This is a genomic window from Enterobacter sp. HSTU-ASh6 (genome assembly GCF_026319105.1).
GTDB classification, from domain to species: domain Bacteria; phylum Pseudomonadota; class Gammaproteobacteria; order Enterobacterales; family Enterobacteriaceae; genus Enterobacter; species Enterobacter sichuanensis.
In genome coordinates this window covers 1-56,701 of the sequence record NZ_WSPD01000016.1, presented here as the reverse complement: position 1 = coordinate 56,701, position 56,701 = coordinate 1, and the positions used below count along the sequence as shown (strand labels likewise).

The window sequence follows — 56,701 nt, the reverse complement described above, 5'->3', positions numbered from 1 at the left end:
TCCTTCACCTCCCGCTGGGGTTATGGTCGGAAAGTTTTTGACCATTCGCTCAAAATAAAACGATAACGAACTGAATATTCAGGGGAAAATATGCGCAAGATCACACTGGCGCTCAGCGCCGCCTGCTTATTGTTCTCGCTTAACAGTGCTGTCGTCGCGCGCGCTTCCGCCCCGACGCCGCTTTACACCGGTACCACCGCTGCCATTCTTGCCGAACAGGCACCCATTCACTGGGTTTCCGTGGCCCAGATCGAGAACAGCCTGATGGGGCGTCCGCCAATGGCCGTGGGCTTCGATATTGACGATACCGTTCTGTTCTCCAGCCCGGGATTCTGGCGCGGCAAAAAAATGTATTCGCCCGACAGCGAAGCGTATCTGAAAAACCCCGAATTCTGGGAAAAAATGAACAACGGCTGGGACGAATTCAGCATCCCGAAAGAGGTGGCCCGCGCGCTTATCGCCATGCACGTGAAGCGCGGCGACAGCATTTACTTTGTCACCGGACGCAGTCAGACCAAAACGGAAACCGTCTCTAAAACCCTGCAGGATGATTTCATGATCCCGGCGGCCAACATGAACCCGGTGATCTTTGCGGGTGACAAAGAAGGCCAAAACACCAAAACCCAGTGGCTGGAAAAGAAAAATATCAAACTGTTCTACGGTGATTCAGATAACGACATTACCGCTGCGCATGACGTCGGCGCCAGAGGGATCAGAGTGTTACGCGCTTCTAACTCGACCTATCGACCGCTGCCGATGGCCGGAAAGTTTGGCGAAGAGGTGATCGTCAACTCGGAGTATTAAGCCCCAGGCAGCGACTTTGACTCTTTTTTAGTCAAATCTCGCTGCTGCGGGTTTTACCTTTCGTCTTCTTGCTGCACACTTAGAAAGATTCATCTTTCATTACGGAGCAGCACATGTGGTATCAACAGACCCTGACGTTAAGCGCTAAACCACGCGGATTTCACCTGGTGACGGATGAAGTCATCGGGCAAATCCGCGACCTGTCGCGGGTCAAAACGGGTTTGCTGCATTTGCTGCTTCAGCACACGTCTGCCTCTCTCACGCTTAATGAAAATTGCGATCCCACCGTCCGGTCTGACATGGAGCACCATTTTCTGAAGACCGTTCCGGACAACGCGCCTTATGAGCACGACTATGAGGGCGACGATGACATGCCTTCACATATCAAATCTTCCCTGCTGGGCGTATCGCTGATGTTGCCGGTACACCATGGGCGGCTAATGCTGGGAACATGGCAGGGGATCTGGCTGGGAGAGCATCGCATTCACGGTGGTTCGCGTAAAATTATCGCCACGCTACAAGGGGAATAAAGATGACAATTTCGGAGCTACTTCAGTACTGCATGAGTAAACCAGGTGCGGAGCAGAGCGTTCATAGCGACTGGAAAGCCACCCAGATTAAAGTGGGGGACGTCCTGTTTGCGATGGTGAAAGAGGTTGAGGGGCGTCCAGCGGCGTCGCTGAAAACCAGCCCGGAACTGGCCGATTTGTTACGCCAGCAGCACCATGACGTGCGGCCAAGCAAGCATCTCAATAAAGCCCACTGGAGTACCGTCTATCTTGACGGGTCGCTGCCAGGCTCACAAATATACTATCTGGTTGACGCGTCTTATCAGCAGGCGGTTGAGTTGCTGCCGGAAGCGACCCGACAGCAACTCTCCGTGTGACAATTACAGCAATGGCTTGAGGAAGCGCGCGGTGTGCGAGGCTTCGCACTCTGCAACGGTCTCTGGGGTGCCTGAGACAAGGATTTCACCGCCGCCGCTGCCGCCTTCCGGGCCGAGATCGACAATCCAGTCCGCGGTTTTAATCACGTCCAGGTTGTGTTCAATGACCACAATGGTGTTGCCCTGATCGCGAAGCTGATGCAGAACGTCGAGCAGCTGCTGGATATCGGCAAAGTGCAGACCGGTGGTCGGCTCATCCAGGATATACAGCGTCTGACCGGTACCGCGTTTGGACAACTCACGCGCCAGCTTCACGCGCTGCGCTTCACCCCCTGACAGCGTGGTAGCGGACTGCCCCAGACGAATGTAGGTCAGCCCCACGTCCATCAGCGTCTGCAGCTTACGCGCCAGCGCAGGTACGGCATCAAAGAACTCACGCGCCTCTTCGATGGTCATGTCCAGCACTTCGTGGATCGTTTTGCCTTTGTACTTAATCTCCAGCGTTTCGCGGTTATAGCGTTTGCCTTTGCACTGGTCGCACGGCACGTAGATATCCGGCAGGAAGTGCATCTCCACCTTGATCACGCCGTCGCCCTGACACGCCTCACAGCGGCCGCCGCGAACGTTAAAGCTGAAACGACCTGGCGTATAGCCGCGCGAACGCGCTTCCGGAACGCCTGCAAACAGCTCACGTACGGGCGTAAAGACGCCGGTATAGGTCGCCGGGTTGGAACGCGGGGTCCGGCCAATCGGGCTCTGGTCTATGTCGATAACCTTATCGAAATGCTCCAGCCCCTGGATATCACGGTACGGTGCCGGTTCGGCCAGCGTCGCGCCGTTCAGCGCCGTCTGCGCAATCGGGAACAGCGTATCGTTGATCAGCGTCGATTTACCGGAACCGGATACGCCAGTAATACAGGTAAACAGGCCAACCGGCAGCGTCAGGGTGACGTCTTTCAGGTTGTTGCCGCGCGCGCCGGTGAGCTTAAGCACTTTCTCCGGATTCGCCGCCACGCGCTGCTTCGGCACCTCAATCTTGCGCTTGCCGCTCATGTACTGGCCGGTTAACGATTCTGGCACTGCCATAATGTCTTTCAGGGTGCCTTCCGCGACCACCTGGCCGCCGTGTACGCCCGCGCCCGGGCCGATGTCGATAACATGGTCGGCAGCACGGATCGCATCTTCATCATGCTCAACCACAATCACCGTGTTGCCGAGGTTACGCAGATGAATAAGGGTACCGAGCAGACGCTCGTTGTCGCGCTGGTGAAGGCCGATGGACGGCTCATCGAGCACGTACATGACGCCGACCAGGCCTGCGCCAATCTGGCTTGCCAGACGGATACGTTGGGCTTCACCGCCGGAGAGCGTTTCTGCCGAGCGGGAAAGCGTCAGGTAGTTCAGGCCGACGTTGACCAGGAACTTCAGACGATCGCCGATCTCTTTCAGCACTTTTTCGGCGATTTTCGCGCGCTGGCCAGAGAGCTTCAGATTGTTGAAGAAGTCCATTGCGTGACCGATGCTCATGTCTGAGATGGTCGGCAGCGCGGTGTTTTCCACAAACACGTGGCGCGCTTCGCGACGCAGACGCGTGCCGTCACAGGTGGCGCAGGAGCGGTTGCTGATGAACTTCGCCAGCTCTTCGCGTACCGCGCTGGATTCGGTCTCTTTGTAGCGGCGCTCCATGTTGTGCAGCACCCCTTCGAACGGGTGGCGACGTACGGAGGTGTCGCCGCGATCGTTCATGTATTTGAACTCGATGTTCTCTTTACCGGAACCGAACAGGATCACTTTATGCACGTTCGGGCTCAGGCTGGCCCACGGCGCTTCCACGTCGAACTTATAGTGTTCTGCCAGCGATTTAAGCATCTGGAAGTAGTAGAAGTTACGCTTATCCCAGCCGCGGATTGCGCCGCCCGCAAGCGACAGCTCCGGATTCTGGATCACACGATCCGGGTCAAAATACTGCTGCACACCCAGGCCGTCACACGTCGGGCAGGCGCCCGCCGGGTTGTTGAACGAGAACAGGCGCGGTTCCAGCTCGCGCATGCTGTAGCCGCAAATCGGGCAGGCAAAGTTGGCGGAGAAGAGCAGCTCTTCCGCCTGTGGGTCGTCCATGTCGGAGACCACGGCGGTACCGCCGGAGAGTTCCAGCGCGGTTTCAAACGATTCCGCCAGACGCGTGGCGAGATCGTCACGCACCTTAAAGCGGTCAATCACCACTTCGATGGTGTGCTTCTTCTGCAGCTCCAGCTTTGGCGGATCGGACAGGTCACACACCTCGCCATCAATACGGGCGCGGATATAGCCCTGGCTTGCCAGGTTTTCCAGCGTTTTGGTGTGCTCGCCCTTACGCTCTTTGATGATCGGTGCCAGCAGCATCAGGCGTTTGCCTTCCGGCTGCGACAGCACGTTATCCACCATCTGGCTCACGGTCTGTGCCGCCAGCGGGACGTCGTGGTCCGGGCAGCGCGGCTCACCCACGCGGGCATACAGCAGACGCAGGTAGTCATGAATTTCGGTAATGGTACCGACCGTTGAGCGCGGGTTATGCGAGGTGGACTTCTGCTCAATAGAGATAGCAGGAGACAACCCTTCAATGTGGTCGACATCCGGTTTTTCCATCAGCGACAGGAACTGACGCGCGTACGCAGAGAGTGATTCAACGTAACGACGCTGTCCTTCGGCATACAGAGTGTCGAAAGCCAGTGAGGATTTGCCAGACCCCGAAAGCCCGGTCACGACGATCAGTTTGTCGCGAGGGATTATGAGGTTGATATTCTTGAGATTGTGGGTGCGGGCGCCCCGAACTTCGATCTTATCCATTCACCTTTCCCGGTTGGAACACGGATTGCCTGGTTTGTTTGAAGGACAAACGGCTGTCAGAAACGGCTAATTATGACACAATTTGACCTGTTTGAATATACAGTATTGGAATGCATTTTCTGACTGACTGTGTAACAATGTTATGTTCGCACGAGAACTCTGGAATCCATCTCGCAGCTATCAAAATGCAGCATGGAAATGGTACACTCGCGCGTTTACACTATTAAGAAACGTATTCAGGAGACACGAACATGGCCAGCAGAGGCGTAAACAAGGTGATTCTCGTCGGTAATCTGGGCCAGGACCCGGAAGTACGCTACATGCCGAGTGGTGGCGCAGTTGCCAACATTACGCTGGCTACTTCCGAATCCTGGCGTGATAAAGCGACCGGTGAGATGAAAGAGCAGACCGAATGGCACCGCGTTGTGCTGTTTGGCAAACTGGCAGAAGTGGCCGGTGAGTATCTGCGTAAAGGTTCTCAGGTGTATATCGAAGGCCAGCTGCGTACCCGCAAATGGACCGATCAGTCCGGTGCTGAGAAGTACACCACTGAAGTGGTGGTTAACGTCGGTGGCACCATGCAGATGCTGGGTGGCCGTCAGGGCGGTGGCGCACCAGCAGGTGGCGGCCAGCAGCAGGGCGGTTGGGGTCAGCCTCAGCAGCCACAGGGCGGCAACCAGTTCAGCGGCGGCGCACAGTCTCGTCCGCAGCAGCAGTCTGCGCCGGCGCCGTCTAACGAACCGCCAATGGATTTCGACGACGACATTCCGTTCTGATTTCCAGCGCGTAAAAACAAAAAACCCAGACTATGGTCTGGGTTTTTTTATGCCGGAAGGAATCAGGTAATTACCATCGGCCAGTCTGGTGGCGTGTGGCTCATCGCTTCAACCATTACCACTTTAATATTTTCCCAGACGGCGGCCATATCCAGCAGGGTAATGTCAAGCAGACCCGTTGCAAACCAACAGGCCGCGCCCAGTCCTAACAGCGTACTGATGACAGCAAGGCCCGTGTAGTCAGATTTACGAAATTGAATGTTCAGCGTGCTGGCTAAAAACATCAGTACCGCACTCAACAAAGGCCAGCGCAAGAGAACCATGCTGGTAGTAATGGTTGCCATAAAACCCATCCTCTACAAAACAGACGAACTGAATGAAACAGATTTTTTCGTTACATAAGATGTGTGAACTATATCACGTTTGCTGTTTTATTCGCCAGTCCCGGACGGATGAAAAATGGGGGGTAACGCTACCAGGGAATCGCAGTTCGCCTTACAGAAAATATATCTTTGCAGGCTACGCTCTCCTTTCACCACACTCTTTATAATGAATTCATTGAGATAGCAAAATCGATGCAAAAGAGGGCGCGTTGTATAACGTTTACAGCCATATCCCTATGGCTTATGCTTGAGTGGACAATTAATTTTACTCGCAGCTAACCTTTCAGGTTTTTGAATTTTATTGTTTTTTTATTTATTTGTACGTATTTAATTACACACAACGTTGTTTTAATTCGCTGCGCTGAGATCCAGCTTGTGGCGTTGGTATGACGACATTTCGAATCTGAAGAAAGTTGCGTCCGGTTTATCGCCTGATAATCAGCGAAAAAAAATGAAAGAAAACCGACGTGAGATTATTAATGACAGCATGCAGGCGCTGCATGCGCTGGCAAAGCTGATGCCCCAGCTTCATGCCCAATGTTCACTGGCCGACATGCTGGAGACCATCAGCCGCGCCCTGGGCGCAAGCCTTGCCTGGGTCAGCGTAAATGGTGATGACGGCCTGCAGCGTGTGGTCAGCGCCGGGGAGATGACCTGCCATCCCTTCGAGTTCGCCGATTTCCTCGCGGGCACTCTGCTGGAGCGGCATCATCGTTCGTGGCGGGTGGTCTACTGGAAAGAGAATATTGGCCGCGCGTTATTTCCTCCTCAGCATCCCGGCTATGGGCAGCTGCAAAGCGGGGTGCTGTGCAAACTTTCGACCCATAACTGGCACTGCAGCGGCTATTTCTTTTTAGGGTTTGATGAACGACTCTATTCTCTGCCGGTTCTGAAAAATATTGTCGTGGTGCTGGTCGAAAAATTAAAAGACTATTTCGCGGAAATTATTGCCCGGGAGAAAACCGCCCAGGAAATGCAGCGCGTCGTGACGCAATATAAGACCCTGTTTGAACGGGCCCCGGTGTTAATGAACTCTTTCGACAAATTTAACCGCTGCGTGCTATGGAATGCCGAATGTGAAAAAGTGTTCGGCTGGACGATGGCGGAGATCGCTGAATATGCCGATCCGCTTGCGCTGTTTTATCCCGACCCTGAAGAGCGGCGGCGGGTCAGGGAGTCGGTCAATGTCTCACCGCTTAAAGATATGTATGAATGGCATCCGTTACGCAAAGACGGCACCCGGCTGACGGTACTGTGGTCCAACATTCTGCTGCCGGACAACTCTATTCTCAATATTGGGCTGGACATTACCGAGCGGAAAAAAGCCGAGCAGGAGCTGGAGGTAAAAGCCACCACCGACGATCTTACCGGCTGCTTTAACCGTTCGGCGATTTTGCAGCAGCTGGAGCTTGCGCTGGCGGCCAATACCCGGCAGGAGGTTAACAGCCACTTTTGTGTCCTGATGTTTGACCTGGATTTTTTCAAGCAGATCAACGATGAGTGGGGTCACCCGGTGGGCGATGCGGCGCTCCTTCACTTTTGTAACGCGATCCGTGAGTTAGCGCCCTCAGAGTCAGCGTTAGGGCGCGTGGGAGGAGAAGAGTTTTTGCTTTTGCTCGCGCACGCTGACGGCAATGGCGCTGCGCAGTTGTCCGCCAGGCTGCGCACCTTTCTGCAAACACACCCGCTGGTGGTGGGTGAGAGAAAGCTGTCGCTGTCGTTTAGTGCCGGGGTTGTCGAAGTCTGTGGGGGACAGCGGGATACTTCAGCCTTACTGAGGCGTGCCGATAAAGCATTATATGAGGCCAAGCATTCGGGGCGAGGAAAAACGGTGGTGGCTGATTATTTATAAATCAATGCACAAAATACGCCCAAACAAATAGCATAAAATGTCATGATGGGGTTGTGCTTTTTTCGTGCTGTCACAAGTTTGGCTTAATCAACGATCGTCTGTTGTGTTATCTTCCCACCGCGCTTACGGGCTGGATAATTATTTTCCTTAATTGAAACGGAACGAATACTTACAGTTTCACTTACGGGAAAATATTATCGTCATAACGAAATTTAAGATTTTTAATACTAAAAGTCAGTTGCTAACTTCGCATGATTCATGCAACGTAATCACCTGTTTAACAAAGCATCCGGCCTTCATTACTACAGGCGTACAACATGCAGGGATATAGGGCGGGAAATGAATCGTAGCGCACGGCGCAAGATGCTCAGGGTGGTAGGGATCATCATGGTAGTTATGCTGCCGGTGATGCTTGCGCTATGGTTTGCCCAGCTAAGAGCCGTATCAGAAACAAGCGCCCAGCTACGCACCTTTGCTGAACTGGCTTTAGACAAAACCGAGCTGGTTATTCAGCAGGTTGATCTGGCCCGGATTGAGGCTACAAAATATCAGGGTGAGCGTTGTACGCCGGAACACCGTCAATATATGTTGAACGTGGTTCGTGGCCGCCTGTTTGTTGCCGATTTAATTTATGCGGAAGGTCAGAATTTTCTTTGTTCGACCGTTTTTACACCGGATCACCCCTACGCCATTCCCGTTGCTAATTACACCCGGAAACCTGACGTCGCTATCTATTATTATCGCGATACCCCATTTTATACTGGCTATAAAATGACATATATGCAGCGCGGAAATTATGTGGTGGTGGTTAATCCACTTTCATACAGCGAAGTCATGTCCGAAGATCATTCCCTTTCATGGGGAGTATACGACACGGTTACCAATGCGTTCTTTTCCGTTAGCCAGAAAGCCAACGTGTCGTTATTAAATTCGATGATTCGGGATAAGGAATCGGTATTTCAAAAAGATAACCGTTTTTATACGGTCGTAAAATCGCCCAAAAGACCGATTGCGGCGATTGTGTCGACATCGAATAAACGCTTTTATGAAACGCTTTATCATCAGGCGACCCTGACGCTGCCGCTGGGCATGATCTGCAGCATGATTATTTTGCTGGTATGGTCCCGTACCCATCGTGAGCTTAATTCGCCAGGGCGTCTGCTGCACCGGGCGCTGAACAAGCGTCAGCTTTGCGTACACTATCAGCCGATTATTGATATTAAGAATAATCAGTGTGTGGGCGCGGAGGCGTTGTTACGCTGGCCGGGTTTTAACGGGCAGGTGATGAGCCCGGCGGAATTTATCCCGCTGGCGGAAAAAGAGGGCATGAGCGAGCGGATCACGGACTATGTCGTTGAGGAGGTGTTCAGCGATCTGGGCCATTTCCTGGCCGGGCATCCGCATCTCTATATTTCAATTAACCTGTCGGCCACGGATTTTCACTCCTCGCGGCTGATTGCCATGATTTCTGACAAGGCCCGCCACTACGCCGTCCGTGCCCAGCAAATCAAAATAGAAGTGACGGAACGCGGTTTTATCGATGTCCCCAAAACCACACCGGTGATTCAGGCTTTCCGTCAGGCGGGCTATGAAGTCGCGATCGATGATTTCGGTACCGGTTACTCGAACCTGCATAACCTTTATTCGCTGAACGTGGATATTCTGAAAATCGATAAATCGTTTATCGATACCTTAACCACCAACAGCACCAGCCACCTGATCGCCGAACACATCATCGAGATGGCTCAGAGTCTGCGGCTTAAAACCATTGCGGAAGGGGTTGAGACGGCAGAGCAGGTAAGCTGGCTGCTGAAGCGCGGCGTCCAGTACTGTCAGGGATGGCACTTCGCGAAAGCGATGCCGCCCCAGGAATTTATGACCTGGCAGCAGCAACCTTTGCATTGATCGTACTTAGTTCAACTGGTGGCGATAATCGCTCGGCGTGCGGTCAAACTCACGGCGAAATACGCGGGAAAAGGTCTGTTGCGACACGTAGCCAAGATCCATCGCGATATCAAATATCGGCCGCTGCGTTGAGCGTAACGCCTGCGCCGCCAGCAGCAGTCTGCGCTGACGGATGTACTCACCCAGCGTCTGATGCATAACCGTGCGGAACATTCGCTGTAAATACCATTTCGAATAGCCCGACTTTTTCGCGACCACATCAATGTTCAACGGTTGGTCGATATGTTCATCAATCCATTCAATAAGTGTCTGAATAATCTGCTGATGCGACATAAGGTTGCCCCTCTGTAGATACAACTATCTCGGTTAATTCGTCGTTTTCTCTGCGGGGGAGTATAATTCCTCAAGTTAACTTGAGGTAAAGAGGTTTTATGGAAAAGAGATTGCCGCGAATAAAAGCGCTTTTAACCCCCGGTGAAGTGGCTAAGCGAAGCGGTGTTGCCGTGTCGGCGCTCCACTTCTATGAAAGCAAAGGGTTAATCAAAAGCATTCGTAACGCCGGAAACCAGCGGCGCTACACCCGCGACGTGCTCCGCTACGTGGCGATTATCAAAATTGCGCAACGAATCGGCATTCCCCTGGCCACGATTGGCGAAGCCTTTGGCGTACTGCCGGAAGGGCATACGCTGAGCCCGAAAGAGTGGAAAGAGCTGTCATCCCAGTGGCGTGAAGAGCTGGACAGGCGTATCCATACGCTGGTCGCCCTGCGTGATGAACTGGATGGCTGCATTGGCTGCGGGTGTTTGTCGCGTAGCGATTGTCCGCTGCGTAACCCGGGAGACAGGCTGGGCGAGCAGGGGACGGGGGCGCGGTTGCTGGAAGAGGATTGAGATCGGTTTGCCGGGTGTCGGCTGCGCCTTACCCGGCCTGCAAAACCGAGAACCTAGGCCGGGTAAGCGAAGCGCCACCCGGTAAAAAGCACAATAAAGAACTAAAGCGCCACATAAGGGCGCTTTAGTTTTTCCCGGTCTTTGTCTTTCACTCTATCCCGCTGGTTCACGGGAGGGTTTCCCCCGACATCAGCACCCCTCGTGTCGAGCTGGTTGGGGAGGTTCCGGATTGTGCTGACACTTTAATTCTATGCAAGACCCGTTTTTTCGCCAGCCGCCCCCACGCTTTTTTAGCCGAATTTTTTTCGCGGTGTTGTTCGATTTTCTATAGTTAAAAAGTATGAATAACAGGAGAAAACCATGCTCACGGTACACCACCTCAACCAGTCGCGCTCGCACCGCGTGATCTGGGCGCTGGAAGAACTCGCGCTGCCTTATGAGATCGTTCACTACCAGCGGGAAAAGAACATGCTGGCACCGGCCTCCCTGAAAAAGGTGCATCCGCTGGGCAAATCACCGGTTATTGAAGATAACGGACTGATCCTTGCCGAATCCGGCGCCATTCTGGAATACCTGCAGGAAACGTACGATCCCGAGTCCCGGCTTAAGCCTTTAGATCCGGCCCATAAGGTGCAGTACCGCTTCTGGCTGCATTACGCGGAAGGATCGCTGATGCCGCTGCTGTTAATGAAGCTGGTCTTTAATAGTCTCGGCAAGCCGCCCGTGCCGTTTGGTATCAGAACCCTGGGGAAAGCGCTGGGGCAAGGGGTGCAGAAAGCGTATCTCAACCGTCAGCTGGAAACCCATGCGCGCTTTATTGAGTCACATCTTGCTGAAAACAGCTGGTTTGCCGGGAAAGCGCTCAGTATGGCCGACATTCAGATGAGCTTTCCGATCTTTGCCCTGCTGGCACGCGGTGGTATCAGCAACCTGCCGCATATTCAGGCATGGAAGACAAAGGTGGAGAACAGCCCGAGCTGGCAAAAAACCCTGGAGCAGGGTGGCCCGCTATCTATCCCGGGTGAGGATTGAAATGTAAACACATTGCGCATAAACGATAACGTTTGCGCATCCTCTGTTTATTTCTTCAGCGTCATAAGTGAATTTTAGCGAAAAACGATAAAGTTCAGTTGAAAAGGGCGGGTATTAGGCTGGATAATCGTTTGCCTTAATTTGACCACCCGTTTGTAAGTGCGGAGCTAAACGTTTGCTTTTTTTGCGACGCCCTTTCGTCGCAAACGCAACACAAGGATTTGACGTTTAGCTGGCAGCGGCGTCTCCACCTTACTTACAGACTTCCTAAAAAACTCTCAGGGGATGTTTTCTATGTCTACGCCATCTGCGCGTACTGGCGGTTCACTTGACGCCATGTTTAAAATTTCGGCTCGCGGCAGCACCGTGCGCCAGGAAATCGTTGCCGGTTTGACAACGTTTCTGGCGATGGTTTACTCCGTCATCGTGGTGCCGGGCATGCTGGGCAAAGCGGGCTTCCCGCCAGCGGCGGTCTTTGTGGCAACCTGTCTGGTGGCCGGTGTCGGCTCTATCGTGATGGGCCTGTGGGCCAACCTGCCGCTGGCGATTGGTTGCGCCATCTCTCTGACCGCGTTTACCGCGTTCAGCCTGGTGCTGGGCCAGCAGATCAGCGTCCCGGTTGCGCTGGGTGCCGTGTTCCTGATGGGCGTGCTGTTTACCGTTATTTCAGCGACCGGTATCCGTAGCTGGATCTTGCGCAACCTGCCGCAGGGCGTGGCGCACGGCACTGGCATCGGTATCGGCCTGTTCCTGCTGCTGATCGCCGCCAACGGCGTCGGTCTGGTCATCAAGAACCCGCTGGACGGTCTGCCGGTGGCGCTGGGTCATTTCGCCAGCTTCCCGGTGATTATGTCGCTGATCGGCCTGGCGGTGATTATCGGTCTGGAAAAACTGAAAGTCCCGGGCGGCATTCTGCTGACGATTATCGGCGTCTCCATTGTCGGCCTGATTTTCGATCCGAACGTTCACTTCTCCGGCATTTTCGCCATGCCGTCGCTGAGCGATGATAAAGGCAACTCCCTGATTGGCAGCCTGGATATCGTTGGCGCGCTGAACCCGGTGATCCTGCCAAGCGTGCTGGCGCTGGTGATGACCGCCGTGTTTGATGCGACCGGGACCATCCGTGCGGTTGCGGGGCAGGCAAACCTGCTGGATAAAGACGGCCAGATTATTGATGGCGGCAAAGCGCTGACCACCGACTCCCTGAGCAGCGTCTTCTCTGGCCTGGTAGGCGCGGCGCCTGCGGCAGTGTATATCGAGTCCGCCGCGGGCACGGCGGCAGGCGGTAAAACCGGCCTGACGGCGATCACCGTTGGCGTGCTGTTCATGCTGATTCTGTTCCTCTCGCCACTCTCCTACCTGGTTCCGGCCTACGCCACCGCGCCAGCGCTGATGTACGTTGGCCTGCTGATGCTGAGCAACGTGGCGAAAATCGACTTCGCGGATTTCGTCGACGCCATGTCAGGTCTGATTACCGCGGTGTTTATCGTGCTGACCTGTAACATCGTGACCGGCATTATGATCGGCTTCGCGTCGCTGGTGATTGGCCGGGTGGTCTCCGGTGAGTGGCGCAAGCTGAACGTGGGTACCGTGGTCATTGCCGTTGCGCTGGTGGCGTTCTACGCGGGCGGCTGGGCAATCTGAGTTGTCCTTTGATGCGAAAACGGGTGGCTCAGGCCGCCCGTTTTTATTTTCAGGACTCATCCTGTTGCCTTTTACGTTACTCTGGGGAAGATAGAATAAAAGGCACGACGCCTTCCGTAGTAAATAAGCAACACAGCAAACAGGGAACGCATGGAAATCTTCTTCACAATACTCATCATGACCCTTGTGGTCTCGCTATCCGGGGTGGTTACACGCGTACTGCCCTTTCAGGTCCCCCTGCCATTAATGCAAATTGCCATCGGCGCGCTGCTGGCGTGGCCGACGTTTGGCCTGCACGTGGAATTTGACCCCGAACTGTTCCTCGTACTGTTTATCCCGCCACTGCTGTTTGCCGATGGCTGGAAAACGCCGACGCGCGAGTTCCTTGAGCACGGACGAGAGATCCTGGGCCTGGCGCTGGCGCTGGTGGTGGTCACCGTGGTCGGGATTGGTTTTCTCATCTACTGGGCCGTACCCGGCATCCCATTAATTCCGGCTTTCGCGCTGGCCGCCGTGCTGTCGCCAACCGATGCCGTGGCGCTGTCCGGCATTGTGGGTGAAGGCCGCATTCCGAAGAAAATCATGGGGATTTTACAGGGTGAGGCGCTGATGAATGACGCCTCCGGTCTGGTCGCACTGAAATTTGCCGTGGCCGTGGCGATGGGGACGATGGTCTTTACCGTCGGCGGCGCGACCCTGGAGTTCTTTAAGGTGGCCATTGGCGGGATCCTGGCAGGCTTCGTGGTGAGCTGGCTGTACGGTCGCTCATTGCGCTTCCTCAGCCGCTGGGGCGGCGATGAGCCGGCGACGCAGATTGTGCTGCTGTTCCTGCTGCCGTTTGCCTCTTATCTGATTGCTGAACATATTGGCGTGTCGGGCATTCTGGCGGCGGTTGCGGCAGGGATGACCATCACCCGCTCTGGCGTGATGCGCCGCGCGCCGCTGGCCATGCGCCTGCGTGCCAACAGCACCTGGGCCATGCTGGAATTTGTCTTTAACGGCATGGTATTCCTGCTGTTGGGCCTGCAGCTGCCTGGCATTATGGAATCCTCGCTGGTGGCGGCCGAAGCCGACCCGAATGTTGAGGTCTGGATGCTGTTTACCGACATCGTGCTGATCTACCTGGCGCTGATGCTGGTGCGTTTCGGCTGGCTGTGGACGATGAAAAAGTTCAGCGTGCGCTTCCTGAAGAAAAAACCGATGGAGTTCGGCTCGTGGACCACGCGTGAGCTGCTGATTGCCTCCTTTGCCGGCGTGCGCGGGGCGATCACCCTCGCCGGTGTGCTCTCCATTCCGCTGTTGCTGCCCACGGGTGATGTCTTCCCGGCGCGTTACGAACTGGTGTTCCTGGCGGCGGGCGTGATCCTGTTCTCCCTGTTTGTCGGCGTGATTATGCTGCCGATTTTGCTGCAGCATATTGACGCGGGGGACTCGACTCAGCAGCACAAAGAGGAGCGTATCGCGCGTGCGGCCACCGCTGAAGTGGCGATTGTCGCGATTCAGAAAATGGAAGAGCGTCTGGCCGCGGATGCGGAAGAGAACATCGACAATCAGCTGCTGACGGAAGTCAGTTCCCGGGTGATTGGTAACCTGCGTCGCCGCGCCGATGGGCGTAACGACGTGGAAAGCTCGCTGCAGGAGGAGAACCTGGAGCGCCGGTTCCGCCTGGCGGCGCTGCGCTCAGAGCGTGCCGAGCTGTACCATCTGCGCGCCACGCGCCAGATCAGCAACGAGACGCTGCAAAAGCTGTTACACGATCTGGACCTGCTGGAAGCGCTGTTGATAGAGAATCAGTAGCACGCTTTTGCCCGGTGGCGCTGCGCTTACCGGGCCTACGTCCGAACCGTAGGCCGGGTAAGGCGAAGCCGCCACCCGGCACTATTCAGACCGCACCCAAAACCCCTCACAACACTGCAGCCACGCCTGCGCACTCTGGGACAAATAGACCCCTTCACGCCAGATCATCCCCAGTTGCCAGTGCAGGTCGCTCTCCAGCGGGATCCAGCGCAGCGTGTTTTTATCCAGACGTTCGCATATCGGCTGCGGCAGGATGGCAATGCCTACGCCTGCCTGCACCATCGCCGCCAGGAAATCCCACTGACCGCTGCGCACCGCAATGCGCGGCTTCACGTTATGGTGTTGAAACAGCGTCATCAACTGGCGGCTTAAGGCGAAGTCTTCGTTATAGATCAACAGAGGGTGCTCACCGAGCAATTCAGGCTTCACCGAGTCTCTCTTCAGCCAGTCGCCGGAGCGGGGAACCAGCACGCACAGCGGGTGGCTAAAGAGCGGAAGCGTCGCCAGACCGCTCTCTTCCTCAACGGGGAGGGCGGTCATTGCCACGTCGAGCTCACCGTTGGTGACGGCCTGCTGTACGGTTAACCCACCAAACTCCGAAATCTTCAGCTCAACGCCGGGGTAACGCTGGCGAAACAGGCTAATCGGCCCGGCCATCATCATTCCCACCATCGGTGGAATGCCGAGGCGCAGCACCCCTTTCGTCAGGTGGTTTATATCATCCAGCTCCGCTTCCAGCTGGCGGAACTCCGCCAGAATCGCCAGCCCACGTTCGAACACCACGCGTCCGGTGTCGGTCAGCAACAGCTTGCGCCCGTCGCGGATCAGCAGGGTACAGTTCAGTTCATCTTCGAGGTTTTTCAGCATTTTGCTGATGGTGGGCTGGGTAACAAACAACTTCTCCGCTGCGCGGGTAAAACTTTGCTGGCGAACCACTTCGACAAAATAGCGCAGCGTTCTTATGTCCATGATTATTCCTCGAAACTATACCTGTGATGATTTTAATTCATTTCAGTCCACACCGTGCGCTCACTATACTGGCGCCTCGTCTCATTTTTGAGGAAAACCCCCATGGCCGTGGCGTTAAGCCGTGTTACGCCTGCCGTTGTACAACGACTCCAGGTACCGGTTCAGGTACTGCTTTACGCGGGATTGTTCGTTTTCGCTGAATATCTTGTCGGCTGGCTCCATCTGCCGCTGCCTGCCAACCTGGTGGGGATGCTGCTGATGCTGACGCTTATCCTCTGTCGCGTGATCCCCCTTAACTGGGTACGCGCCGGCGCGCGCTGGCTGTTAGCAGAGATGCTGCTGTTTTTTGTCCCTGCCGTGGTGGCGGTGGTGAACTATGCCCAACTGCTGATGGTGGACGGCTGGCGCATCTTCGCGGTCATCGCACTGAGTACGCTGATGGTGCTGGGGGCGACCGCCTGGGTGGTGGATAAAGTCTATCGCTTTGAAATCCGCAGGCACAAACATGACTAACTTTCAGATAAGCGTCCTGTGCCTGATTGCCACGCTGGGGATCTACTTCGCCAACAAGCGGCTGTATCGCCGTTTTCATGCTCTGCCGCTGATGCCGCTGGTCTTCACACCGATCCTGCTGGTGCTGATGCTGGTCTTTGGTCATATCTCCTGGCAGGACTACATTGGTGAATCCCACTGGCTGCTATGGCTGCTTGGCCCGGCGACCATCGCCTTTGCCGTTCCCGTTTACGACAACCTGGCGATCATCAAACGCCACTGGATGTCGCTCAGCGCAGGCGTGCTCACCGCCACGGTGGTGGCGGTCTGTAGTTCCGTCTGGCTGGCAAGGCTGTTTACGCTGCCCGATGAAATTCAGCGCAGCCTGGCCGTGCGTTCGGTGACCACGCCGTTTGCGCTGGCGGCCGCGAAACCGCTTGGTGGGCAGCCGGATCTGGTGGCGCTGTTCGTGGTGGTGACGGGCGTTTTTGGGATGGCGGTCGGCGATATGCTCTTTCTGCGGCTTTCTATTCGGGAAGGGATGGCCAAAGGCGCAGGGTTTGGCGCGGCGTCGCACGGCGCGGGCACGGCACGCTCGTATGAACTGGGTCAGCAGGAGGGCGTAGTGGCAAGCCTGGTGATGATGCTTTCAGGCGTGGTGATGGTGCTGATTGCGCCGCTGGTGGCGTGGGTGATGTTTTAAGCTCCCCGGCCAGAACGACCGGGGAGAATGGCTTAGTGCGCGCGGCCCTGCTCAACGCCGAGACCGGTTTGTGAACGGATAAACTGGGCGCGGAATTTCTCACGCTCCAGGTTACCCTCCGGCGAGTTGTCGGTGGCCGAGAAGAACCAGATACCGATGAACGCCACGGCGATCGAGAACAGCGCCGGGTATTCGTACGGGAAGATGGCGCTGGCGTGACCGAGGATCTGCACCCAGATGGTCGGACCCAGAATCATCAGGATCACTGCCGTCAACAGCCCCAGCCAGCCGCCAATCATCGCCCCACGGGTGGTCAGTTTTGACCAGTACATGGAGAGCAGAATGATTGGGAAGTTACAGCTTGCGGCAATGGAGAAGGCCAGCCCCACCATAAAGGCGATGTTCTGCTTCTCGAACAGAATACCCAGCAGAATGGCGACTACGCCCAGCACCAGCACGGTGATTTTAGAGACTTTCAGCTCATCACGTTCGCTTGCCCCTTTACGGAAGACGTTGGCGTAGAGGTCGTGCGACACCGCAGACGCGCCTGCGAGGGTTAAACCTGCAACCACCGCAAGAATGGTGGCGAAAGCCACGGCCGAGATAAAGCCGAGGAACAGGTTGCCACCCACCGCATCAGCCAGGTGCACCGCTGCCATGTTGTTCCCGCCAATCAGCGCACCCGCCGCGTCTTTAAACGCCGGATTCGCCCCCACCAGCATGATGGCGCCAAAGCCGATGATAAAGGTCAGGATATAGAAGTAACCCATGAAACCGGTGGCGTAGAAGACGCTCTTACGCGCTTCTCGCGCATCGCTCACGGTGAAAAAGCGCATCAGGATGTGAGGCAGGCCAGCGGTACCGAACATCAGGCCCAGACCGAGGGACAGGGCAGAAATCGGGTCTTTCACCAGCCCGCCCGGACTCATGATGGCTTCCCCTTTCGGATGGACCGCCATCGCTTCGGTAAACAGGTTATTGAAGCTGAACCCGACGTGCTTCATCACCATAAAGGCCATAAAGCTGGCGCCGAACAGCAGCAGAACCGCTTTGATAATCTGCACCCAGGTGGTCGCCAGCATGCCGCCGAACAGGACGTACATCACCATCAGGACGCCAACCAGCACCACCGCGACGTGGTAGTTCAGGCCGAACAGCAGTTCAATCAGTTTACCCGCGCCGACCATCTGCGCAATCAGGTACAGCGCCACCACCACCAGCGAACCGCAGGCGGAGAGGGAGCGAATCGGCCCCTGCTTCAGACGGTATGAGGCCACGTCTGCGAAGGTATAGCGCCCCAGGTTGCGCAAGCGTTCGGCGATCAGGAACAGAATGATCGGCCAGCCGACGAGGAAGCCGAGGGAGTAGATCAGGCCGTCATAGCCGGAGGTGTACACCAGCGCAGAAATCCCGAGGAACGAGGCCGCGGACATAAAGTCTCCCGCAATCGCCAGTCCGTTCTGGAAACCGGTAATGTTGCCGCCTGCGGTGTAATAATCGTTACGGGAGCGCACGCGTTTCGACGCCCAGTATGTGATATACAGCGTCAGCACGACGAAAATCAGGAACATCACAATCGCCTGCCAGTTGGTTGGCTGGCGCTGTACCTCGCCGGTAATGGCATCTGCCGCGTTGGCGGCAAAGGGAAGTGTGGCGGCTAGCGCCGTCAGGACGCGCTTCATGATGCTTTTACCTCTTGCAGTACCGCTTTATTAAGACGATCGAATTCACCGTTCGCGCGCCAGACGTAGACGCCGGTCAGCACAAATGAAACCACAATCACGCCAATCCCGATGGGAATACCGCGCGTCACGCTGGTGCCCTCGTGCAGCGGGGTACCCAGCCAGTGCGGCGCAAAGGCGATCAGCAGAATAAAGCCGACGTAGATAATCAGCATGATGATGGAAAGAATGAAGGCAAACCGTTGCCGCTTATCGACGAGCTCCCTGTAGTGCGCACTATTCTCTATCTGCTGACAAATATCGTTATTCATCACAGAGTTCTCCAGAGGTAAGGTGGGTTTGTTTTTAGTTCCCTCTCCCCTGTGGGGAGAGGGTTAGGGTGAGGGGGGAGGGTGCGGTCTGATGCCCTCACCCCGGCCCTCTCCCGCAGGGAGAGGGAGAAAACATTATGATGGCATTGCGATGGCCTGCTTCTCTTCGAGCAGTTTTTCCACCACGCCAGGATCCGCGAGCGTTGAGGTATCACCGAGATTGCTGGTGTCTCCCGCCGCGATTTTGCGCAAAATACGACGCATGATTTTGCCGGAGCGGGTTTTCGGCAGCGAATCGGTCCAGTGCAGCACGTCCGGCGTGGCAAGCGGGCCAATCTCTTTACGGACCCAGTTGCGCACCTCGGTATACAGCTCTGGCGACGGTTCTTCCCCGTGGTTCAGGGTGACGTACGCGTAAATCGCCTGGCCTTTGATGTTGTGCGGAATACCCACCACGGCCGCCTCGGCAATCTTCGGATGTGAGACCAGGGCAGATTCAATCTCCGCGGTGCCAAGACGGTGGCCGGAGACGTTCAGTACGTCGTCCACGCGTCCGGTGATCCAGTAATAGCCATCTTCGTCACGACGCGCGCCGTCGCCGCTGAAGTACATGTTTTTGAAGGTTGAGAAGTAGGTCTGCTCGAAGCGATCGTGGTCGCCGAACAGGGTACGCGCCTGGCCCGGCCAGGAGTCGACGATCACCAGGTTGCCTTCGGTGGCCCCTTCCAGCGGATGACCTTCGTTATCCACCAGCGCAGGCTGCACGCCGAAGAACGGACGGGTGGCGGAACCGGCTTTCAGCTGTGTGGCGCCCGGCATCGGGGTGATCATAAAGCCGCCGGTTTCGGTCTGCCACCAGGTGTCCATCACCGGGCATTTCTCGTTACCGATTTTTTTCCAGTACCACTCCCAGGCTTCCGGGTTGATAGGCTCGCCGACGGACCCGAGAATGCGCAATGAAGAACGGTCTGTGCCTTCAATGGCTTTATCCCCTTCCGCCATTAAGGCGCGGATCGCCGTTGGGGCGGTGTAGAGGATGTTGACCTGATGTTTGTCGACGACCTGACACATCCGCGCCGGCGTCGGCCAGTTTGGCACGCCTTCAAACATCAGCGTGGTTGCGCCACAGGCCAAAGGGCCATACAGCAGGTAACTGTGTCCCGTCACCCAGCCCACGTCGGCGGTACACCAGTAGATGTCGCCAGGATGGTAGTCGAAGACGTATTTGAAAGTGGTGGCCGCATAGACCAGATAGCCGCCGGTGGTGTGCAACACCCCTTTCGGTTTGCCGGTTGAACCGGAGGTATAAAGAATGAAGAGCGGATCTTCCGCGTTCATCTCTTCCGGCTGATGCTGGTCACTGGCGTTCTCAATCAGATCGCTCCACCACAGGTCACGCCCCTCGTTCCAGTCGATTTTGCCGCCGGTGCGCTTCAGGACAATAACGTTACTTACCGTTTTAACGTTCGGGTTTTTCAGCGCCTCGTCGACATTTTTCTTCAGCGGGATACCGCGCCCCGCACGCACGCCTTCATCGGCGGTGATCACCAGTTTTGAACTGGAATCGACAATACGGCCGGCAACCGCTTCTGGCGAGAAGCCACCGAAAATAACGGAATGAATCGCGCCGATACGGGCGCAGGCCAGCATGGCCACCGCCGCTTCCGGCACCATCGGCATATAGATCGCGACCACATCGCCTTTTTTAATGCCTCTTTCCAGCAGGACGTTGGCGAAGCGGCACACGTCGCGGTGTAGTTCTTTATAGGTAATGTGTTTGCTCTGCGAGGCATCATCGCCTTCCCAGATAATGGCCGTCTCATTCCCGCGCTCGGCAAGGTGGCGGTCAAGGCAGTTCGCCGCCAGGTTCAGCGTGCCATCTTCATACCATTTAATGGAGACATTGCCGGGTGCAAAGGAGGTGTTCTTCACCTTCTGATAGGGTTTGATCCAGTCCAGGATATGGCCCTGCTCACCCCAGAACGCGTCCGGGGCAGTGATAGATTGCTGATATTTCTCGTGGTACTGCTCCGGGTTGATCAGGCAACGGTCCGCAATGTTTGCGGGAATGTCATGTTTGTGTATTTGGCTCATGGCTTTTTTTCTCCTTGTAAGATGTTAATAATATGTCGCAAAAACGTTAATTGTAGGGGCTTTACAAGCTTTGTTTATTATTTGGGCTGCAGATCACGCATTGTTTGAACAGGTTGAAAAATGAGCGAATGAAAGTTTGAAGGAAAATAATTTATGCTGACGATTATTCACATTTATGTTTAAAAAAGCGTTTTTATAACAAACGGTTATTTATCAGAATTAGAACAAACCCCCGTCATCGTCGCTTTTATGAGTGAAATGCGTCGTTCTTTAAGGCTTGCGCAACAGGCCGCGCAAATGATACTCATACGCCGCGTTAAAAAATCCCATAAACCAACGCAACACAATGCATACCCTTTCAGTATGTCTCCGTATTCATTCACATTGCGTGACTGAGGAGCTTCATTGAGGAAGTCAGTTTCTATGAAAAACGTTAAAGTCAGCCTAGCCTGGCAGATCTTGCTAGCCCTTGTGCTGGGCATCTTACTGGGCAGTTACCTCCACTATCACAGCGACAGCCGCGAATGGCTGATTGCCAACCTGCTCTCTCCGGCAGGGGATATCTTTATTCATCTGATTAAGATGATTGTGGTACCGATTGTGATCTCGACGCTGGTGGTCGGTATTGCGGGCGTTGGCGATGCAAAACAGTTAGGCCGCATCGGGGCGAAAACCATTATCTATTTCGAAGTGATCACTACGGTCGCGATCGTTCTCGGTATCACCATGGCGAACGTGTTCCAGCCCGGTTCCGGGATCGATATGTCGCAACTGGCAACGGTGGATATTTCGAAATACCAAAGCACAACCGCTGACGTGCAAAGCCATGCGCACGGCCTGATGGGGACGATCCTGTCGCTGGTGCCGACCAATATTGTGGCGTCGATGGCGAAGGGCGAGATGTTGCCTATCATCTTCTTCTCCGTGCTGTTTGGTCTGGGACTCTCCTCGCTGCCGGCGACGCACCGTGAACCGCTGGTAACGGTGTTCCGCTCTATCTCCGAAACCATGTTTAAAGTGACCCACATGGTGATGCGTTACGCGCCGGTCGGGGTGTTTGCGCTTATTGCCGTCACCGTGGCGAACTTCGGTTTTGCCTCCCTGTGGCCGCTGGCGAAGCTGGTGATCCTGGTGCATTTCGCCATCCTGTTCTTTGCGCTGGTGGTGCTGGGGATTGTGGCGCGTCTGTGCGGGCTGAGCATCTGGATCCTGATCCGTATCCTCAAAGATGAGCTGATTCTGGCCTACTCCACGGCAAGCTCAGAGAGCGTGCTGCCGCGCATTATTGAGAAGATGGAGGCCTATGGTGCGCCGGCCTCGATTACCAGCTTCGTGGTGCCTACCGGTTACTCGTTTAATCTGGACGGTTCGACGCTGTACCAGAGTATCGCCGCTATCTTTATTGCGCAGCTGTACGGCATTGACCTGTCGCTGTGGCAGGAGATCGTGCTGGTGCTGACGCTGATGGTCACCTCAAAAGGTATCGCGGGCGTGCCGGGCGTCTCCTTCGTGGTGCTGCTGGCGACGCTGGGCAGCGTCGGCATTCCGCTGGAAGGTCTGGCGTTTATCGCCGGTGTGGATCGTATCCTCGACATGGCGCGTACGGCGCTGAACGTGGTGGGTAATGCGCTGGCGGTGCTGGTGATCGCCAAGTGGGAACACAAATTCGATCGTAAAAAAGCGCTGGCGTATGAACGCGAGGTGCTGGGTCGTTTTGATAAGACGGCTGACCAGTAATGTAACGTTGTCTTCCCTCTCCCCTTTGGGGAGAGGGTTAGGGTGAGGGGATTTTATTCCCCGCTCAACGCATCAAACTCTTCGCACCCCGTATCAAACCCTTCTGTACAGCTCAGGTTCAACCAGTACAGTGCTTTCTGTTTATTGGGTGTGATAAAGCCTTTCTCCCCCTGTCTGAACAACATCCCTGCCCAGTACTCGGCGTAGCCCGTACGCGAAAGGGCTGAACTCCGCTTGAACCACGAGGCGGCCTGCACGTCATCCTGTGCCACCTCTACGCCGTTGGCATAAATCAGACCCAGCAGCAGTTGCGCATCGACCGCCGAGTCGTTGTCGATATCTTCGGTGGCCGTCTGCAGCAGTTTGATGGCCTGGGGATAGTCAGTTTTGCCTGCCTGAGTATTCACCAGAATGCGTGCCAGCATGATCGCACCGCGTTTGCTGCCAGCAATGTTCGCCTGTTGGGCCAGGGCTTTGGCCTGCGCGTAATTACCCTGCGTAAAGAGGATTTGCGAGAGCAACCCCATGGCGTCGACATCCCCGCCTTTCGCGGCTTTCTCGGCCCACAGCGCAGCCTGCTTGCTGTCGCCGGAGCTGAAGTACGTATCGGCAAGATAATACTGGGCGCGGGCATCGCCGGCTTCTGCCTGTTTCTGGTACTGGCTGCCTATCTCATCCGCGCGGGCGAAGGACGTTAAAAACACTAACAACAGAAAAATGGGTTTCATGGATGCTTATCATCTGGGTACACGCCGCGCAGTATAATCGCGGGCGCAAAAGAAAAGAATGGGTGCATTAAGACCTCAGCATCCTGCAAGCCGGGCGGAACCGTTGTTCCGCCCGTAGAGGTTAGCCTGCGTTGCAGGCTAATTTTGCCGCCACCTCCTGATGCTCACTCTTTATTGAAAACTCGCATAACTTACCGCGAGTAATAAAGGTAAAGATCACTATCGTCAGGCAAACAATAAAGACGATGCCTAACGCAGTTTTTAATGGCGTCATGCCTTTTACTCCTTGTCAAAAAAAGAATAAGAGGCTACTCTCAACCTGTAGGTAGTTGAGGGAGTAGCCTCGGGTAAATGAATATTTCCCGGGGCTTTCTACTTTCCGTCCCTCACTAATGCTCAAGACAGAAAGTCTTAAGCACCCGTCGCACATCTTATCTCTCTGAATTAAAATGCAAAGATGTAATTCTATTCGGCGTAAATTACATTATTTCTGCGAGCCGCTTTCCAGAGTAATAATTGATATTTTTAATGAATTAAGCGGAAATAAAAAGGGAGCGAATATTTCACTCCCTTTATTCAACGTTCAATTAACGGCTTCAACCCATTGCGCTTTCGCGTAGTCGGGCTTTCAGCTTGTTATATTCGTCAATTACATACTGTTCAGCCGCGTGTTGATCCGCAATCGGCTCCACGCGAACGGCGCAGTATTTATACTCCGGCGTTTTGGTTATCGGGCTGAGGTTTTCCGTCACCAGCTCGTTACAGGCACCAATCCACCACTGGTAGGTCATGTAAACCGCCCCTTTGTTGGGTCGGTCGCTGACCTGTGCCCGGGTGATGATCCGCCCTTTGCGCGAGTTCACCCACACCAGCGCGTCGTCCTCGATACCAAGGCGTTCCGCGTCGGCGGTGTTGATTTGTGCATAACCCGGCTCATCCGCCAGCGCCGCCAGCGCGGCGCAGTTGCCGGTCATCGAACGGCAGGAGTAGTGGCCCACTTCACGCACGGTGGAGAGCACCATCGGATACTCATCGGTGAGTTTATCGATCGGTGCGACCCAGTCGCAGGTGTAGAACTGCGCCAGCCCGTTCGGGGTGTCGAATTTCTCTTTAAAGAGATACGACGTCCCCTGGTCGGAGGCTGACTCATCGCGGCATGGCCACTGGATGTACCCCAGCTCACCCATTTTTTCATAGGTCGCGCCGGTGAAATCCGGGCAGAGATGACGCAACTCGTCCCAGATCTCCTGGGTATTGTTGTAGTGCATCGGGTAACCCATGCGGGTGGCGATTTCGCTGATAATCTGCCAGTCCGTTTTCAGATCCCACTTCGGTTCGACCGCTTTAAAGAAGCGCTGGAATCCCCGGTCTGCCGCCGTGTAGACGCCTTCATGCTCGCCCCAGGAGGTTGACGGTAAAATCACATCCGCCGCCGCCGCGGTTTTAGTCATAAAGATATCCTGGACAATCACCAGCTCCAGATCCTCAAACCCTTTGCGTACCGCAGAGAGCTCGGCATCGGTCTGGAGAGGATCTTCACCCATGATATAGGCCGCACGCACTTCGCCATGCGCCGCCCGGTGCGGCAGCTCGCTGATGCGGTATCCGGTGTGCTCAGGCAAACTTTCCACGCCCCAGGCCTTCGCGAATTTGGCGCGGTTTTCCGGGAATTTCACGTACTGATAGCCCGGATAGGTATCCGGCAGCGCCCCCATATCACAGGCGCCCTGGACGTTATTCTGTCCACGTACCGGGTTCACGCCAACATGCGCTTTGCCAAGATTGCCAGTGAGCATGGCGAGGCTGGTCAGGGAACGCACGGTTTCCACACCCTGGTAGAACTGGGTCACGCCCATACCCCACAGAATGGCGGCGGTTTTCGCCCCGGCATACATTCTTGCCGCCTGGCGGATTTCCTGTGCGCTGACGCCGGTTATCGCTTCGACCGATTCTGGCGTATAGCCTTCGACAATTTTCCGATACTCTTCAAAGCCTTCCGTACGGGTCGCAACAAACGCCTGGTCGTACAGATTCTCCTCAATAATGACGTGCCCCATGGCGTTTAACAGCGCAATGTTCGAGCCGTTTTTCAACGCAATGTGCATATCCGCAATGCGCGCGGTTTCAATTTTGCGCGGATCGCAGACGATAATTTTCGCCCCATTCTGCTTCGCGCGGATAACGTGGTTCGCGACGATAGGGTGAGAATCCGCCGGGTTATAGCCGAAAATAAACACCAGATCGGTGTTATCTATCTCATTGATCGCGTTACTCATTGCGCCGTTACCGACCGACTGGTGCAGACCTGCAACCGATGGGCCGTGTCAGACGCGAGCGCAGCAGTCGACGTTATTGGTACCAATAACGGCGCGCGCGAATTTTTGCATCACATAGTTAGTTTCATTCCCCGTTCCGCGTGAGGAGCCGGTGGTCTGAATCGCATCCGGACCATACTTGGCCTTGATGGCGCTCAGGCGGGTGGCAACGTAGTCCAGCGCCTCATTCCACGCGACGGCTTCCAGCTTGCCGCCGCGCTCGCGGCGGATCATGGGGGTTTTCAGGCGCGGGGTGAGGATTTGGGTATCGTTAATAAAATCCCAGCCGTAGTAACCTTTCAGGCAGAGCGTGCCCTGGTTGGTTTTCCCCTGTGCGGCCTCCGCCCGGACGATTTTGCCGTTATCGACCACCAGGTGGATCTTGCAACCTGAGGCACAATAAGGGCAAACCGTGACGACTTTTTTCATCAGTCTGCTCCAGTTAATCGAATCATTCGCACCCCACTATGCAGCTTCTATGCCATGTTTTTAGTGTGGGTATACCCAGACTTTACGGCCTGCTGGCGACGAAAACGCTGACCAGAAACAGCGAATCGTCAAAATTGACGTGTCGACAGGGCAGCGGATGTGACATGGGTTGAATTTCCGTCACTGAAAAAACCATTTGACTGGAGCCGACGGCAGAATAGTTCAGACTTAACATAATCCCCTGACGGAAGCATACGATGAAACCGGCGATTCTGGTGGTTGATGACGATACGGCAGTCTGTGAACTGCTTCAGGATGTGCTCAGCGAGCACGTCTTTAGCGTGCTGGTCTGCCATAACGGCCAGGATGCACTGCGCCAGGTGCAGCAGGAGCCGAATATCGCGCTTGTCCTGCTGGACATGATGTTGCCGGATATCAACGGCCTCCAGGTTCTGCTGCAGCTGCAAAAGCAGCGTCCGGCGCTGCCGGTTGTGATGTTAACCGGACTGGGCAGTGAGTCAGATGTGGTGGTGGGGCTGGAGATGGGGGCCGATGATTATATTGGCAAACCGTTTAACCCGCGTGTGGTGGTCGCCCGGGTGAAAGCGGTGCTGCGCCGTACGGGCGTGCTGGCGGCAGAACCCCCCGCGGCGCCCGTCGCGGGGATTACCTTTAATGGCTGGACGCTCGACACCACCCGCTGTGAGCTCAGCGATCCGCAGCGAAATACTGTGCCCTTAACTCAGGGCGAGTACGGCCTGCTGCTGGCCCTTACGCAAAATGCCCGTCGGGTGCTGAGCCGCGATCGACTACTTGAGCTGACCCACAGCGAAAGTGCTGACGTGTTCGATCGCACGATCGACGTGTTGATCATGCGCCTGCGCCGGAAGATCGAGGTTAACCCGCACCAGCCCGCCCTGATCAAAACCATTCGTGGGCTGGGTTACGTGTTTGCCAGCGATGTGTCCCATAGCGAGAAAGCAGCCTAACGATGCTCTTTGATAAACAGCTGCAGCTCGGCCAGCGTTTTCGCACCGTCAATGGCGTTCGCGGCCAGCAGGCTGGCCCGCGCGCAGGCATGCGCCAGATAAATACTCTCCGTCAGCGGCAGCGATTCATGGCAGCCATATAAAAAGCCCGCGCAAAAGGCATCGCCCGCGCCGACGCTGCCGATAATTTCTTCCTGTTCCAGCATCCAGGAGGGGATCCAGCGTCCTTTTTCATCCGGCGTTTCTCCCCATGCGCCTTCCGGGCAGTGGATGACCACCCGCTGGCGAACACCCGCCGCCAGCAGCTGCGCGGCGGCTTCGGCGATATGGGCAATATGCGGGGCGTCGTTTTCGTCACGCATTGTCAGGCCGCTAAACTCGCCGGCTTCCAGTTCGTTAATCACCAGATAATCAAGATGGCGCAGGGCAGGGAGCACCAGCGGCTGATAGCGCGGGTCGCCCTTGCGGGAGACCAGGTCAAGCGAGGTTTCATACCCCTGGTCGCGCATTTGTGCCAGCAGCCGCGCGCTGCGGGTGCCAAATTCGTCATCCGGCATATCCAGGCTGTCGAGCAGCAAAAGATAGCCGAGATGGAAAATTTTCATCGATCCGTCAAGACGGTCGAAGGCAGGCAGATCCAGCAGGCGGTTGGCTCCCGGGGAGTGGAAAAAGGTGCGTTGTCCGCTGGGATCGGTCATCACCTGCGACATGGAGGTCGGGGCAAAGGTGGTGCGCTGCACGCGCTGGCGGTTGACGTGATACTGGTCGAGCATCGCCAGAATGTAGTCTCCGTCGCTGTCTTCGCCAATCAGGCCCACCGCCTGCAGCGGCAGACCAACGTGCATTTTTGCCAGCGTCAGCAGGACGTTCAGCGGCGCACCGCCGGTGGAACGTTCGCTGTGGGTGATTTCCGCCAGCCAGCCGCGCTCCGGCCATTGCACGATCTGGTGGACATGGTCCACCAGCATATTGCCTGCGGCAATGATGCCCTTACGTTCCATTATGCCTGCCCCGCGCTGCCGAAGATGCGCATCTGTTCGGCGACCGTATCGGTAATCGCCTCTTCTATACTCAGCAGCAGCTCGGCAAACTCATCGTACAGCGGCTGACGGTTGGCCATGCGCTGCTCCACGGCGGCGAGCGCGGCCTGCGACATGCCGGTGTAAAAATTGATTTTATGAATACCCAACTCGATGGCGCGACGAAAATCGGCATCGCTAATGCCGGAGCCGCCGTGCAGCACCAGCGGCAGCCCCGTCTGCTGGCGAATGGCGTCCAGGCGCGGGAAATCGAGTTTCGGCTCGCCCCGGTATTTGCCGTGCGCGTTGCCAATAGCGACTGCCAGTGCGTCAATGCCGGTTGAATCGACAAATTCCCGTGCCCGCTGTGGGTCGGTAAAGCAGGCTTCATCCGCATGCCCGTAAAGCGCGCCGCCTTCATCGCCACCCACTGCGCCAAGCTCAGCCTCCACCGAGACGCCCACCGCATGGCACATCTTCACCACTTCCCGCGTCTGGCGAATATTTTCCTCGTAGCTCAGGGTTGAGCCATCGAACATCACGGAGCTGAACCCTAAGCGCAGGGCGCGCACGACGGCGTCAAAATGCAGGCCATGGTCGAGGTTGAGCACCACGGGAATATCATGGCGAGCGGCCTCGAACTTAACCGCTTCGACAAGCGAATCCAGCGACACGTACTTAAAGTGCACTTCGGCGATGTTGATGATAAAAGGCGAGCGTTCCTGTTTTGCGGCGGCGAACAGCGCGCGCAGGAAGTGGGAGTCGAGCACGTTAAACGCGCCCAGCGCATAGTGGTGCTGTCTGGCGTGGGCAAGACCGTCGGCAAGCGAAATCAGTGGCATCATTTACCCCTTATATCCGAAACAGGTTGTACTCGTTGCACAGCACCAGCACCGCCGGTTCGTCTTCTTCAATATTGTTATAGCGGGCAACGGGTTGTAAAAAGTGGTTGTCGTGTTCATCGTCATTGACCGATGACACTTCCCCGACCAGCACGTCGCCGAAGCCGCGTTCGCCCCAGAAACTGTGGTAAAGACCGGGTGTCAGGCAGATACTCTCCCCTGGGGTGAGGCGCAACTGGCTGCCGGGCGCGTGGGTCTGGCGGCAACCGTTGACGGTGACCGTCACGTCGGTGTTTTCCGTCTCTTCATGCGCGCCGGCGTTCCACAATTCCACGATCAGATTGCCGCCGCCCCGGTTGATGATGTCTTCGCGTTTACGCCAGTGAAAGTGCATCGGCGTGACCTGGCCGTCGCGTACGTGCATGATTTTTTCGGCATAGCTTTTTTCATAGGGCATGCCGTTCGGTGAGCCGTTGCGCAGGGTAAACAGCGTGAGCCCCTGTGCGGCAAAGTTGTTGCCACCGAACGCCGTCACGTCCCAGCCGAGCTTAAGATCAAACACTTCCCGCCAGGCGGCCCGATCGAGCTGTTGCCACTTCGTGGGCGGAAAGCTGGCAAACGGTGGGAGGTGTACGTCGTGCATGGAGAAGAACTGTCGCGTGTGGCCGAGGATTTCATTGATGTCGGAGCGTTTCATGGGGACTCCTTCGATTATGTGCAAAACGTACCCCTCACCCCAGCCCTCTCCCCAAAGGGGAGAGGGTGTAATCGTTCCCTCTCCCCTTTGGGGAGAGGGTTAGGGTGAGGGGGGGTTATTTAACCGTCCATCCCTTATACGAGCCGACGTTCTTTTTATCGATCATCGTCACCGGGATCAGCACAGGCGCTTTCGGCGCAGGTTTGCCCTGTAGTATGTCATAGCCGATCTCCACCGCTTTTGCCGCCATCACCTGCGGATCTTGCGCCGGGGTCGCGACAAACAGGGAGTTTTCCCGCTTCAGGGCTTCTTCACCGTCCGGGCTGCCATCCACGCCGACGATAAAGAACTCGTTGCGCTGCGCCTGTTTTGCCGCCAGATCGGCACCGATCGCGGTGGGATCGTTAATAGCGAAGACGCCGTCGATCTTCGGATTCGCCGCGAGCAGGGAGGTCATGACTTCCAGGCCGCCTTCGCGACTGCCTTTGGCGTTCTGGTTATCCGAGAGCACCTTGATATCCGGATGCTTTTTGAACTCTGTCTGGCAACCTTCCACGCGGTTTTGCACCGCAGAGACCGGTGGCCCGTTGATGATCACTACGTTGCCTTTGCCGTTCAGGCGGTCAGTAATGTACTTACAGGCCATTTCGCCCGCCTGGGTGTTATCGGAGGTGATCGTCGCATCGGCCCCTTCCGCTGCGACGTCAACCGCAACGACCACGATCCCGGCGTCTTTCGCGCGTTTCACCGCCGGGCCGATCCCTTTGGAATCCGCGGCGTTAAGGATGATCATGTCCACTTTGGCGGCAATAAAGTTGTCGATCTGCGCCACCTGCTGGCCCAGATCGTACCCGCTGGAGACCAGCGTGACTTTGACGTTATCGCCCGCCAGCTTGCGCGCTTCCAGCTCGGCACCTTTGGTGATCTGCACGAAGAACGGGTTAGCCAGGTCGCCCACCGTCACGCCGATGGATTTCAGATCTTTCGCCTGCGCAAACGGCGTTGCGGCAAGCAGCGCGCCAGCACAGAGCGCGGTCACTAACGGTTTCAAACGCATCTTGTCTTCCTCACACGTAGGGTATTGTTGTTATGCACTTTGATGGTGTCGGGTACGGTATTTGTCGATCAGCACCGCAATGATGATCACCGCCCCTTTGATCACCAGTTGCCAGAAATAGGAGACGCCCATCAGCGTCATGCCGTTGTTGAGCGTGGCGATGATCAATGCACCGACCAGCGTGCCGGTGATCGTGCCGATCCCGCCGACGAAGCTGGTCCCGCCGAGGATCACGGCGGCAATCGCATCCAGCTCGTAGCCCATACCCAGGTTGCCGTTGGCGCTATAGAGGCGCGACGCACTCATCACGCCGCCTAATCCGGAGAGCAGGCCGCTCATGCCATACACGAACAGCAGCACCAGCCAGACCTTAATGCCCGTTAAGCGCGCCGCCTGCATGTTGCCGCCCACGGCATAGATGTGAACGCCGAGCGTGGTGCGGCGCAGGATAAACCAGCACACCACAATCACCGCCAGGGCGATCACCACCAGCCACGGCACGGGGCCGAGATAGTTATTACCTATCCACTCAAAGTTGATGTTTGAGTTAATGACGGTCGTGCCGTCGGCTAGCAGATACGCCGCCCCGCGCAGTGCCGTATAGGTGCCAAGCGTGACGATAAACGGCGGTAGCCCGGCAAAGGCCACCAGCGCGCCGTTGAACAGGCCCAGCACCATGCCAAGCATCAGCGCGGCGGGAATAGACAGCCCGGCGAATTCCGGGATCAGCGACACCACCATCGCGGCCACCGCCGTGGTGCCCAGAATCGAGCCCACGGAGAGGTCAATCCCGCCGGTTAAAATAATGAAGGTCATGCCTGCCGCCAGTACGATGTTGATCGACGCCTGACGGGTAATGTTGAGCAGGTTGCTTTCCGTGAAGAAGTTGGGCGCAATTACGCCAAATACCGCGACGATCAGGATGAGAATCGGTAAGATGCCGACCGTTTGCATCAGATCGCTCATCAGCAATTTTTTGGCTGAGGCCGATTTCGCCACCTGCTGCGGATGGGTAGGAGTTGTCATAGTGATACCGCCTGATGATGAGTGTCATTCACGCCGGTTGCCAGCGTCATGATGTTTTCCTGAGAGATGTCGTGCCCGTGGAGCTCACCCGCAATGCTGCCTTCGCGCATCACGTACACCCGGTCGCTCATCCCCACCACTTCCGGCAGCTCGCTGGAGATCATCAAAATGGCCACCCCCTTGCGCGCCATCTGGTTCATGATGCGGTAGATCTCACTTTTTGCACCGACATCCACGCCGCGCGTCGGTTCGTCCAGAATCAAAATACGCGGGCCAATGGCCACCCAGCGGGAGATGAGCAGCTTCTGCTGATTACCGCCCGACAGCCCACCGGCGCGCACCTGAGAATGGGGCACGCGGATGTTCAGCAGGGCAATGGCGTCATCGGAGATGGACTGCGCTTTCTTGCGGTTAAGCATGCCGAAGGTGGCATCGCGCTCCAGCGTCGCCATGGTGATGTTCTCCTGCGCCGCCAGCTCCAGAAACAGCCCCTGCTCCTTGCGGTTCTCGGTAAGAAAACCGATGCCGTTTTCGATGGCTGCGCGTGGAGAGTGGATCACCACCGGCTCGCCGTCGACCTCAATCATCCCCCCCGTGGCTTTACGCACGCCGAAGATCAGCTGCGCCAGCTCGGAGCGTCCGGCACCGACAAGCCCCGCCAGCCCGACAATTTCCCCGGAACGCACCTGCAGGCTACAGGGCTGGACTTTTTTACCGTCAGTGAGGTGGTGCACGTTGAGACGCGGGCTGCCGAGCGGGATATCACGCTCTTTGTTGAACAGATCGCTTAACGGGCGGCCTACCATCATCTTCACCAGCTCGGAGGCGTTCAGCTTGTCGCGCGTCAGGCTGCCGACGTACTGCCCGTCGCGCAGCACGCTGACGCGGTCAGAGAGCTCATACACTTCCGCCATGCGATGACTGATATAGATGATCGCCATTCCTTCATCGCGCAGACGCAAAATCAGTTCAAACAGGCGATGGGTTTCGCGTGAGGAGAGGGCCGCGGTGGGTTCATCCATCACCAGAATGCGGCTGTTGCGGTGCAGCGCGCGGGCGATTTCCACCTGCTGCTGCTCGGCGATGGTCAGCTTCATCACCCGATCGGTGGCGCTGAACTGGGCGCCCAGACGATCGATGACCGCCTGGGCCTGGGCGGCCATCTCTTTGCGCTGGACCATCCCGCCGCGCGACAGCTCGCTGCCAAGGAAGATATTCTCGGCGACGGTCAGATTCGGCGCGAGCTGCATCTCCTGATAAATCAGGGTAATACCGGCGGCCAGCGCATCTTTCGGCCCTTTAATGTGAAACGGCTGACCGTCGATCAGGATCTCACCGCCGGTGGCGGTATACGCCCCGGCGAGGATTTTCATCAGCGTGCTTTTTCCCGCGCCGTTTTCACCCATCAGCGCATGGATCTCACCGGGAAAGACCGTCAAATCCACACCCTTGAGCGCGTGAAAATTGCCAAACGTTTTGGCAATGCGGCGCATCTCCAGTACCGGGGTTCTGCTCATGGCGGATCTCCTGTGAATGTTGATATCTGCACTTCATCACAGGTGCGTAAATGCAAAATGTCAGAAGCTGTTCATATTTGTCATAGTTATGAATAGCTAATCGCCATCACATTTCTCTTTTCCCTCTCCCCGTGGGAGAGGGCCAGGGTGAGGGCACCAAACCGCAGAGGAGTCCAAACCCATGCCATCACGCCCCCCGTTTTTTGCCAGCGCCCGCGGTCGTCTGCTGATTTTCAATCTGCTGGTGGTCGCCGTGACGCTGATGGTGAGTGGCGTGGCGGTGCTCGGTTTCCGGCATGCCAGCCAGATTCAGGAGCAGGTGCAGCAGCAAACGCTGGTTGACATGACCGGCAGCATGAACCTCGCCCGTGATACCGCCAGCGTGGCGACGGCGGCGGTACGGCTCTCGCAGGTGGTGGGGGCGCTGGAATATAAAGGCGAAGCCGAGCGGCTGAAGCAGACGCAAATGGCGCTGCGCCGCTCGCTGGAGCAGCTGGCCGAAGCCCCTTTAGCGCAGCAAGAGCCGGGGCTGGTGGCGCGTATTATTCAACGAAGCAATGAATTACAGCAGAGCGTGACGGGCATGCTCGAGCGCGGACAGCGACGCCATCTGCAGCGCAACGCGCTCCTCAGTTCGCTTTATCAAAGCCAGAGCTATTTACGCCACCTGCAGGACATTAACCGGCGGTTTGGCAGCAACGTACCGGATGCGCAGCAGCTCGCGGAAATGGACAGGCTGATTATCGCCGCCATCGACACCCCCTCGCCGCGCGCCACGATACAGCAGCTGGATGCCGTCACCGCGACCTTGCCGCGACGCGCAACGCAGCCTGTCGTGAACGTTGTGCTGCCCGATTTCAACGACGAGCTGCGCAGGCTCGCCCCGCTGTCGACGCAGCTGGAAGAGAGCGATCTGGCGATCAACTGGTATATGTTTCACATCAAGGCGCTGGTGGCGATCCTCAACAGCGACATCAACCAGTATGTAGAACAGGTCGCGCAGGCCTCCCGGCTTCGCACGGCCCAGAGCCATCATGAACTGCAATCCATCAGCGTATTTATTAGCATCTTCGCCGTGCTGGCGTTGATCATCACCGGGTGCGCATGCTGGTATATCTACCGCAATCTGGCCTCCAACCTGACAGCAATTTCCCGGGCGATGTCACGACTGGCTCACGGCGAACAGGATGTCTCCGTCCCCGCCCTGCAGCGGCGCGATGAGCTGGGAGAGCTGGCGCGTGCGTTCAACGTTTTTGCCCGCAACACCGCTTCGCTTGAGCACACCACGCGTCTGCTGAAAGAGAAAACTACCCAGATGGAGATCGACCGCATTGAGCGTCAGGGGCTGGAGGAGGCGCTGCTGCACAGCCAGAAAATGAAAGCCGTCGGACAGCTGACGGGCGGGCTGGCGCATGATTTTAACAACCTGCTGGCGGTGATCATCGGCAGCCTTGAACTCACCGATCCTGATGCAAAAGACGCGCCGCGCATCACCCGGGCGCTGAAGGCGGCCGAGCGTGGCGCCCTGCTGACGCAGCGCCTGCTGGCGTTCTCCCGTAAGCAATCCCTGACGCCGCATGCGGTTGAGATGCGCCCGCTGCTGGAGAACCTCAAAGAGCTGATGCGCCACTCTTTGCCTGCCACCCTGACGCTGGAGATTGAAGCGCAATCCCCGGCGTGGCCCGCCTGGATAGACGTCAGCCAGCTGGAAAACGCCATCATCAACCTGGTGATGAACGCCCGCGATGCGATGGAAGGGCAAAGCGGGGTGATTAAAATCCGCACCTGGAATCAGCGCGTCACCCGCAGCGACGGACGCAGGCAGGATATGGTGGCGCTGGAGGTCATTGACCGCGGCTGCGGTATGTCGCAGGAGGTGAAATCCCGGGTGTTTGAACCGTTCTTCACCACCAAACAGACCGGGAGCGGAAGCGGGCTAGGCCTGTCGATGGTCTACGGTTTTGTGCGTCAGTCCGGCGGTCGCGTGGAGATCGAGAGCGCACCGGGGCAGGGGACGACCGTGCGGCTTCACCTTCCGCGCTCGACGCTGCCCGTGGTACCTGAAGATGAAACCCTCTCTGCCACCGCCTCCGTCGATAACGAGCGGCTGGTGCTGGTGCTGGAAGATGAGGCCGATGTGCGCCAGACCCTGTGCGAACAGCTGCATCAGCTGGGCTATCTGACGCTGGAAGCAGACAACGGCGAGCAGGCGCTGAGCATGCTGGCGGCGTCAGAGGATATTGGCATGTTTATCAGCGACCTGATGTTGCCCGGAAACCTGAGCGGGGCCGAGGTGATTAACCATGTGCGCAGCCACTATCCGCAGCTTCCGGTGCTGCTGATCAGCGGGCAGGATTTACGGCCCACGCATAATCCTCAGCTTCCTGACGTTCAGCTACTGCGTAAGCCGTTTACCCAGGCGCAGCTGGCGCAGGCGCTGCGGAAGGTGATGGTAATTTGAGATTCCTCCGCTACCGCCACACCCTGCTGTTCATTACCGTAAGGCCAGTTCACCTGCGAGTCTGGCCTTATGAAACGTTACTCTACCGCTCTGTTATTTGGTCTGCTGTCACTCACCAGCCAACTGGCGCACGCCGATATCGTTGATGATGCTATTGGCAACATTCAACAGGCAATCAACGACGCCTATAACCCCAGCAGCAGCCGCAGCAACGATGATGACGATCGTTATGACGATAACCGTCGCATGGATAGCCGTCAGTATGACGACCGACGTCGGCAGCTTGAAGACAGACGCCGCCGTTTAGACGAGCGTCAGCGCCAGCTGGATGACGACAGACGCCGTCTGGAAGAGGATGAGCGCAGGTTAGAAGACGACTACGATCGAGGCTAAAGCCTGGTGGCGCTTCGCTTACGCAGGCCTACAAAACCCTGGCGCGCAGGCCGGGTAAGGCGCAGCCGCCACCCGGCAAAACTCAGTCGAGTACCAACACCATCCCGTCATACCCCGCTTCTATGCCCTGCGGCAGCGGGTTATTCATCATCCACACGTCAAACTGATGGCTGATATGCGTCAGGATCACCTGCGGGCAGCCAATCACTTCGTTTAACGCAATCACCGTATTTAAGTCGCAATGGTTTCGCGGCGTCTCGTCGCGCGGTTCGTGGCTGCAGTCGATAATCATCGTCTGCGTCTGATTGTTAAGCAGGAACTTCACCGTTTTTTCCGGCAGCCCGGCGGTGTCGGACAGCCAGGCCACGCGGCTGTGGGCCGATTCCAGCAGATAGCCAAAGGTTAGTTTCGAATGGTTGAGCGGCAGCGGCGTGACCCGCAGGCCCTGAAGTTCAAACATCACAAACGGCTCAACCGTGTGGCTGAAGTCCAGAATCCCCGGGTGTTTAAATAGATCGTCACATCCGGCTTCATCTGGCGGACCGTAAACCGGGATCGTCGCGCCAACGCCCCAGCGCAGCGGAAATAACCCCTGAACATGATCCATATGGTAATGGGTCAGCAAAAACTGCTGAAAGCTGCCTGCCGGCCAGTCATCCATGAAGTGCGGAATACCGGCATCCAGCAGGGTGACGGCATCGTTGAATTTGACCACCGCGCTGCACGGGCGACGGCGATAGTTGTCCTGCAGGCGTGCCCGGCGGCACGCCGCGCAGTCGCAGCCAAAGACCGGCACGAGTTGTGCGCTTCCGGTTCCTGTTAACGTGATCGTCAGACTCATAACGCACCTCTACAGCACTTTGGTGAATCGAAAATGGCTCTGCGTATACCCTTCACGAACATAAAAACGGTGCGCGTCGGTGCGCTTCACGCTGGTGGAGAGTTCAGTCAACTCTGCGCCAGCCTGCCGTGCCATCTCTTCAGCCCAGGCGAGCAGCTGACTGCCCACCTTCAGCCCGCGCGCCTGCGGCATGACGACCAGCTCCTGGATCTCGCCGATCCAGCGGGCGTGATGGAGGTGAAACTGCATGTGCAGACCGATCATGCCGATGACCTGACCGTCCATTTCGGCAAGCTGGTAGCGCATGTTGTGATCTTGCAGATTAGCAAGATAGCCCGCGTGAAACGCCTGGTGATCAAACTCGGCCTGTTTCAGTTCGCAGATTAACGCGTAGACGATTTGCGCATCGTCGGCGGTGGCGGGGCGAAGCGTACAGTCAGGCATGCTGTCTCTCCTTCTGACGGATAAGCGATAAAAAGGTATCGACTGACTGTAGCAAACTTCCGTCGTTGTTGAGGATATGACAGTCCGATGGGGTATAGCGCGCCGCACGCGCCAGACGCTGCGCGATCTCTTTTTCGCTTTCGCGTCCACGGCTTTGCAGCCGGCTGCGCAGCACCTCCGGTGAAACCTGCAGACAGACCGGCAGCAGGGCCGAGGCGTAGCGTGCGCGGGCCTGAGCCAGGTGGGCACGGGAGCCGTTGACCAGCACGTCGAACCCCGCATGCAGCCACAGGTCGATCTCAATGCCAATCCCGTAGTAGTAGCCGTTGGCGTGCCAGCTCAGCGCCAGCAGATTTTGCCCGGCGCGGGTGAAAAACTCCTGTTCGCTCAGGGCGATATGATTTTCACTTCCGGCGTTGGCCGCGCGGGTAATGTAGCGGTGCGCCACCAGCAGCTGCGGGTGTTCCCGCTGCCGCAGGGCGGACAGCAGGCTGTCCTTACCGGAGCCGGACGGCCCCATTAACCAGATGAGTCTTCCCATCAGAACACCCTTTTTCCCTGACGCCAGACGTGGTCGATATGGATGTGCTCGCCCTTGCGGTGGGCCAGCACCAGATCCGCGCGTTTACCCTCGGCGATCTCGCCGCGATCCTGCAGACCGAGCGCGCTGGCCGGGTTTTTCGTCACCAGGCGAATCGCCTGCGGCAGCGTAAAGCCGTTGCCCTCGTCGTCTGCCACCCGGAATGCCGCATCCAGCAGGCTGGCGGGGTAATAGTCGGACGAGAGGATATCCAGCAGGCCAAGTGCGGCGAGCTTGCTTGCCGCGACGTTGCCGGAATGCGAACCGCCGCGCACGATATTTGGCGCGCCCATCAGGACGTTCATGCCGTGTTTACGGGAGGCTTCAGCCGCAGCGAACGTAGTCGGAAATTCGGCGATTACGCTGCCCAGTTGGTGGGACTCGAGCACATGGTCGGGCGTGGCGTCGTCATGGCTGGCCAGCGCGATGTTGCGCTCCCGGCACATTGCCGCAATGGAGAGACGGTTCGGCTGTGACCAGCGCGCCGCAAGCGCCAGTTGCTCTTCTTCGTAGCGGGCCATCTCCACGTCGTTGAGCGAATATTTGCCCTGATAGTATTCGCGATACTTCTCAATATTGGCGAACTGGCGCTGCCCCGGCGAGTGATCCATCAGGGAAACCAGCGATACCGGTTCGCGGCCGACCAGCTTTTCAAACAGCGGCAGGGTCGTGTGGTGCGGCAGTTCGCAGCGCAGATGCAGGCGATGCTCGGCGCGGTTGAGGCCGCGTTTTTGTGTCTCTTCCACGGCATTGATCATCTTCTCCAGGTTTTCCAGGCGATCGCCGCCGTCGCGGACGTCGCCAATCGCCACCGCGTCCAGCACGGTGGTAATGCCGCTGGCGACCATCAGCGCGTCGTGGCTGCTCATGGCCGAATGCGCGGGCCAGTCCACCTTCGGACGCGGGGTGAAAAATTTGTCCAGATTATCGGTATGCAGCTCAATCAGCCCCGGCAGCAGCCAGCCGCCTTCACCATCCATCGCCTCGGGTGAGCGGCTCTGGGTTTCGGCAAACGCGCGGATGACGCCATCCTGCACCTCAATCGATCCACCAACGACCTCATTTTCCAGCACCAGCCTGACGTTATTGATAATCATGCGTTTGTCCCCATCGGGTGCAGTCTGTCAGCAACGCGGGTGCGGACGCTTTCGTCGTGGAAGATCCCGACGATCGCCGCCCCGCGGGTTTTAGCCTGCTCGATCAGCTCGACGACGGCCGCGCAGTTTTTAGCGTCGAGCGAGGCGGTGGGTTCATCCAGAAGCAATATCGGGTAGTCGACGATAAAGCCGCGGGCAATGTTGACGCGCTGTTGCTCACCGCCGGAAAAGGTCGACGGGGCAAGGTGCCACAGGCGCTCGGGCACATTGAGGCGCGTCAGCAGGCTGGTCGCTTTGGCAGCACAGGTTTCACGCGGTACGCCGAGATCCAGCAGCGGCTGCATGACCACGTCCAGGGCGGAGATCCTCGGGATCACCCGAAGGAACTGGCTCACCCAGCCGATCGTCGAGCGGCGCACCTCCAGCACCTGCCGAGCGGGGGCCTGCACCAGGTCGATCCATTCATCATTGTGGCGAACATGGATATGGCCTTCGTCGGGCAGATAGTTGGCATACAGGGAGCGCAGCAGGGTGGATTTTCCGCTGCCGGAATGGCCGTGCAGCACCACGCATTCGCCGCTGCTGACCTCTAACGAGGCGTTTTGCAGCACCGGCAGGCGCACGCCGTTTTGCTGGTGGAGCACAAAGGTCTTACTTACGTTTTGTACGTGGATCATGTTGGCCTCGTGGCGTTTTCTTGCCGGGTGGCGCTTCGCTTACCCGGCCTACAAGGTACGTCGTTCGTTTTGCCGGGTGGCGTCCTCAATTCTGCAATACGGAGGACACCAGCAGCTGGGTGTACGGATGGTGAGGATCGTCGAGCACGCGGTCGGTTAACCCACTTTCCACCACCTGGCCCTGCTTCATCACCAGCAGACGGTCCGCCAGCAGGCGTGCCACGCCTAAATCATGGGTGACAATGACCACCGCCAGGTTCAGCTCTACCACCAGACCGCGCAGCAGATCGAGCAGGCGCGCCTGCACGGAGACGTCCAGCCCGCCGGTGGGCTCGTCCATAAACACCAGCTTCGGGTGGGTGACCAGGTTGCGGGCGATCTGCAGACGCTGCTGCATGCCGCCGGAGAAGGTGCCGGGCAGGTCATCGATGCGCGAGGCGGGGATTTCAACGTCCTCCAGCCAGCGCTGCGCCGTGGCGCGAATGTTGCCGTAGTGGCGCGCGCCGGTGGCCATCAGCCGTTCGCCGATGTTGCCCCCTGCCGAGACCTGACGGCGCAGGCCGTCCATCGGATGCTGATGCACCACCCCCCACTCGGTGCGCAGCAGGCGGCGGCGTTCGGCCTCGCTCATGCCGTACAGCGACGTGCCTTCATACAAAATGTCGCCGTGTTGCGGCGCCAGGCGCGCGGAGATGGATTTCAGCAGCGTCGTTTTGCCGGAGCCGGATTCGCCGACAATCCCCAGCACTTCGCCCGGCCAGAGGTCGAACGACACGTCGTTGAAGCCTTTACCCGGCGCATACAGGTGGGTCAGGTTGTTAACCGAAAGCAGCGGTTTCATTGGCTTTTCGCCTCGCTCTGTTGGCGGCAGTAATCGGTGTCGGAGCAGACAAACATCCGTTTGCCTGTGTCATCGAGCACCACTTCATCCAGATAGCTGTGTTTCGAGCCGCAGATGGCACACGGCTCGTCCCACTCCTGCACCGTGAACGGGTGGTCGTCGAAATCGAGGCTCTCCACCCGGGTGTAAGGCGGGACGGCGTAGATGCGTTTTTCACGCCCGGCGCCGAACAGCTGCAGGGCGGGCATCATGTCCATCTTCGGGTTGTCGAACTTCGGGATCGGCGACGGGTCCATGACGTAACGCCCGTTGACCTTCACCGGGTAGGCGTAGGTGGTGGCGATATGGCCGAAGCGGGCGATATCCTCGTACAGCTTCACCTGCATCACGCCGTACTCTTCGAGGGCGTGCATGGTGCGGGTTTCCGTTTCGCGCGGCTCGATAAAGCGCAGCGGCTCCGGGATGGGCACCTGGAAAATCAAAATCTGATCTTCGGTGAGCGGGGTTTCCGGAATGCGGTGACGGGTCTGGATCAGCGTCGCGTCTTCGGTTTTTTCGGTGGTCGCGACGCCCGTTACCCGCTGAAAGAAGTTGCGGATCGACACTGCGTTGGTGGTGTCGTCTGCGCCCTGATCGATCACTTTCAGCACGTCTGCTTCGCCGATCACGCTGGCGGTAAGCTGGATACCGCCGGTGCCCCAGCCGTAAGGCATCGGCATTTCGCGACCGCCGAACGGCACCTGATAGCCCGGAATGGCGACCGCTTTGAGGATGGCGCGGCGGATCATGCGTTTGGTTTGCTCATCCAGATAGGCAAAGTTGTAGCCGCTTAAGTTAGCCATGTTTGCGCTCCCGTTGCAGGCGTTTCAGCAGTTCCAGTTCGGCCTGGAAATCGACGTAGTGCGGCAGCTTGAGGTGCGAGACGAAGCCAGCGGCCTCAACGTTATCGGCATGGGCCAGCACAAACTCTTCGTCCTGCGCCGGGCCTGCAATCTGCTCGCCGTAGTCCGGCGCCTGCAGGGCGCGGTCAACCAGCGCCATTGCCATGGCTTTACGCTCGCCGAGGCCAAACACCAGCCCGTAGCCGCGGGTAAAATGCGGGTCTTCATTTTCAGGCGCGACAAAACCGTTCACCATTTCACACTCGGTCATCAGCAGTTCGCCGACGTTCACCGCAAAACCCAGCTCTTCCGGCACGATTTCAACGTCGATATAACCGCTGCGAATCTCAGCCGCAAACGGGTGGTTGCGACCGTAACCGCGCTGGGTGGAGTAGGCCAGCGCCAGCAGATAGCCTTCGTCGCCGCGCATCAGCTGCTGCAGGCGGGACGATCTGGAGCACGGGTAAACCGGCGGCGTGCGGGTGATGTCATCCGGCTGAGCGCCTGAGTCTTCCTCCGCTTTCGCCAGGCCTTGTTTCGCCAGCAGGCTGAAGACGTGCGGAGACGGTTCTTGTTCGGCGTCAGAGGTGCTGAGCGGCGGCACGTCGCCGTTCGCCAGCAGGGTAAAATCCAGCAGGCGATGGGTGTAGTCATAGGTAGGACCCAGCCGCTGACCGCCGGGAATGTCTTTGTACACCGCTGAAATGCGGCGCTCCAGGCGCATCTCCGCCGTGTTGATGGGTTCACTTACCGCCAGCTTCGCGAGCGTAGTGCGGTAAGCACGCAGCAGGAAGATGGCCTCGACGTTATCGCCGCTGGCCTGCTTTAGCGCCAGCGCCGCCAGCTCGCGGTCGGCGATGCCGCCTTCGGTCATCACCCGGTCAACGGCGAGGTTAAGCTGCTGCTCAATCTGGGCGACGCTCAGCTCGGGAAGCTGTTCATCGCCCCGTCGTCTGTGCGCCTGTAGCGCATGGGCGGCGGCGATAGCCTTTTCGCCCCCTTTGACGGCCACGTACATCAGCACACCTCCACATGGGTGGTCCGCGGGATCGCCAGCAGGCGCTCGCCGCAGGTCAGAATCAGATCAATACCCAGCGGGAACGGGTGCGGACGCTCGGTCAGCTCATGAATAATGCACTCCGGCAGCTGCGGCGCGACCATGCGTTCTTCCGCGATGCCTGCGCCGGTCAGGCGCAGCATGCGCCCGCCGCTCAGGCTGGAGACCTGCAAGATCAGGGTGGCGCTGGTCTCCGGGGCTACCGCGCTGCCTTCACTCAGGTCATTGAGCTGTTCGTGGCTGATTTGCTCGTCGGCCACGGCAAAGACCGCCTGGCGCGGCTGTTCAACCAGCGGGGCGCTGGTGTGAAAACGCAGGTTCTGGCTGGCGATGTCGTTGGACAGGACGCCTGAGAGCCACACCGGGGTATCGTTGTCGGCAAGCGTCAGCAGCACGCTGGTGGTCGCCAGGTTTAACGGCAGCCAGCCCTGAGAGAGCTGATGCAGCGAGACGATCACACCCGGCTCGCTCATGGCTTTCAGCAGGCGACGAAAACTGTGTTGGGCATCCTGGACGGCCAGGGTAAAAGCAGGTTGAAGCGTCATGCGTTGTCTCCGCGAACGAGCGTAAAGAAGTCGACCCGGCTGGTATTGACTTCGGCCTGACGCGCGGCAATGCGTGCGGCGCGGTCAGCCTCCAGCGGGGCAATAAGGGTTTCCATCAGGGTCTGGAAATGCGGTTGTTCCTGTAAAAGCGCATCGATCACCGCGCAGTGCTCGGCGTGCGCTTTATCGCGCCCCAGCACGTAGCTGTACCCCAGCGTGCCGCTGTTCAGGCGGATTGCGGCGCGGGTGAGAGTGGCATCCCCGGCGAAGAAGCGCTCGCCGGTACCGCCCATCCGCGCCTGGATCTGAACGAGGCCGATCTCCGGGGCGCGGAGGATGTCGTATTCAGGCGCCAGGCTAAGGGCGTGCATGCGGGCAGCCAGCGCGGTGGGCTGACTCTGGGCAAGTACGCGCATCCAGCGCTGTCGGGTGGCAGTGTCGAAGTGCATTCAGTGCTCCATGGTGAATTCGATCATGTCGGCGCGGGTCAGGCTGACGGAGTATTCCGTTGCGTTGATCTCACCGTCGCGATGGTTGAGGGTGCGCACGCAGAGCAGCGGGGCCATATTGGGGATCTCCAGCACCTTGCTCTCTTTCGCCTGCGCCCGACGGGCGCTGATGCGCGTCTGGGTGCGTTTCAGCGCGATGCCTGTCGCTTCCTGCAGAAAGTCATGCAGTGAGCCGCTGGTGAAATGTTGCAGCACTGGCCAGAGGGCGAGGTCCGCGAAGTAGTGATCTATCTGGCAGACCGCGACGCCGTTAACCCGGCGCAAGGTGCGCAGGTGGATAACGTTATCGCCCTCCTGAATCCCCAGCGCGTCCGCCACGTGGCTGGAGGCCGGACGCAATACCGAGAGCAGTTTTTCACTGGTCGGGTGGCTGCCCTGATCCAGCAGGTTCTGGCTAAAGCGCGCCTGGGCGTTTAGCGGGTAGTCGAACGGGCGCATCAGCACCAGCACACCGATGCCCTGACGGCGCTGGACCCAGCCGCGCTCAACCAGTTGATCAATGGCGCGGCGCAGGGTGTGGCGGTTCACTTCATAGCGGTCGGCAAGCTGCTGTTCCGCAGGCAGATAGTCTCCGCAGCGGTAGTGCGTGCGCAGCTCCACTTCGAGCTTTGCCGCAATCTCTTGCCAGCGGGTGGGGTAACTGGTCGGATGTCTGGATAAGTGCATAAAAAACAACGCCTCGCTTCTCAGATAAAGTGCTTACGCAAACGTTGAGAGAGGAAATCCAGCAGGCTGACGGTGACGATGATGAGCACCATCAGGGCGCAGGTTTGCTGGAACTGGAAACCGCGAATCGCTTCCCACAGGGTGACGCCAATCCCGCCTGCGCCGACCATGCCGACGACGGTGGCGGAGCGGACGTTGGACTCAAACCGGTACAGGGAGTAGGAGATCAACAGCGGCATCACCTGCGGCAGGACGCCGTAGAGGATCTCTTCGATTTTGTTGGCACCGGTCGCGCGGATACCTTCCACCGGACCGGGCTCAATGGCTTCGACCGCCTCAGAAAGCAGCTTGGAGAGCACGCCGGTGGTGTGGATGAACAGCGCCATCACGCCCGCGAACGGCCCCAGACCGACGGCGACCACGAACAGCATCGCGAAGACCATCTCGTTGATGGCGCGACAGGCGTCCATCAGGCGACGCATGGGCTGGTAGACCCACCACGGCACGATGTTCTCGGCGCTCATCAGGCCAAAGGGAATGGAAAGAATGACGGCCAGGGCGGTGCCCCAGACGGCAATTTGCAGAGTGACCGCCATTTCGCTGAGGTAGTCCTGCCACTGGCTGAAGTCCGGCGGGAAGAAATCGGCGGCGAAGGTCGCCATATTGCCCGCGTCTTTGAAGAGCAGCAGCGGGTCCATTTCCGCGCCCTTCCAGGAGATAACCAGCACCGCCAGCAGGATGGCCCAGCTTATCAGTGAGAACCAGCTGCGCTTCGGCGGCGGGAGGGTGATGGTTTGCATGTGTTACTCCGTAGCTGTGTGTTCCACTCACCCCAGCCCTCTCCCCATAGGGGAGAGGGTTAGGGTGAGGGGTAGAAAGGCATTACTGCACCGCTTTATTCACGCTGGTCATCGCGCCGAGCGCGGCGGTCAGGCGGTCCAGGTCTTCCAGCTGGGCCTGAATCGCGGCCACTTTGCTGGTCTTCTCCTCGTCCTTCAGCCCCTTGTTATCCTTCACGCCCTGCATCTCTTTAAACAGCGCCAGCTGGCGAATCGGGACCAGCTGCAGGTCGCTGGACGGGCGGAACGGTGCCCAGCCCAGACGCGTCAGAACCGCTTTCTCTTCCGGCGTTTTGCCGTAGGTCATAAAGAAGTCGTACACCTTGTCCTTGGTGCTTTCAGACAGGTTTTTACGCCAGACAATCGGGTCGCCGGGGATGAGCGGTGATTTCCAGATAACCTTGATCTCTTTCAGCTTGTCCGGTGCTGAGGTCTTCAGTTTGTCGAGGTTCTCGGTGTTGTTGGTCGCGACATCCACCTGCTTGTTGGCCACGGCCAGGGCGTTGGTTTCATGGCTGGCGTTTACCGTGCGTTTGAAGTCGCTGGCGGAGGCGTTGTTTTTGGCGAAGACGTAGTAGCCAGGGACAAGGTAGCCTGAGGTGGAGTTGGGATCGCCATTGCCAAAGGTCAGCTCTTTGCGTTTGGCAAGCATGTCGTTAAGGTTGTTGATTGGGCTGTTTTTGTTCACGATCAGCACGCTCCAGTAGCCCGGGGAGCCATCTGCAGCGACGGTCTGGGCAAAGACCTGACCGTTGGCGCGATCCACCGCTTCCATGGCGGAGAGGTTGCCGTACCAGGCGATGTCCACTTTGTTAAAGCGCATCCCCTGGATGATGCCCGCGTAGTCCGGGGCGAAGAAGGCGTTCACTTTGATCCCCAGTTTGGTTTCCATATCTTTCAGGAACGGTTCCCACTGAGGTTTCAGGTTCTGCTGTGATTCCGTCGAAATAATGCCGAAGTTCAGCTCTTTTTCCTGCTCCTGTGCATACGCTGGGCTTAACAGGGTGCTGATGCTGAACATGCTGGTAAAGGCCAGCGCGGCAACGGCTTTGTAGCTCATGTACTTTCCTCGGATCGGGTTTAATTAAGCAGCCTGCGCGTTCTCTTCGACGCGGTTCATGCTGCGGTAGAGATGGTCAAAACGGTCGTTATCAAACTGATGGCTCGCGCCATCAAAGAACACGTGTCCCTGACGCAGGGCGACGATGCGTTGGCAGTAGCGCAGGGCGTAATCCACCTGATGCAGCGTGACCACCACGGTGATGCCGTCGTTCTGGTTAATGTCGTACAGGGTCTCCATCACGATGCGGGCGGACTCCGGGTCCAGCGAGGCGATGGGTTCGTCAGCGAGAATGATGTGCGCTTTCTGCATCAGGGCGCGGGCGATGGCGACGCGCTGCTGTTGTCCACCGGACAGGGTGGAGACGCGCTGGTGGGCGAAATGCGCCATGCCGACGCGGGTCAGCGCCTGTAAGGCTTCCTGCTTCTGGGACGCAGAGAACCAGCGCAGACAGGTGCGCCAGAACGGGGTGCTGCCGAGCGCGCCAGTCAGCACGTTCTCCAGCACCGTCAGGCGGTTCACCAGATTGAACTGCTGAAAGATGTAGCCGGTCCGGGCGCGGCTCTTGCGGATATCGCTCGCCAGACGCCCGGCGCGCTGTACGGTATTACCCAGCAGCTCGACGTGGCTTTCCGGCGTGTTATCGCCGGTAATAAGCCCGCTCAAATGGCGCAGAAGGGTGGATTTACCTGAACCGGATGGTCCCAGCAGCGCCACCATCTCGCCCTGCCGGACGGTGAGATCAACGGCGTGCAGAGCCTTGTTGTGATTGAAGGTCTTGCTCAGTTTCTCGACGTGGATGACGGTTTGCATGTGCTGGGCCTCACGATAAATGTGGCCTCATGCTGGCGCATCAATGTGACATTTGGGTTAAGTGCAGGTTGCGGGAGTTTGAAGAGTTGAAGTGAAAGCGATGACAGTCACGGTAGGCCTGGTCAGCGCAGCGCCACCGGGCGCTGTTGCCGGCTGCGCTGCGCTTATCCGGCCTACGACGTTTGGTGTTGTTTCACGACGTTAATCATCCACGGCACGCCGTATTTGTCGGTGACTTTACCGAAACCGTGAGCCCAGAAGGTTTCCTGCCAGGGCATCTCGACATTGCCGCCTGCGGCAAGGTTGTCGAACCAGCGTTTGCCTTCATTGACGTCCTGGGTGTCGAGAACCAGCGTAAAACCGGCATATTGCGCGTTGCTGCCGGGCGGCATCCCGTCGCTCATCATGATATCGCTGCCCGCAATGCGGACGTTGGAGTGGGCGATAGCCGAATCCGGAAATTGCATACCGGACGGGCAACCTTCTTCGCTGTTATCGCTTTTTGGCATTTCGCCGAAAGTGATCTTGTAGAGGAGCTCCGCGCCGACGGCCTGCTGATAAAAGGCAGTGGCTTCTGCACAGTTGCCGGCGAAAGAGATGTAGGGACTTAACGGCATAATCTTTACCTCACGTAAGAAAAGCCCATTAAGTTTAGTTCTTTTTTTGTAGGCCGGATAAGCGTAGCGCATCCGGCAAAAGCGCCCGGTGGCGCTGCGCTTACCGGGCCTGGAGGTGAAAATCAGTTCTTTTTCACAAACTCCGATTTCAGTTTCATCGGGCCAAAACCGTCAATTTTACAGTCGATATTATGATCGCCTTCAACCAGACGGATATTCTTCACTTTGGTGCCGATCTTCAGCATGGAGGAGCTGCCTTTAACCTTCAGATCTTTAATGACGGTCACACTGTCGCCGTCCGCCAGCAGATTGCCGTTCGCATCTTTTACAACAAGCGCATCGGCGTCCTGTGCTGGCTCGGCATCATTCCATTCGTGCGCGCATTCCGGGCAGATGTACATGCCATTATCTTCATAGGTGTATTCAGAATTGCATTTCGGGCAGTGTGGGAGTTGCATATCGGTATCCTCAGAAAGTGTAAACGCGCTGGAAAGTGCCAGCAAAATGACGGCAGCGTGCCGAAAAAGGCGGCAAGTATAACGCAAATCCACACGGTTGTCGGTGATATTGTGAATTAAAAAAATGCCACAAGCGTGTCGGGAGTGACACTTTATGTCAGTCAGTTAAGCGATGCTGACGTCATTAACACGTTGGGAAGAAATGGCGCGAAATATATCGAATATTTTATTGCAGCAAATTGCTACGCCCCTCCATTTCGGATAAGGTGAAGCAACACATTGTTATTTATCTCCGGACTTTGCTGCCATACATATCTTATGGCTGTAGAACATTACCTCTCTTTTTAGGTGGGTAAATAATGGTGATATATCCTGAAGTTTCTTAAAAATGGGCTACGCTTTTTTCTTTTGGCTATCAGGCCTGGAGAAGAGTTCTACACGCCATGCAAGGATAGTGAATTATTCCTGATTATCTTCAATCAGTTATATTTCGGCGAACATGTTTTCCACACGTAATCATATAAGCCTGAACAACATAATTAAAACCAGTGGCTTAATAAAAGTAATAAATTTGCGTTAAGGAAAGGCTTTTATCATGCACACACAGACCATTTTTGAATTAAGCCAGGAAGCTGAGCGTTTGTTACAGCTTGCTCTGCAAAATCTTGATACGTTGAAATCAATGCCGACTGCGATGCTGGAAAGCACAACGGCTGCCATCACGGGTGAAAAGAACAACGTTTTACCTTTGCATTTTAGTGCGCGCGGTGTCGATGCGCAGCAGGCGATGCTGAATAATGAATTACGAAAAATAACCCGGCTGGAAATGGTCCTGGCGATTGTCGGCACCATGAAAGCGGGCAAATCGACCACCATTAATGCGATTGTGGGTACCGAAGTGTTGCCTAACCGCAATCGTCCCATGACGGCGCTTCCGACGTTGATTCGCCATACGCCGGGTCAGAAGGAGCCGGTGCTGCATTTCTCACACGCCTCGCCCATCGATGAACTGATCCAACTGCTGCAGAAAAAGCTTGGCGATTACGATCGCGCGAAGCTGGCCCAGCGTCTGGAAATTGATAAAGACATGAATACGCTGCTGGCGCGTATTGAAAAAGGGGAAGCCTTTGAGAAGCATCATCTGGGGGCACAGCCGATCTTCCATTGTCTGAAAAGCCTTAACGATCTGGTGAGGCTCTCCCAGGCGTTAGGGGTCGAATTTCCATTCTCTGAATATGCGGCTATCGAACATATCCCGGTGATTGAAGTGGAGTTCGTGCATCTCGCGGGGCTGGATGCACATCTCGGGCAACTGACGCTGCTCGACACGCCCGGGCCTAATGAGGCCGGACAACCGCATCTGCAAAAAATGCTCAGCGAACAGTTGTCCCGCGCGTCGGCGGTGCTGGCGGTGATGGATTATACCCAGCTTAAATCCATATCAGATGAAGAGGTCCGTCAGGCGATTTCCGCGGCGGGTAAATCCGTGCCGCTGTATGCGCTGGTCAATAAATTCGATCAGAAAGATCGTAACAGCGACGATGAAGAACAGGTCCGGGCGATGATCTCCGGTACCTTAATGAAAGGCAATATTTCGCCCGGCCAGATCTACCCCGTTTCGTCCATGTGGGCGTATCTGGCGAACCGCGCTCGCTACGAGATGAATACGCACGGGCAACTGCCGGATCATCAGGAGCAACCGTGGGTGCAGGATTTTGCCGAAGCGGCGCTGGGACGTCGCTGGCGCACGGCGGACCTGGACGATAGCGATCATGTTCGTCATTCTGCCGATTTGCTCTGGGAAGATTCGCTCTTTGAACAACCGATCCGCAAGCTGATTTACGCCGCCTATGCTAATGCCTCGCTATTCGCTCTGCGTTCGGCCTCGCATAAGTTGCTCAACTACGCCCAAAATGCCCGGGAGTATCTCGACTTCCGCTATCAGGGGCTGACGGTAGCCTTTGAGGCGCTGGAACTCAATATCGCACGTCTGGAGGAGGACATGGCGCTTCTGCAGACGCGTCAGCGCGTGGTGAGCGATGAGGTGAAACATGAGGTTGAGCAGGCACTGAACGCTACCGCGGACTTTATGGTGTCGCAAAAAACGGCGCTGCATCAGGCGATGGGTGATCTATTCAGCGCGCACCATATTCTTGAGCTGGCCGGTATCGACGGGCTGAATCAGCGCATTGACGCGCAGGAGGATCTGAAGCAGCTGGTGCTGGACGACGAGGGGCAGGCGCAGATTGCGCTGAGTAAAATCCGCTCTTCCTGCGAGCTTATCATGCTGGATGCGCAGAGGAAGATCGGCCGGGAACTGGCGTTACGCTTCGATCAGCTGGAGTCGACGCTGGCGCGGTCCCTGAATGAAGCGATGCGCCCCATTGAAACGCGTATCAAAGAGCACCTGAGCCATGCGGGTTTTCGGGCGCGGATCAGTTTCCCGGCGTTTCAGGCGAGCCAGCTTAACTTTAATACGCAGGCGCTGTTTAACGATGCCATTGCGCAGGATGACAGCCAGGCAGGCCAGCCATCCGGCGGGGGCAGCATGCGTGAAACGGTCTCTCGCTGGCTCAATAATCCGGGCTGGGGCTGGGATGATTATGTCGAAACGCGCACGCGCTATGTTATCGACATTGCACAGCTTCATGAAAAAATTAAGCAACATATTGAGCAGTTTTGTGAACAAATACGTAAAGCTTTATCCGCGCAGGTCGATGTCTCTGTTACGGCAGGAATGGCAACGTTCTTTGCAGAATTTTCGTTGTGCCTGACCGGGTTACAGGAAAGCTTGCGTGATAGCCTCGCAGTGCGCCAACAAAATGAGCATTCAACCCGAGCGCTCTGCCAGTTGTTGAAGCAAAGTATCACTACTGCGACGTGGATTCAGGAAGATACCCGACTGTTACGCGATGATATTCAAACTCTATTCGCGGCAGAGCAACCATGACAACACCACTACTGGATGGCCCCGGGCGAACGCTGGAGTGTATTCATCCAAAATTTATGGTCGATCTGGTGCAGGGGGTAGACGCAGCGCGTCATCCCCACCCTGGACCACAACAGCTGCAGTTTCGTGAGCGGTTGACGCAGGAAATTATGACCCGTACCCGGCTACGCCCCTGGGCGATGGCGGGGATGCTCAATGAAAATGCGGCGCTGCGCCTGGGCCTGGCGGAAAAACTGGCCGGCATGCTGGACCCGGGCCATCTCGCCCTGACGCTGATGGCGGAGAAGCTGATGGCGCTGCGCCAGCAGGCTCATCCGCGCGCCCAGCAGGCACCGGGGCTGATGCAGCAGTACGCCGAACTCTCTTCTCATTTTACCCAACGGGCAGCTTATAAAGAAAAGGCCCTGACCCAGCGCGGGCTAACGGTGCAGGCGGGTGAGCATAGCGAGCAGATTTTTACCCGCTGGCGGGCCGGGCACTATGATGGCTGGTCACTGGCCGGTCGCTGTTTTATCGTCCTGGAAGAGCTTTGCTGGGGGCCATTTGGCGACGCCTGCCGCCTCGCGAACGAAGATGTGGCGGCCATGCTCAAGGATAACCTGCGCAGCATGGCGGCAAACTATCTGGCACAGGGGATTAACGCCTCTCCCACGACCCGCCATTTCTATCACCAGTGGCTGACAACACCGGCCTCTCCGGGCTTAATCGATCATAAAGACATGCTGGGCTGGCTGGGGGACTGGTGTCAGGCGGATAAACATCCGGTGAGCTGGTCAGTGACGCAGAACTGGCAGACCGTCGCGCTGGGGATGCCGAGGCTCTGTTCAGCAAAACGGCTGGTGGACGGGATGGTGGACGAGATTTTTGGGTGAATTCTTCACCCCTCACTCTGACCCTCTCCCCGGAGGGGAGAGGGGATGGTCTGGTGCGGTGTGTTAATGGCCGAGTTCTACCGCTTTTCGTTCGATGTCCTGTTCCGGGGCACTTGCGTAGCGTTTCGCATACAGCGCGGTGATGATGGGCACCAGAATCGCGGTGACAATCACGCTGGCGGCAACCAGTGCTGTCGCTGAAGCGGCCACCGGTTCGAAAGCTGGGTTAATTTGGGCAATAATCACCGGATTGGCGACGGCTGCGCCTGCGGCTGAAGAGGCGGCGACGCCCGCCGTACCGTTTCCTCCCCCGATAACGCGGTCAGCAATCACCAGCGGAATACCGGTGATGCCGATCACGGCAACACCCAGCACAATACCCAGCAGTCCGGTATCGAGAATGACCTTCAGGTTGATGGTATTCCCCAGCGCGAAGCCGAAGAACGGGATCAGCACCGGCGTGGCTTTGCTGAAGAAATCACGCAGATCGTGGTCCAGATTGCCCAGTGCGAAACCGACCAGGAAAGGCAGGATCGCGCCGACAAAATGGTGGGGTTCAAAAGAGGCCAGGCCTGCAGAGCCCAGTATAAGCATCGTCACCAGCGGGCCGGACTCCAGAGACATCAGGACAAAGGCACCGGACTCTTCTTTCGTCCCGTACTGGTTCATCAGGCTGGCGTACAACCCGCCGTTGGTCATATCCATCGCGGAGACAATCGCCAGCACCGATAAACCGGCAAAGAATCCGGTCTGAATTCCATTCTCCGGAATGAACATCGCGCATATCATTGCCACACTCCAGGCAACCGCTATTTTGGTTATCACCAGCGTACCGGATTTCCGTAATACCGTACCCGTCGCCCGCAAATTAATGGATGCGCCAATACAAAAAAACCAGACGGCAAGAATGGGAACCGTGCCCGTAATCATTCCTTTTGTAAAACCACCGAAATAAGCCCCGGTATCAGGAGCCAGGGTATTCAGGATGGCTCCCAGTACCAGCGGAACCAGCATCATACCGCCAGGTATGCGTTCTATCGTGGCTTTAATCTTCATAGACAAACCTCACATCTGATCCCGCAGGGCGGGTGATAGGTGTTAAAAATTAGTCATTAAATTCAATCTGTTGCCGTTTGTACCCGCGATCGTGTTTTTAATGACCCGGCAACAAAATGAACTGAGTACGCTCGCGTAACCTCAGCCAGAAAGAGATAAAACGTTATGTTCGGATTTATCATGCGATCATTGGAATATTGATTCAATGAAAATAAAACATCGTTTTAGTTATCTTTGTCACATATTCAATGCAAAGCTAAGGGCAGATTCCTGACGATGGAAAATTATGTGAGTTGGGTTTGAATTAATGGGGTTCGTTTTTTTGATGAGAAAGGATTAATAACGTGTGTGAGGCTGCTTTTCAGGCGGACTGAGAAAGTGCCTATTTGCGCTCCTTGACAAAAATTAGCGTGGGTTGACCGAACACAGAAATATGTGTGAAGTTGATCACAAATATAAACGCTGGTAGGGTAAAAAGGTCATTAACTGCCCAGACAGGCGTCAACAGGTTCGGTTGTATCGACGTAAAACGTCAATGTAAGTAAACCTGCTACGCTTGAATAAGGCGATTCGCATGGAGCGGATCCCATGGTTCACAGAACGCAAACTGGACTGTGAAACAGACAGGGCCGAGTCAACGAGGATAGCTATGCTGAGAAGGAAAAAGATTAAACCCATTACGCTTCGCGACGTCACCATTATTGATGACGCAAAACTGCGTAAAGCCATTACCGCAGCTTCGCTCGGTAATGCGATGGAATGGTTCGATTTTGGTGTCTACGGCTTTGTGGCCTACGCGTTAGGTAAAGTATTTTTCCCCGGTGCCGACCCCAGTCTGCAGATGATTGCCGCCCTGGGTACGTTCTCCGTTCCCTTCCTGATCCGTCCGCTGGGCGGTCTGTTTTTCGGTATGCTCGGCGATAAATATGGTCGCCAGAAGATCCTGGCCATTACCATCGTCATTATGTCGATCAGTACATTCTGTATCGGCCTTATCCCGTCTTATGCCTCAATCGGCATCTGGGCACCGATTCTGCTGCTGATTTGTAAGATGGCGCAGGGCTTCTCGGTAGGGGGGGAATATACCGGGGCATCGATCTTTGTTGCTGAATACTCCCCGGACCGTAAGCGCGGGTTTATGGGAAGCTGGCTGGACTTCGGCTCGATTGCCGGGTTTGTTCTGGGCGCCGGCGTGGTGGTACTCATTTCAACCGTGGTGGGGGAAGAGAACTTCCTCGACTGGGGCTGGCGTATTCCATTCTTCCTGGCGCTGCCGCTGGGGATCATAGGCCTGTATCTGCGTCATGCGCTTGAAGAGACGCCTGCGTTCCAGCAGCACGTTGATAAGCTTGAGCAGGGCGATCGCGAAGGGCTGCAGGACGGTCCGAAGGTGTCGTTCAAAGAGATCGCCACTAAGCACTGGCGGAGCCTGCTGGTCTGTATCGGTCTGGTGATCTCCACCAACGTGACCTATTACATGCTGCTGACCTACATGCCGAGCTATCTGTCGCATAACCTGCACTACTCGGAAGATCACGGTGTGCTGATCATTATCGCCATCATGGTGGGTATGCTGTTTGTGCAGCCGATTATGGGCCTGTTGAGTGACCGCTTTGGTCGTCGACCGTTCATTATTCTGGGAAGCGTTGCGCTGTTTGCTCTCGCCATCCCGGCGTTTATTCTGATCAACAGTAATGTACTGGGGCTGATTTTTGCCGGTTTGCTGATGCTGGCGGTGATCCTTAACTGCTTTATCGGGGTGATGGCCTCAACGTTGCCTGCGATGTTCCCAACGCACATTCGCTACAGTGCGCTGGCTGCGGCCTTTAATATCTCGGTGCTGATTGCCGGTCTGACCCCGACGCTTGCCGCTTCGCTGGTGGAGAGCACGCAGAACCTGATGATGCCAGCTTATTACCTGATGGTGATTGCGGTGATTGGTTTGATTACGGGTCTTACCATGAAGGAGACCGCGAATCGACCTCTGAAAGGCGCAACGCCTGCGGCATCGGATATTCAGGAAGCGAAAGAGATCCTCCGTGAGCACTACGATAGCGTAGAGCAGAAGATCGAGGATATTGACGCAGAGATTGAAGAACTGCAGAAGAAACGCTCCCGACTGGTGGACCAGCATCCACGCATCAACGAGTAATAAAAAACCCGCCGCTGGCGGGTTTTTCTTTTATTAGCATCCTGCGGCGATGTAGTCGCCATTGGCGCTGATAGGGATCACCGTCAGGAACAGCACCGTCGCGAACAGGATCAGGGCTATCCCTCCGGCTATTTTGACTGCCGGCACCAGCCATCTTAATGACGTGCTTTCTCCGAACCAGGTCACCGTGCGCTCACGGGCGTAACGTACAGCCAGTGAAAGCCCCATAATCGACAGCGCTGTGCCCAGCGACATGGTCATGACCGCGGCCATTCCCCAGGTGACTATGCCCAGCGCGTTCGAGAACATCAGGATCATGATTGCCCCGCTACACGGACGCGCGCCGATCGCCAGGATCACCCCCAGACGGGTTTTCCAGTCGCCCTGCGTCAGGTCTGCGCCCACACCGTGATGGCCGCAGCCACAGTGTTCATCATGCTGATGAAGAGGCTTAATGGCGGACACCGTCATCCTGCGCGGGCGCAGGCTCTTCAGCGCCTGGTAAATGACGAAGGCGCCAAATGCGCCAATAAGCACAGCGCTTATCTTCTCAACATACCAGCGGCTGGTACTGATATCCCCGGACGCAAGGTTAAACCCGACAGCCAGAATAAAGACAAACAGTATGGCGCTGACGCCTTGCATCAGGCTACCCAGGAAGGGGACGACCCGAGAGGCCAGCTCGCTTTCTTTATTTGTCGTCAGGTAGGTCGTCACGATGAACTTTCCGTGTCCGGGACCAATGGCGTGCAGAACGCCATAAAGGAAAGCCCCCGTTAGTAACCATAATCCGCCGCTGTACTGGTGGTTATTAAGCTGCAGCAGATACATCACCAGATAACGGTGCAGCGTAATTTGCGTGGCAAGACACCACTGGATAAAGGCGTTCCAGTGGCTATGCAGGGTAAATCCGGCAAAGAGGATCGCCAGCAGCATCAACCCCGCTGTAGGGAGACGCCAGTCACGGGCGAGGCGTTGTGTGGTCATGAGGATGAGCCTGCACAGAGGAGAGTATTTGCCGCTAGTATAGTTGATCTTCCTGTTTAATTCGTGGGATCGCATCGGGATCCGCTTATGATTGTGGATAACTTTGTGCATAAAAGGGTATAAGGCGGGGTTTTGCTGGGGAATGCAGCAGTCAGTCATTTTTTTGCAACTTTTTGGTTGCGGTCGCTCGGTAACTCCCTATAATGCGCCTCCATCGACACGGCGGATGTGAATCACTTCACAAACAACCCGGTCGGTTGAAGAGAAAAAATCCTGAAATAACGGGTTGACTCTGAAAGAGGAAAGCGTAATATACGCCACCTCGCAACGGTGAGCGAAAGCCGCGTTGCACTGCTCTTTAACAATTTATCAGACAATCTGTGTGGGCACTCAAAGTGACATGGATTCTTAACGTCCTCGGACGAAAAATGAATACCAAGTCTCAACGAGTGAACACGTAATTCATTACGAAGTTTAATTCATTGAGCATCAAACTTTTAAAT

At 56.8% G+C, this 56,701-nt stretch carries 53 protein-coding genes; 19 read left to right on the top strand and 34 right to left on the bottom strand.

Features of this window, described 5'->3' with window-relative positions:
* Positions 1-90 precede the first annotated feature (90 nt).
* The 3 genes from aphA (at position 91) to GM298_RS17975 (ending at position 1,690) form a co-directional block, all read left to right on the top strand.
* On the top strand, positions 91-804 hold the full coding sequence (aphA, locus tag GM298_RS17985) for an acid phosphatase AphA (protein WP_025757841.1): 714 nt from the start codon (positions 91-93) through the stop codon (positions 802-804).
* Between the two features lie 113 nt (positions 805-917).
* A complete protein-coding gene (locus GM298_RS17980) occupies positions 918-1,334 on the top strand; it encodes a secondary thiamine-phosphate synthase enzyme YjbQ (RefSeq protein ID WP_045285553.1) in 417 nt (138 codons plus the stop codon).
* A gap of 2 nt (positions 1,335-1,336) precedes the next feature.
* Positions 1,337-1,690, top strand: coding sequence for an MmcQ/YjbR family DNA-binding protein (locus tag GM298_RS17975; protein ID WP_025757844.1), 354 nt, complete (start codon positions 1,337-1,339; stop codon positions 1,688-1,690).
* Positions 1,691-1,693: 3 nt separating this feature from the next.
* On the opposite strand, the gene uvrA is transcribed toward GM298_RS17975, so the two are convergent.
* A complete protein-coding gene (gene uvrA, locus GM298_RS17970) occupies positions 1,694-4,516 on the bottom strand; it encodes an excinuclease ABC subunit UvrA (protein ID WP_047957548.1) in 2,823 nt (940 codons plus the stop codon).
* A gap of 251 nt (positions 4,517-4,767) precedes the next feature.
* Between uvrA and ssb1 the strand changes: the two genes are divergently transcribed.
* Positions 4,768-5,292, top strand: a complete 525-nt coding sequence (ssb1, locus tag GM298_RS17965; RefSeq protein WP_008503384.1) for a single-stranded DNA-binding protein SSB1 — start codon at positions 4,768-4,770, stop codon at positions 5,290-5,292.
* 62 nt (positions 5,293-5,354) lie between these two features.
* Here the strand turns inward: ssb1 and GM298_RS17960 are convergent, their stop codons facing one another.
* Positions 5,355-5,636 (bottom strand): YjcB family protein, encoded by a 282-nt coding sequence (locus GM298_RS17960; RefSeq protein ID WP_266154915.1) that lies wholly within the window; start codon positions 5,634-5,636, stop codon positions 5,355-5,357.
* A 490-nt stretch (positions 5,637-6,126) separates the two neighbouring features.
* Between GM298_RS17960 and GM298_RS17955 the strand changes: the two genes are divergently transcribed.
* Complete coding sequence (locus GM298_RS17955) at positions 6,127-7,527, top strand: GGDEF domain-containing protein (protein ID WP_266154912.1); 1,401 nt, start codon at positions 6,127-6,129, stop codon at positions 7,525-7,527.
* A gap of 339 nt (positions 7,528-7,866) precedes the next feature.
* Complete coding sequence (locus GM298_RS17950) at positions 7,867-9,432, top strand: EAL domain-containing protein (protein WP_025757851.1); 1,566 nt, start codon at positions 7,867-7,869, stop codon at positions 9,430-9,432.
* A gap of 6 nt (positions 9,433-9,438) precedes the next feature.
* Here the strand turns inward: GM298_RS17950 and soxS are convergent, their stop codons facing one another.
* Positions 9,439-9,765 (bottom strand): superoxide response transcriptional regulator SoxS, encoded by a 327-nt coding sequence (soxS, locus tag GM298_RS17945; protein WP_013095071.1) that lies wholly within the window; start codon positions 9,763-9,765, stop codon positions 9,439-9,441.
* A gap of 98 nt (positions 9,766-9,863) precedes the next feature.
* On the opposite strand from soxS, the gene soxR reads away from it, so the two are divergent.
* The 4 genes from soxR (at position 9,864) to GM298_RS17925 (ending at position 14,795) form a co-directional block, all read left to right on the top strand.
* On the top strand, positions 9,864-10,322 hold the full coding sequence (soxR, locus tag GM298_RS17940; RefSeq protein WP_025757852.1) for a redox-sensitive transcriptional activator SoxR: 459 nt from the start codon (positions 9,864-9,866) through the stop codon (positions 10,320-10,322).
* 360 nt (positions 10,323-10,682) lie between these two features.
* On the top strand, positions 10,683-11,354 hold the full coding sequence (locus GM298_RS17935; RefSeq protein ID WP_095450297.1) for a glutathione S-transferase family protein: 672 nt from the start codon (positions 10,683-10,685) through the stop codon (positions 11,352-11,354).
* A gap of 294 nt (positions 11,355-11,648) precedes the next feature.
* Positions 11,649-12,998, top strand: a complete 1,350-nt coding sequence (gene ghxP, locus GM298_RS17930; RefSeq protein WP_045285548.1) for a guanine/hypoxanthine transporter GhxP — start codon at positions 11,649-11,651, stop codon at positions 12,996-12,998.
* A gap of 150 nt (positions 12,999-13,148) precedes the next feature.
* Positions 13,149-14,795 carry a Na+/H+ antiporter gene (locus tag GM298_RS17925; RefSeq protein WP_025757855.1) on the top strand — a complete coding sequence of 549 codons (1,647 nt, stop codon included), beginning with the start codon at positions 13,149-13,151 and terminating at the stop codon, positions 14,793-14,795.
* 81 nt (positions 14,796-14,876) lie between these two features.
* On the opposite strand, the gene GM298_RS17920 is transcribed toward GM298_RS17925, so the two are convergent.
* Positions 14,877-15,764, bottom strand: a complete 888-nt coding sequence (locus tag GM298_RS17920; RefSeq protein ID WP_025757856.1) for a LysR family transcriptional regulator — start codon at positions 15,762-15,764, stop codon at positions 14,877-14,879.
* 102 nt (positions 15,765-15,866) lie between these two features.
* Here GM298_RS17920 and GM298_RS17915 point away from each other — a divergent pair, with 102 nt between their 5' ends.
* Both GM298_RS17915 and GM298_RS17910 read left to right on the top strand, forming a co-directional pair.
* Complete coding sequence (locus tag GM298_RS17915; RefSeq protein ID WP_025757857.1) at positions 15,867-16,277, top strand: CidA/LrgA family protein; 411 nt, start codon at positions 15,867-15,869, stop codon at positions 16,275-16,277.
* The gene (locus tag GM298_RS17910) at positions 16,270-16,959 is read left to right on the top strand and encodes an LrgB family protein (protein ID WP_025757859.1); all 690 of its coding nucleotides are present in this window, start codon (positions 16,270-16,272) and stop codon (positions 16,957-16,959) included. Before GM298_RS17915 ends, GM298_RS17910 begins: the two co-directional genes overlap by 8 nt.
* A 32-nt stretch (positions 16,960-16,991) precedes the next feature.
* On the opposite strand, the gene actP is transcribed toward GM298_RS17910, so the two are convergent.
* From actP to acs, 3 genes are all read right to left on the bottom strand, one after another.
* The gene (actP, locus tag GM298_RS17905) at positions 16,992-18,641 is read right to left on the bottom strand and encodes a cation/acetate symporter ActP (protein ID WP_025757860.1); all 1,650 of its coding nucleotides are present in this window, start codon (positions 18,639-18,641) and stop codon (positions 16,992-16,994) included.
* Positions 18,638-18,952, bottom strand: a complete 315-nt coding sequence (locus tag GM298_RS17900; RefSeq protein ID WP_025757861.1) for a DUF485 domain-containing protein — start codon at positions 18,950-18,952, stop codon at positions 18,638-18,640. The genes actP and GM298_RS17900 overlap by 4 nt, the downstream gene beginning before the upstream one ends.
* Before the next feature lie 135 nt (positions 18,953-19,087).
* Positions 19,088-21,046, bottom strand: a complete 1,959-nt coding sequence (gene acs, locus GM298_RS17895; protein ID WP_059386358.1) for an acetate--CoA ligase — start codon at positions 21,044-21,046, stop codon at positions 19,088-19,090.
* Between the two features lie 423 nt (positions 21,047-21,469).
* On the opposite strand from acs, the gene gltP reads away from it, so the two are divergent.
* Positions 21,470-22,783 (top strand): glutamate/aspartate:proton symporter GltP, encoded by a 1,314-nt coding sequence (gene gltP, locus GM298_RS17890; protein ID WP_088244021.1) that lies wholly within the window; start codon positions 21,470-21,472, stop codon positions 22,781-22,783.
* A 53-nt stretch (positions 22,784-22,836) separates the two neighbouring features.
* On the opposite strand, the gene GM298_RS17885 is transcribed toward gltP, so the two are convergent.
* The 3 genes from GM298_RS17885 to fdhF all read right to left on the bottom strand — a co-directional run bounded on the left by GM298_RS17885 (position 22,837) and on the right by fdhF (position 26,255).
* Complete coding sequence (locus GM298_RS17885) at positions 22,837-23,511, bottom strand: tetratricopeptide repeat protein (RefSeq protein WP_045285543.1); 675 nt, start codon at positions 23,509-23,511, stop codon at positions 22,837-22,839.
* Positions 23,512-23,632: 121 nt separating this feature from the next.
* Positions 23,633-23,785, bottom strand: coding sequence for a Hok/Gef family protein (locus tag GM298_RS17880; RefSeq protein ID WP_059386360.1), 153 nt, complete (start codon positions 23,783-23,785; stop codon positions 23,633-23,635).
* Between the two features lie 322 nt (positions 23,786-24,107).
* Positions 24,108-26,255, bottom strand: coding sequence for a formate dehydrogenase subunit alpha (gene fdhF, locus GM298_RS17875; RefSeq protein WP_266154895.1), 2,148 nt, complete (start codon positions 26,253-26,255; stop codon positions 24,108-24,110).
* A gap of 257 nt (positions 26,256-26,512) precedes the next feature.
* On the opposite strand from fdhF, the gene GM298_RS17870 reads away from it, so the two are divergent.
* Positions 26,513-27,244, top strand: a complete 732-nt coding sequence (locus GM298_RS17870) for a response regulator (RefSeq protein ID WP_047957556.1) — start codon at positions 26,513-26,515, stop codon at positions 27,242-27,244.
* On the opposite strand, the gene GM298_RS17865 is transcribed toward GM298_RS17870, so the two are convergent.
* From GM298_RS17865 to GM298_RS17840, 6 genes are all read right to left on the bottom strand, one after another.
* The gene (locus tag GM298_RS17865) at positions 27,241-28,248 is read right to left on the bottom strand and encodes a carbohydrate kinase family protein (protein WP_266154961.1); all 1,008 of its coding nucleotides are present in this window, start codon (positions 28,246-28,248) and stop codon (positions 27,241-27,243) included. The two genes, GM298_RS17870 and GM298_RS17865, sit on opposite strands and share 4 nt — an antisense overlap.
* Positions 28,245-29,105: a ketose 1,6-bisphosphate aldolase gene (locus GM298_RS17860; protein WP_259567586.1), complete on the bottom strand. Its 861-nt coding sequence runs from the start codon at positions 29,103-29,105 to the stop codon at positions 28,245-28,247. The genes GM298_RS17865 and GM298_RS17860 overlap by 4 nt, the downstream gene beginning before the upstream one ends.
* A gap of 10 nt (positions 29,106-29,115) precedes the next feature.
* Entirely contained in the window at positions 29,116-29,802 is a 687-nt protein-coding gene (locus tag GM298_RS17855) for a D-lyxose/D-mannose family sugar isomerase (RefSeq protein WP_266154892.1), read from the bottom strand.
* A gap of 115 nt (positions 29,803-29,917) precedes the next feature.
* The gene (locus GM298_RS17850; RefSeq protein WP_025757875.1) at positions 29,918-30,859 is read right to left on the bottom strand and encodes an ABC transporter substrate-binding protein; all 942 of its coding nucleotides are present in this window, start codon (positions 30,857-30,859) and stop codon (positions 29,918-29,920) included.
* A 30-nt stretch (positions 30,860-30,889) separates the two neighbouring features.
* The gene (locus tag GM298_RS17845; RefSeq protein WP_059386366.1) at positions 30,890-31,885 is read right to left on the bottom strand and encodes an ABC transporter permease subunit; all 996 of its coding nucleotides are present in this window, start codon (positions 31,883-31,885) and stop codon (positions 30,890-30,892) included.
* Positions 31,882-33,402 (bottom strand): sugar ABC transporter ATP-binding protein, encoded by a 1,521-nt coding sequence (locus GM298_RS17840; protein WP_025757878.1) that lies wholly within the window; start codon positions 33,400-33,402, stop codon positions 31,882-31,884. Before GM298_RS17840 ends, GM298_RS17845 begins: the two co-directional genes overlap by 4 nt.
* A 181-nt stretch (positions 33,403-33,583) precedes the next feature.
* Here GM298_RS17840 and GM298_RS17835 point away from each other — a divergent pair, with 181 nt between their 5' ends.
* Both GM298_RS17835 and yjdP read left to right on the top strand, forming a co-directional pair.
* Positions 33,584-35,863, top strand: a complete 2,280-nt coding sequence (locus tag GM298_RS17835) for a hybrid sensor histidine kinase/response regulator (protein WP_266154888.1) — start codon at positions 33,584-33,586, stop codon at positions 35,861-35,863.
* A gap of 69 nt (positions 35,864-35,932) precedes the next feature.
* Positions 35,933-36,256: a DDRRRQL repeat protein YjdP gene (gene yjdP / locus GM298_RS17830; protein WP_021242926.1), complete on the top strand. Its 324-nt coding sequence runs from the start codon at positions 35,933-35,935 to the stop codon at positions 36,254-36,256.
* A gap of 82 nt (positions 36,257-36,338) precedes the next feature.
* Here the strand turns inward: yjdP and phnP are convergent, their stop codons facing one another.
* From phnP to GM298_RS17750, 16 genes are all read right to left on the bottom strand, one after another.
* The gene (phnP, locus tag GM298_RS17825; RefSeq protein WP_266154887.1) at positions 36,339-37,097 is read right to left on the bottom strand and encodes a phosphonate metabolism protein PhnP; all 759 of its coding nucleotides are present in this window, start codon (positions 37,095-37,097) and stop codon (positions 36,339-36,341) included.
* A 9-nt stretch (positions 37,098-37,106) separates the two neighbouring features.
* A complete protein-coding gene (phnO, locus tag GM298_RS17820) occupies positions 37,107-37,541 on the bottom strand; it encodes an aminoalkylphosphonate N-acetyltransferase (protein WP_126801713.1) in 435 nt (144 codons plus the stop codon).
* Entirely contained in the window at positions 37,534-38,085 is a 552-nt protein-coding gene (phnN, locus tag GM298_RS17815) for a ribose 1,5-bisphosphokinase (protein WP_095441883.1), read from the bottom strand. The genes phnO and phnN overlap by 8 nt, the downstream gene beginning before the upstream one ends.
* Entirely contained in the window at positions 38,082-39,218 is a 1,137-nt protein-coding gene (gene phnM, locus GM298_RS17810; RefSeq protein ID WP_045285532.1) for an alpha-D-ribose 1-methylphosphonate 5-triphosphate diphosphatase, read from the bottom strand. Before phnM ends, phnN begins: the two co-directional genes overlap by 4 nt.
* On the bottom strand, positions 39,215-39,895 hold the full coding sequence (phnL, locus tag GM298_RS17805) for a phosphonate C-P lyase system protein PhnL (RefSeq protein WP_126801714.1): 681 nt from the start codon (positions 39,893-39,895) through the stop codon (positions 39,215-39,217). The genes phnM and phnL overlap by 4 nt, the downstream gene beginning before the upstream one ends.
* An 85-nt stretch (positions 39,896-39,980) precedes the next feature.
* Positions 39,981-40,736 (bottom strand): phosphonate C-P lyase system protein PhnK, encoded by a 756-nt coding sequence (gene phnK / locus GM298_RS17800; RefSeq protein ID WP_259567575.1) that lies wholly within the window; start codon positions 40,734-40,736, stop codon positions 39,981-39,983.
* Positions 40,733-41,578 (bottom strand): alpha-D-ribose 1-methylphosphonate 5-phosphate C-P-lyase PhnJ, encoded by an 846-nt coding sequence (gene phnJ, locus GM298_RS17795; RefSeq protein ID WP_045285529.1) that lies wholly within the window; start codon positions 41,576-41,578, stop codon positions 40,733-40,735. Before phnJ ends, phnK begins: the two co-directional genes overlap by 4 nt.
* Positions 41,571-42,635 (bottom strand): carbon-phosphorus lyase complex subunit PhnI, encoded by a 1,065-nt coding sequence (locus GM298_RS17790; RefSeq protein ID WP_025757891.1) that lies wholly within the window; start codon positions 42,633-42,635, stop codon positions 41,571-41,573. Before GM298_RS17790 ends, phnJ begins: the two co-directional genes overlap by 8 nt.
* The gene (phnH, locus tag GM298_RS17785) at positions 42,635-43,219 is read right to left on the bottom strand and encodes a phosphonate C-P lyase system protein PhnH (RefSeq protein WP_025757892.1); all 585 of its coding nucleotides are present in this window, start codon (positions 43,217-43,219) and stop codon (positions 42,635-42,637) included. Before phnH ends, GM298_RS17790 begins: the two co-directional genes overlap by 1 nt.
* A complete protein-coding gene (gene phnG / locus GM298_RS17780; protein WP_266154879.1) occupies positions 43,216-43,668 on the bottom strand; it encodes a phosphonate C-P lyase system protein PhnG in 453 nt (150 codons plus the stop codon). The genes phnH and phnG overlap by 4 nt, the downstream gene beginning before the upstream one ends.
* A complete protein-coding gene (phnF, locus tag GM298_RS17775; RefSeq protein ID WP_025757896.1) occupies positions 43,669-44,394 on the bottom strand; it encodes a phosphonate metabolism transcriptional regulator PhnF in 726 nt (241 codons plus the stop codon). It abuts the gene before it with no gap.
* Positions 44,395-44,414: 20 nt separating this feature from the next.
* Entirely contained in the window at positions 44,415-45,194 is a 780-nt protein-coding gene (phnE, locus tag GM298_RS17770) for a phosphonate ABC transporter, permease protein PhnE (RefSeq protein ID WP_008500063.1), read from the bottom strand.
* An 82-nt stretch (positions 45,195-45,276) separates the two neighbouring features.
* Positions 45,277-46,293, bottom strand: a complete 1,017-nt coding sequence (gene phnD, locus GM298_RS17765; RefSeq protein ID WP_045285526.1) for a phosphonate ABC transporter substrate-binding protein — start codon at positions 46,291-46,293, stop codon at positions 45,277-45,279.
* Positions 46,294-46,317: 24 nt separating this feature from the next.
* Complete coding sequence (gene phnC / locus GM298_RS17760; protein WP_266154874.1) at positions 46,318-47,106, bottom strand: phosphonate ABC transporter ATP-binding protein; 789 nt, start codon at positions 47,104-47,106, stop codon at positions 46,318-46,320.
* A 173-nt stretch (positions 47,107-47,279) separates the two neighbouring features.
* On the bottom strand, positions 47,280-47,723 hold the full coding sequence (gene yjdN, locus GM298_RS17755; protein WP_025757900.1) for a VOC family metalloprotein YjdN: 444 nt from the start codon (positions 47,721-47,723) through the stop codon (positions 47,280-47,282).
* Positions 47,724-47,845: 122 nt separating this feature from the next.
* Complete coding sequence (locus tag GM298_RS17750) at positions 47,846-48,181, bottom strand: zinc ribbon domain-containing protein YjdM (RefSeq protein WP_047957574.1); 336 nt, start codon at positions 48,179-48,181, stop codon at positions 47,846-47,848.
* Between the two features lie 595 nt (positions 48,182-48,776).
* On the opposite strand from GM298_RS17750, the gene crfC reads away from it, so the two are divergent.
* Positions 48,777-51,131: a clamp-binding protein CrfC gene (gene crfC, locus GM298_RS17745; RefSeq protein WP_266154834.1), complete on the top strand. Its 2,355-nt coding sequence runs from the start codon at positions 48,777-48,779 to the stop codon at positions 51,129-51,131.
* Positions 51,128-52,003, top strand: coding sequence for a diguanylate cyclase regulator RdcB family protein (locus GM298_RS17740; protein ID WP_045285523.1), 876 nt, complete (start codon positions 51,128-51,130; stop codon positions 52,001-52,003). Before crfC ends, GM298_RS17740 begins: the two co-directional genes overlap by 4 nt.
* 63 nt (positions 52,004-52,066) lie before the next feature.
* Here the strand turns inward: GM298_RS17740 and kdgT are convergent, their stop codons facing one another.
* Complete coding sequence (kdgT, locus tag GM298_RS17735; RefSeq protein WP_266154829.1) at positions 52,067-53,059, bottom strand: 2-keto-3-deoxygluconate transporter; 993 nt, start codon at positions 53,057-53,059, stop codon at positions 52,067-52,069.
* 649 nt (positions 53,060-53,708) lie between these two features.
* Here kdgT and proP point away from each other — a divergent pair.
* A complete protein-coding gene (proP, locus tag GM298_RS17730; protein WP_045285521.1) occupies positions 53,709-55,211 on the top strand; it encodes a glycine betaine/L-proline transporter ProP in 1,503 nt (500 codons plus the stop codon).
* 33 nt (positions 55,212-55,244) lie between these two features.
* On the opposite strand, the gene GM298_RS17725 is transcribed toward proP, so the two are convergent.
* Complete coding sequence (locus GM298_RS17725; RefSeq protein ID WP_266154825.1) at positions 55,245-56,198, bottom strand: nickel/cobalt transporter; 954 nt, start codon at positions 56,196-56,198, stop codon at positions 55,245-55,247.
* Positions 56,199-56,701 lie beyond the last annotated feature (503 nt).

Excerpts from the sequence above, each read along its gene's own strand:
- aphA (WP_025757841.1), top strand. The coding sequence starts at position 91 with ATGCGCAAGATCACACTGGCGCTCAGCGCCGCCTGCTTATTGTTCTCG.
- GM298_RS17980 (WP_045285553.1), top strand. The coding sequence starts at position 918 with ATGTGGTATCAACAGACCCTGACGTTAAGCGCTAAACCACGCGGATTT.
- GM298_RS17975 (WP_025757844.1), top strand. The coding sequence starts at position 1,337 with ATGACAATTTCGGAGCTACTTCAGTACTGCATGAGTAAACCAGGTGCG.
- uvrA (WP_047957548.1), bottom strand. The coding sequence starts at position 4,516 with ATGGATAAGATCGAAGTTCGGGGCGCCCGCACCCACAATCTCAAGAAT.
- ssb1 (WP_008503384.1), top strand. The coding sequence starts at position 4,768 with ATGGCCAGCAGAGGCGTAAACAAGGTGATTCTCGTCGGTAATCTGGGC.
- GM298_RS17960 (WP_266154915.1), bottom strand. The coding sequence starts at position 5,636 with ATGGCAACCATTACTACCAGCATGGTTCTCTTGCGCTGGCCTTTGTTG.
- GM298_RS17955 (WP_266154912.1), top strand. The coding sequence starts at position 6,127 with ATGAAAGAAAACCGACGTGAGATTATTAATGACAGCATGCAGGCGCTG.
- GM298_RS17950 (WP_025757851.1), top strand. The coding sequence starts at position 7,867 with ATGAATCGTAGCGCACGGCGCAAGATGCTCAGGGTGGTAGGGATCATC.
- soxS (WP_013095071.1), bottom strand. The coding sequence starts at position 9,765 with ATGTCGCATCAGCAGATTATTCAGACACTTATTGAATGGATTGATGAA.
- soxR (WP_025757852.1), top strand. The coding sequence starts at position 9,864 with ATGGAAAAGAGATTGCCGCGAATAAAAGCGCTTTTAACCCCCGGTGAA.
- GM298_RS17935 (WP_095450297.1), top strand. The coding sequence starts at position 10,683 with ATGCTCACGGTACACCACCTCAACCAGTCGCGCTCGCACCGCGTGATC.
- ghxP (WP_045285548.1), top strand. The coding sequence starts at position 11,649 with ATGTCTACGCCATCTGCGCGTACTGGCGGTTCACTTGACGCCATGTTT.
- GM298_RS17925 (WP_025757855.1), top strand. The coding sequence starts at position 13,149 with ATGGAAATCTTCTTCACAATACTCATCATGACCCTTGTGGTCTCGCTA.
- GM298_RS17920 (WP_025757856.1), bottom strand. The coding sequence starts at position 15,764 with ATGGACATAAGAACGCTGCGCTATTTTGTCGAAGTGGTTCGCCAGCAA.
- GM298_RS17915 (WP_025757857.1), top strand. The coding sequence starts at position 15,867 with ATGGCCGTGGCGTTAAGCCGTGTTACGCCTGCCGTTGTACAACGACTC.
- GM298_RS17910 (WP_025757859.1), top strand. The coding sequence starts at position 16,270 with ATGACTAACTTTCAGATAAGCGTCCTGTGCCTGATTGCCACGCTGGGG.
- actP (WP_025757860.1), bottom strand. The coding sequence starts at position 18,641 with ATGAAGCGCGTCCTGACGGCGCTAGCCGCCACACTTCCCTTTGCCGCC.
- GM298_RS17900 (WP_025757861.1), bottom strand. The coding sequence starts at position 18,952 with ATGAATAACGATATTTGTCAGCAGATAGAGAATAGTGCGCACTACAGG.
- acs (WP_059386358.1), bottom strand. The coding sequence starts at position 21,046 with ATGAGCCAAATACACAAACATGACATTCCCGCAAACATTGCGGACCGT.
- gltP (WP_088244021.1), top strand. The coding sequence starts at position 21,470 with ATGAAAAACGTTAAAGTCAGCCTAGCCTGGCAGATCTTGCTAGCCCTT.
- GM298_RS17885 (WP_045285543.1), bottom strand. The coding sequence starts at position 23,511 with ATGAAACCCATTTTTCTGTTGTTAGTGTTTTTAACGTCCTTCGCCCGC.
- GM298_RS17880 (WP_059386360.1), bottom strand. The coding sequence starts at position 23,785 with ATGACGCCATTAAAAACTGCGTTAGGCATCGTCTTTATTGTTTGCCTG.
- GM298_RS17870 (WP_047957556.1), top strand. The coding sequence starts at position 26,513 with ATGAAACCGGCGATTCTGGTGGTTGATGACGATACGGCAGTCTGTGAA.
- GM298_RS17860 (WP_259567586.1), bottom strand. The coding sequence starts at position 29,105 with ATGCCACTGATTTCGCTTGCCGACGGTCTTGCCCACGCCAGACAGCAC.
- GM298_RS17855 (WP_266154892.1), bottom strand. The coding sequence starts at position 29,802 with ATGAAACGCTCCGACATCAATGAAATCCTCGGCCACACGCGACAGTTC.
- GM298_RS17850 (WP_025757875.1), bottom strand. The coding sequence starts at position 30,859 with ATGCGTTTGAAACCGTTAGTGACCGCGCTCTGTGCTGGCGCGCTGCTT.
- GM298_RS17845 (WP_059386366.1), bottom strand. The coding sequence starts at position 31,885 with ATGACAACTCCTACCCATCCGCAGCAGGTGGCGAAATCGGCCTCAGCC.
- GM298_RS17840 (WP_025757878.1), bottom strand. The coding sequence starts at position 33,402 with ATGAGCAGAACCCCGGTACTGGAGATGCGCCGCATTGCCAAAACGTTT.
- GM298_RS17835 (WP_266154888.1), top strand. The coding sequence starts at position 33,584 with ATGCCATCACGCCCCCCGTTTTTTGCCAGCGCCCGCGGTCGTCTGCTG.
- yjdP (WP_021242926.1), top strand. The coding sequence starts at position 35,933 with ATGAAACGTTACTCTACCGCTCTGTTATTTGGTCTGCTGTCACTCACC.
- phnP (WP_266154887.1), bottom strand. The coding sequence starts at position 37,097 with ATGAGTCTGACGATCACGTTAACAGGAACCGGAAGCGCACAACTCGTG.
- phnO (WP_126801713.1), bottom strand. The coding sequence starts at position 37,541 with ATGCCTGACTGTACGCTTCGCCCCGCCACCGCCGACGATGCGCAAATC.
- phnM (WP_045285532.1), bottom strand. The coding sequence starts at position 39,218 with ATGATTATCAATAACGTCAGGCTGGTGCTGGAAAATGAGGTCGTTGGT.
- phnL (WP_126801714.1), bottom strand. The coding sequence starts at position 39,895 with ATGATCCACGTACAAAACGTAAGTAAGACCTTTGTGCTCCACCAGCAA.
- phnK (WP_259567575.1), bottom strand. The coding sequence starts at position 40,736 with ATGAAACCGCTGCTTTCGGTTAACAACCTGACCCACCTGTATGCGCCG.
- phnJ (WP_045285529.1), bottom strand. The coding sequence starts at position 41,578 with ATGGCTAACTTAAGCGGCTACAACTTTGCCTATCTGGATGAGCAAACC.
- GM298_RS17790 (WP_025757891.1), bottom strand. The coding sequence starts at position 42,635 with ATGTACGTGGCCGTCAAAGGGGGCGAAAAGGCTATCGCCGCCGCCCAT.
- phnH (WP_025757892.1), bottom strand. The coding sequence starts at position 43,219 with ATGACGCTTCAACCTGCTTTTACCCTGGCCGTCCAGGATGCCCAACAC.
- phnG (WP_266154879.1), bottom strand. The coding sequence starts at position 43,668 with ATGCACTTCGACACTGCCACCCGACAGCGCTGGATGCGCGTACTTGCC.
- phnF (WP_025757896.1), bottom strand. The coding sequence starts at position 44,394 with ATGCACTTATCCAGACATCCGACCAGTTACCCCACCCGCTGGCAAGAG.
- phnE (WP_008500063.1), bottom strand. The coding sequence starts at position 45,194 with ATGCAAACCATCACCCTCCCGCCGCCGAAGCGCAGCTGGTTCTCACTG.
- phnD (WP_045285526.1), bottom strand. The coding sequence starts at position 46,293 with ATGAGCTACAAAGCCGTTGCCGCGCTGGCCTTTACCAGCATGTTCAGC.
- phnC (WP_266154874.1), bottom strand. The coding sequence starts at position 47,106 with ATGCAAACCGTCATCCACGTCGAGAAACTGAGCAAGACCTTCAATCAC.
- yjdN (WP_025757900.1), bottom strand. The coding sequence starts at position 47,723 with ATGCCGTTAAGTCCCTACATCTCTTTCGCCGGCAACTGTGCAGAAGCC.
- GM298_RS17750 (WP_047957574.1), bottom strand. The coding sequence starts at position 48,181 with ATGCAACTCCCACACTGCCCGAAATGCAATTCTGAATACACCTATGAA.
- crfC (WP_266154834.1), top strand. The coding sequence starts at position 48,777 with ATGCACACACAGACCATTTTTGAATTAAGCCAGGAAGCTGAGCGTTTG.
- GM298_RS17740 (WP_045285523.1), top strand. The coding sequence starts at position 51,128 with ATGACAACACCACTACTGGATGGCCCCGGGCGAACGCTGGAGTGTATT.
- kdgT (WP_266154829.1), bottom strand. The coding sequence starts at position 53,059 with ATGAAGATTAAAGCCACGATAGAACGCATACCTGGCGGTATGATGCTG.
- proP (WP_045285521.1), top strand. The coding sequence starts at position 53,709 with ATGCTGAGAAGGAAAAAGATTAAACCCATTACGCTTCGCGACGTCACC.
- GM298_RS17725 (WP_266154825.1), bottom strand. The coding sequence starts at position 56,198 with ATGACCACACAACGCCTCGCCCGTGACTGGCGTCTCCCTACAGCGGGG.